The 54,774-nt window shown below is 64.5% G+C and carries 57 protein-coding genes, 7 pseudogenes and 1 other annotated feature (2 of these 65 running past the window's edge); of the genes and pseudogenes, 33 read left to right on the top strand and 31 right to left on the bottom strand.

Annotated elements, in window-relative coordinates; all coding sequences use genetic code 11:
- The 5 genes and pseudogenes from DOL89_RS24645 to DOL89_RS25415 all read right to left on the bottom strand — a co-directional run.
- Positions 1-888 carry the 5' portion of a Mu transposase C-terminal domain-containing protein gene (locus DOL89_RS24645; protein WP_162937888.1) on the bottom strand. 69 nt of this gene lie to the left of the window's left edge, so the window shows 888 of its 957 coding nt (coding positions 1-888); its start codon is at positions 886-888; its stop codon lies beyond the left edge, outside the window.
- Positions 889-985: 97 nt separating this feature from the next.
- Positions 986-2,217, bottom strand: a protein-coding gene (locus DOL89_RS24640) for an IS3 family transposase (RefSeq protein WP_119681995.1) whose coding sequence is annotated in 2 segments (ribosomal slippage) — positions 986-1,923 and positions 1,923-2,217 — 1,233 coding nt in all. Because the reading frame shifts where the segments join, the coding sequence is not laid out codon by codon here.
- Positions 1,817-1,933: a sequence feature (AL1L pseudoknot), on the bottom strand. Its footprint overlaps the gene before it by 117 nt.
- Positions 2,218-2,264: 47 nt before the next feature.
- Positions 2,265-2,558: a transposase family protein gene (locus tag DOL89_RS25345; protein WP_162937887.1), complete on the bottom strand. Its 294-nt coding sequence runs from the start codon at positions 2,556-2,558 to the stop codon at positions 2,265-2,267.
- Positions 2,559-2,651: 93 nt separating this feature from the next.
- Positions 2,652-3,839: an IS701 family transposase gene (locus DOL89_RS24630; RefSeq protein ID WP_119682027.1), complete on the bottom strand. Its 1,188-nt coding sequence runs from the start codon at positions 3,837-3,839 to the stop codon at positions 2,652-2,654.
- Positions 3,840-3,997: 158 nt separating this feature from the next.
- Positions 3,998-4,312 (bottom strand): annotated as a pseudogene (locus DOL89_RS25415) (integrase core domain-containing protein); the annotation flags it as partial.
- A gap of 234 nt (positions 4,313-4,546) precedes the next feature.
- On the opposite strand from DOL89_RS25415, the gene DOL89_RS24620 reads away from it, so the two are divergent.
- Positions 4,547-5,818, top strand: a complete 1,272-nt coding sequence (locus DOL89_RS24620; RefSeq protein ID WP_119681992.1) for an IS110 family RNA-guided transposase — start codon at positions 4,547-4,549, stop codon at positions 5,816-5,818.
- A 242-nt stretch (positions 5,819-6,060) separates the two neighbouring features.
- Here DOL89_RS24620 and DOL89_RS24615 read toward each other — a convergent pair.
- Both DOL89_RS24615 and DOL89_RS26140 read right to left on the bottom strand, forming a co-directional pair.
- A pseudogene (locus DOL89_RS24615) lies at positions 6,061-6,651 on the bottom strand (IS481 family transposase); the annotation flags it as partial.
- Complete coding sequence (locus DOL89_RS26140; RefSeq protein WP_119681991.1) at positions 6,587-7,150, bottom strand: helix-turn-helix domain-containing protein; 564 nt, start codon at positions 7,148-7,150, stop codon at positions 6,587-6,589. The gene DOL89_RS26140 and the pseudogene DOL89_RS24615, both read right to left, overlap by 65 nt.
- Positions 7,151-7,244: 94 nt before the next feature.
- On the opposite strand from DOL89_RS26140, the gene DOL89_RS24605 reads away from it, so the two are divergent.
- Positions 7,245-8,435 (top strand): TniQ family protein, encoded by a 1,191-nt coding sequence (locus DOL89_RS24605; protein WP_119681990.1) that lies wholly within the window; start codon positions 7,245-7,247, stop codon positions 8,433-8,435.
- 213 nt (positions 8,436-8,648) lie between these two features.
- On the opposite strand, the gene DOL89_RS24600 is transcribed toward DOL89_RS24605, so the two are convergent.
- Positions 8,649-9,647 carry a sodium:calcium antiporter gene (locus DOL89_RS24600; RefSeq protein WP_119681989.1) on the bottom strand — a complete coding sequence of 333 codons (999 nt, stop codon included), beginning with the start codon at positions 9,645-9,647 and terminating at the stop codon, positions 8,649-8,651.
- A gap of 111 nt (positions 9,648-9,758) precedes the next feature.
- On the opposite strand from DOL89_RS24600, the gene DOL89_RS24595 reads away from it, so the two are divergent.
- Together DOL89_RS24595 and DOL89_RS24590 are read left to right on the top strand one after the other, a co-directional pair.
- Positions 9,759-10,142: a PRC-barrel domain-containing protein gene (locus DOL89_RS24595; RefSeq protein WP_162937886.1), complete on the top strand. Its 384-nt coding sequence runs from the start codon at positions 9,759-9,761 to the stop codon at positions 10,140-10,142.
- A 45-nt stretch (positions 10,143-10,187) separates the two neighbouring features.
- Positions 10,188-10,919 (top strand): ZIP family metal transporter, encoded by a 732-nt coding sequence (locus tag DOL89_RS24590; RefSeq protein WP_119681987.1) that lies wholly within the window; start codon positions 10,188-10,190, stop codon positions 10,917-10,919.
- Between the two features lie 31 nt (positions 10,920-10,950).
- Here the strand turns inward: DOL89_RS24590 and DOL89_RS24585 are convergent, their stop codons facing one another.
- Positions 10,951-11,868, bottom strand: coding sequence for a cation diffusion facilitator family transporter (locus DOL89_RS24585; protein ID WP_119681986.1), 918 nt, complete (start codon positions 11,866-11,868; stop codon positions 10,951-10,953).
- Here DOL89_RS24585 and DOL89_RS25340 point away from each other — a divergent pair.
- The gene (locus DOL89_RS25340) at positions 11,845-12,114 is read left to right on the top strand and encodes a hypothetical protein (protein ID WP_162937885.1); all 270 of its coding nucleotides are present in this window, start codon (positions 11,845-11,847) and stop codon (positions 12,112-12,114) included. The genes DOL89_RS24585 and DOL89_RS25340 overlap by 24 nt on opposite strands.
- Before the next feature lie 69 nt (positions 12,115-12,183).
- Here the strand turns inward: DOL89_RS25340 and DOL89_RS24580 are convergent, their stop codons facing one another.
- The 8 genes and pseudogenes from DOL89_RS24580 to DOL89_RS24545 all read right to left on the bottom strand — a co-directional run bounded on the left by DOL89_RS24580 (position 12,184) and on the right by DOL89_RS24545 (position 22,413).
- The gene (locus DOL89_RS24580; RefSeq protein WP_119681985.1) at positions 12,184-12,402 is read right to left on the bottom strand and encodes a hypothetical protein; all 219 of its coding nucleotides are present in this window, start codon (positions 12,400-12,402) and stop codon (positions 12,184-12,186) included.
- Positions 12,403-12,473: 71 nt separating this feature from the next.
- Positions 12,474-12,881, bottom strand: a complete 408-nt coding sequence (locus DOL89_RS24575) for a hypothetical protein (protein WP_119681984.1) — start codon at positions 12,879-12,881, stop codon at positions 12,474-12,476.
- Positions 12,882-12,936: 55 nt separating this feature from the next.
- The gene (locus tag DOL89_RS24570) at positions 12,937-13,260 is read right to left on the bottom strand and encodes a hypothetical protein (protein ID WP_119681983.1); all 324 of its coding nucleotides are present in this window, start codon (positions 13,258-13,260) and stop codon (positions 12,937-12,939) included.
- Positions 13,261-13,269: 9 nt separating this feature from the next.
- Positions 13,270-16,524 (bottom strand): efflux RND transporter permease subunit, encoded by a 3,255-nt coding sequence (locus DOL89_RS24565; RefSeq protein WP_119681982.1) that lies wholly within the window; start codon positions 16,522-16,524, stop codon positions 13,270-13,272.
- 11 nt (positions 16,525-16,535) lie between these two features.
- Positions 16,536-17,792: an efflux RND transporter periplasmic adaptor subunit gene (locus tag DOL89_RS24560; RefSeq protein WP_162937884.1), complete on the bottom strand. Its 1,257-nt coding sequence runs from the start codon at positions 17,790-17,792 to the stop codon at positions 16,536-16,538.
- Positions 17,793-17,796: 4 nt separating this feature from the next.
- Positions 17,797-19,074: a TolC family protein gene (locus tag DOL89_RS24555; protein ID WP_119681980.1), complete on the bottom strand. Its 1,278-nt coding sequence runs from the start codon at positions 19,072-19,074 to the stop codon at positions 17,797-17,799.
- A gap of 434 nt (positions 19,075-19,508) precedes the next feature.
- Complete coding sequence (locus tag DOL89_RS24550) at positions 19,509-20,216, bottom strand: class I SAM-dependent methyltransferase (RefSeq protein ID WP_119681979.1); 708 nt, start codon at positions 20,214-20,216, stop codon at positions 19,509-19,511.
- Positions 20,213-22,413, bottom strand: a pseudogene (locus tag DOL89_RS24545) (heavy metal translocating P-type ATPase). The gene DOL89_RS24550 and the pseudogene DOL89_RS24545 overlap by 4 nt, the downstream one beginning before the upstream one ends.
- 93 nt (positions 22,414-22,506) lie before the next feature.
- Between DOL89_RS24545 and DOL89_RS24540 the strand changes: the two are divergent.
- From DOL89_RS24540 to DOL89_RS24530, 3 genes are all read left to right on the top strand, one after another.
- Positions 22,507-22,920, top strand: coding sequence for a MerR family transcriptional regulator (locus DOL89_RS24540; RefSeq protein WP_119681978.1), 414 nt, complete (start codon positions 22,507-22,509; stop codon positions 22,918-22,920).
- Entirely contained in the window at positions 22,920-23,252 is a 333-nt protein-coding gene (locus DOL89_RS24535) for a YnfA family protein (RefSeq protein WP_119681977.1), read from the top strand. The genes DOL89_RS24540 and DOL89_RS24535 overlap by 1 nt, the downstream gene beginning before the upstream one ends.
- A 207-nt stretch (positions 23,253-23,459) precedes the next feature.
- A complete protein-coding gene (locus DOL89_RS24530) occupies positions 23,460-24,764 on the top strand; it encodes an IS701 family transposase (protein ID WP_119680771.1) in 1,305 nt (434 codons plus the stop codon).
- 235 nt (positions 24,765-24,999) lie between these two features.
- Here the strand turns inward: DOL89_RS24530 and DOL89_RS24525 are convergent, their stop codons facing one another.
- Entirely contained in the window at positions 25,000-26,076 is a 1,077-nt protein-coding gene (locus DOL89_RS24525; protein ID WP_119681976.1) for an IS5 family transposase, read from the bottom strand.
- Between the two features lie 490 nt (positions 26,077-26,566).
- On the opposite strand from DOL89_RS24525, the gene DOL89_RS24520 reads away from it, so the two are divergent.
- From DOL89_RS24520 to DOL89_RS24505, 4 genes are read left to right on the top strand one after another with little or no spacing between them, the layout of a single operon-like run.
- Entirely contained in the window at positions 26,567-28,087 is a 1,521-nt protein-coding gene (locus DOL89_RS24520) for a type IV secretory system conjugative DNA transfer family protein (protein WP_119681975.1), read from the top strand.
- Positions 28,084-28,773, top strand: a complete 690-nt coding sequence (locus DOL89_RS24515; protein WP_119681974.1) for a hypothetical protein — start codon at positions 28,084-28,086, stop codon at positions 28,771-28,773. The genes DOL89_RS24520 and DOL89_RS24515 overlap by 4 nt, the downstream gene beginning before the upstream one ends.
- Positions 28,774-28,785: 12 nt before the next feature.
- Complete coding sequence (locus DOL89_RS24510; protein ID WP_119681973.1) at positions 28,786-29,046, top strand: hypothetical protein; 261 nt, start codon at positions 28,786-28,788, stop codon at positions 29,044-29,046.
- Between the two features lie 25 nt (positions 29,047-29,071).
- Complete coding sequence (locus DOL89_RS24505) at positions 29,072-29,368, top strand: hypothetical protein (RefSeq protein ID WP_119681972.1); 297 nt, start codon at positions 29,072-29,074, stop codon at positions 29,366-29,368.
- Positions 29,369-29,399: 31 nt separating this feature from the next.
- On the opposite strand, the gene DOL89_RS24500 is transcribed toward DOL89_RS24505, so the two are convergent.
- Complete coding sequence (locus DOL89_RS24500; RefSeq protein WP_119681971.1) at positions 29,400-29,759, bottom strand: ArsR/SmtB family transcription factor; 360 nt, start codon at positions 29,757-29,759, stop codon at positions 29,400-29,402.
- A 48-nt stretch (positions 29,760-29,807) separates the two neighbouring features.
- Between DOL89_RS24500 and DOL89_RS24495 the strand changes: the two genes are divergently transcribed.
- The 8 genes and pseudogenes from DOL89_RS24495 to DOL89_RS24465 all read left to right on the top strand — a co-directional run.
- Positions 29,808-30,677 (top strand): cation diffusion facilitator family transporter, encoded by an 870-nt coding sequence (locus tag DOL89_RS24495; protein ID WP_119681970.1) that lies wholly within the window; start codon positions 29,808-29,810, stop codon positions 30,675-30,677.
- On the top strand, positions 30,674-31,183 hold the full coding sequence (gene lspA / locus DOL89_RS24490) for a signal peptidase II (protein ID WP_119681969.1): 510 nt from the start codon (positions 30,674-30,676) through the stop codon (positions 31,181-31,183). Before DOL89_RS24495 ends, lspA begins: the two co-directional genes overlap by 4 nt.
- Entirely contained in the window at positions 31,180-32,217 is a 1,038-nt protein-coding gene (locus tag DOL89_RS24485; RefSeq protein ID WP_119681968.1) for a sodium:calcium antiporter, read from the top strand. Before lspA ends, DOL89_RS24485 begins: the two co-directional genes overlap by 4 nt.
- A 109-nt stretch (positions 32,218-32,326) precedes the next feature.
- Positions 32,327-32,485 carry a hypothetical protein gene (locus DOL89_RS25335; RefSeq protein ID WP_162937854.1) on the top strand — a complete coding sequence of 53 codons (159 nt, stop codon included), beginning with the start codon at positions 32,327-32,329 and terminating at the stop codon, positions 32,483-32,485.
- Positions 32,486-32,670: 185 nt separating this feature from the next.
- Positions 32,671-32,784 (top strand): annotated as a pseudogene (locus DOL89_RS24480) (recombinase family protein); the annotation flags it as partial.
- 62 nt (positions 32,785-32,846) lie between these two features.
- Positions 32,847-33,614: an IS6 family transposase gene (locus DOL89_RS24475; RefSeq protein ID WP_119681966.1), complete on the top strand. Its 768-nt coding sequence runs from the start codon at positions 32,847-32,849 to the stop codon at positions 33,612-33,614.
- Between the two features lie 64 nt (positions 33,615-33,678).
- A pseudogene (locus DOL89_RS24470) lies at positions 33,679-33,789 on the top strand (transposase); the annotation flags it as partial.
- Positions 33,790-33,807: 18 nt separating this feature from the next.
- Positions 33,808-33,984: pseudogene (locus DOL89_RS24465) on the top strand (IS3 family transposase); the annotation flags it as partial.
- 89 nt (positions 33,985-34,073) lie between these two features.
- Here DOL89_RS24465 and DOL89_RS24460 read toward each other — a convergent pair.
- From DOL89_RS24460 to DOL89_RS24450, 3 genes are all read right to left on the bottom strand, one after another.
- Positions 34,074-34,322 (bottom strand): hypothetical protein, encoded by a 249-nt coding sequence (locus DOL89_RS24460; protein WP_119681965.1) that lies wholly within the window; start codon positions 34,320-34,322, stop codon positions 34,074-34,076.
- Positions 34,323-34,547: 225 nt separating this feature from the next.
- Positions 34,548-34,925, bottom strand: a complete 378-nt coding sequence (locus DOL89_RS24455) for a histidine kinase dimerization/phospho-acceptor domain-containing protein (protein WP_162937883.1) — start codon at positions 34,923-34,925, stop codon at positions 34,548-34,550.
- Between the two features lies 1 nt (position 34,926).
- On the bottom strand, positions 34,927-35,343 hold the full coding sequence (locus DOL89_RS24450) for a MerR family transcriptional regulator (protein WP_119681963.1): 417 nt from the start codon (positions 35,341-35,343) through the stop codon (positions 34,927-34,929).
- A 126-nt stretch (positions 35,344-35,469) separates the two neighbouring features.
- On the opposite strand from DOL89_RS24450, the gene DOL89_RS24445 reads away from it, so the two are divergent.
- From DOL89_RS24445 to DOL89_RS24405, 9 genes are all read left to right on the top strand, one after another.
- Positions 35,470-36,819, top strand: coding sequence for a dihydrolipoyl dehydrogenase family protein (locus DOL89_RS24445; protein WP_119681962.1), 1,350 nt, complete (start codon positions 35,470-35,472; stop codon positions 36,817-36,819).
- Positions 36,820-36,903: 84 nt separating this feature from the next.
- On the top strand, positions 36,904-37,332 hold the full coding sequence (locus tag DOL89_RS24440; protein WP_205574751.1) for a hypothetical protein: 429 nt from the start codon (positions 36,904-36,906) through the stop codon (positions 37,330-37,332).
- 1 nt (position 37,333) lies between these two features.
- Positions 37,334-37,576, top strand: coding sequence for a GDCCVxC domain-containing (seleno)protein (locus DOL89_RS25795; RefSeq protein ID WP_119681960.1), 243 nt, complete (start codon positions 37,334-37,336; stop codon positions 37,574-37,576).
- 120 nt (positions 37,577-37,696) lie between these two features.
- On the top strand, positions 37,697-38,035 hold the full coding sequence (locus DOL89_RS24430; RefSeq protein WP_119681959.1) for a hypothetical protein: 339 nt from the start codon (positions 37,697-37,699) through the stop codon (positions 38,033-38,035).
- Between the two features lie 123 nt (positions 38,036-38,158).
- The gene (locus DOL89_RS24425; protein WP_119682026.1) at positions 38,159-39,607 is read left to right on the top strand and encodes a multicopper oxidase family protein; all 1,449 of its coding nucleotides are present in this window, start codon (positions 38,159-38,161) and stop codon (positions 39,605-39,607) included.
- 33 nt (positions 39,608-39,640) lie between these two features.
- Positions 39,641-40,078 (top strand): DUF411 domain-containing protein, encoded by a 438-nt coding sequence (locus DOL89_RS24420; RefSeq protein ID WP_119681958.1) that lies wholly within the window; start codon positions 39,641-39,643, stop codon positions 40,076-40,078.
- A gap of 123 nt (positions 40,079-40,201) precedes the next feature.
- Positions 40,202-42,280, top strand: a complete 2,079-nt coding sequence (locus tag DOL89_RS24415) for a protein-disulfide reductase DsbD family protein (protein ID WP_162937882.1) — start codon at positions 40,202-40,204, stop codon at positions 42,278-42,280.
- The gene (locus DOL89_RS24410; RefSeq protein ID WP_119681956.1) at positions 42,280-42,747 is read left to right on the top strand and encodes a cytochrome c; all 468 of its coding nucleotides are present in this window, start codon (positions 42,280-42,282) and stop codon (positions 42,745-42,747) included. Before DOL89_RS24415 ends, DOL89_RS24410 begins: the two co-directional genes overlap by 1 nt.
- Positions 42,748-42,771: 24 nt before the next feature.
- Positions 42,772-43,437, top strand: coding sequence for an SCO family protein (locus DOL89_RS24405; protein WP_119681955.1), 666 nt, complete (start codon positions 42,772-42,774; stop codon positions 43,435-43,437).
- A 23-nt stretch (positions 43,438-43,460) separates the two neighbouring features.
- Here DOL89_RS24405 and DOL89_RS24400 read toward each other — a convergent pair whose 3' ends face one another.
- Entirely contained in the window at positions 43,461-43,667 is a 207-nt protein-coding gene (locus DOL89_RS24400; protein WP_162937881.1) for a hypothetical protein, read from the bottom strand.
- Between the two features lie 83 nt (positions 43,668-43,750).
- Between DOL89_RS24400 and DOL89_RS24395 the strand changes: the two genes are divergently transcribed.
- Positions 43,751-44,194 carry a copper chaperone PCu(A)C gene (locus tag DOL89_RS24395; protein ID WP_119681953.1) on the top strand — a complete coding sequence of 148 codons (444 nt, stop codon included), beginning with the start codon at positions 43,751-43,753 and terminating at the stop codon, positions 44,192-44,194.
- Positions 44,195-44,660: 466 nt separating this feature from the next.
- A complete protein-coding gene (locus DOL89_RS24390; protein WP_225890104.1) occupies positions 44,661-45,236 on the top strand; it encodes a TVP38/TMEM64 family protein in 576 nt (191 codons plus the stop codon).
- A 35-nt stretch (positions 45,237-45,271) separates the two neighbouring features.
- Here the strand turns inward: DOL89_RS24390 and DOL89_RS24385 are convergent, their stop codons facing one another.
- The 3 genes from DOL89_RS24385 to DOL89_RS24375 form a co-directional block, all read right to left on the bottom strand.
- Entirely contained in the window at positions 45,272-46,393 is a 1,122-nt protein-coding gene (locus DOL89_RS24385) for a permease (protein ID WP_119681952.1), read from the bottom strand.
- A gap of 255 nt (positions 46,394-46,648) precedes the next feature.
- Entirely contained in the window at positions 46,649-47,482 is an 834-nt protein-coding gene (lgt, locus tag DOL89_RS24380) for a prolipoprotein diacylglyceryl transferase (RefSeq protein WP_119681951.1), read from the bottom strand.
- A gap of 11 nt (positions 47,483-47,493) precedes the next feature.
- A complete protein-coding gene (locus tag DOL89_RS24375; protein ID WP_119682024.1) occupies positions 47,494-49,914 on the bottom strand; it encodes a heavy metal translocating P-type ATPase in 2,421 nt (806 codons plus the stop codon).
- Here DOL89_RS24375 and DOL89_RS25330 point away from each other — a divergent pair.
- Positions 49,831-50,040, top strand: coding sequence for a hypothetical protein (locus DOL89_RS25330; RefSeq protein WP_162937853.1), 210 nt, complete (start codon positions 49,831-49,833; stop codon positions 50,038-50,040). The genes DOL89_RS24375 and DOL89_RS25330 overlap by 84 nt on opposite strands.
- 73 nt (positions 50,041-50,113) lie before the next feature.
- On the opposite strand, the gene DOL89_RS24370 is transcribed toward DOL89_RS25330, so the two are convergent.
- The 4 genes and pseudogenes from DOL89_RS24370 to DOL89_RS24350 all read right to left on the bottom strand — a co-directional run.
- A complete protein-coding gene (locus DOL89_RS24370) occupies positions 50,114-50,524 on the bottom strand; it encodes a hypothetical protein (RefSeq protein WP_119681950.1) in 411 nt (136 codons plus the stop codon).
- Positions 50,525-50,713: 189 nt separating this feature from the next.
- A complete protein-coding gene (locus DOL89_RS24365) occupies positions 50,714-51,058 on the bottom strand; it encodes a hypothetical protein (RefSeq protein WP_119681949.1) in 345 nt (114 codons plus the stop codon).
- A gap of 559 nt (positions 51,059-51,617) precedes the next feature.
- Positions 51,618-52,145: a hypothetical protein gene (locus DOL89_RS24355; RefSeq protein ID WP_162937880.1), complete on the bottom strand. Its 528-nt coding sequence runs from the start codon at positions 52,143-52,145 to the stop codon at positions 51,618-51,620.
- 424 nt (positions 52,146-52,569) lie between these two features.
- Positions 52,570-53,058 (bottom strand): annotated as a pseudogene (locus tag DOL89_RS24350) (sterol desaturase family protein); the annotation flags it as partial.
- Positions 53,059-53,280: 222 nt separating this feature from the next.
- Here DOL89_RS24350 and DOL89_RS24345 point away from each other — a divergent pair.
- A complete protein-coding gene (locus DOL89_RS24345; RefSeq protein ID WP_119681945.1) occupies positions 53,281-54,048 on the top strand; it encodes a substrate-binding periplasmic protein in 768 nt (255 codons plus the stop codon).
- Between the two features lie 396 nt (positions 54,049-54,444).
- Here DOL89_RS24345 and DOL89_RS24340 read toward each other — a convergent pair whose 3' ends face one another.
- Positions 54,445-54,774: the end of an IS110 family RNA-guided transposase gene (locus DOL89_RS24340; RefSeq protein WP_119681944.1), read on the bottom strand. Its footprint extends 687 nt past the window's final position; 330 of the gene's 1,017 nt are visible here — the last part of the coding sequence; the start codon falls outside the window, past its right edge — the gene reads right to left on this strand; its stop codon occupies positions 54,445-54,447.

Here is a 54,774-nt window from a genome sequence, read left to right as displayed (position 1 = left end):
ATCAATGACCGGCCTGGATTTTGGAAGGGGTGCGCGGGCGGCAGGAATGACGGTGTCCGCCGGCTTATGTGTTGAGGCGCGGGCACGACGCGCCCGGCGTGTCTTGGCCTGTGATTGGGCGGTAAGCGCATCGAGTTCGTTCAGCGCCTCGGACAGACGCCCAGGATCAATGCGTGAACCCTTGGGTCTAATCTTCCTGGCCGTTCCCTGGACGATCTTGAGCGATGGCGCAGCCTGCCGCAGGTTGCGTCGGGGAATGTCGAAATACTGCCCCAACTCGGGATCATGGAAGTAGACTTGGTTCAGATCGCGAGGGTCATGGCAGACCACGAAACCATCCGGCGGGCGGACCCCGATCCAGCGGCGGAGCACATGGGCATAGAAGCGCTGATTGAATAGCTGGATCCCGTACTCCTGTACGGTTTTGATCCGCTTGAACGGAAGCAGGGATATCCGCATCGTCCGCTCGTCGGGGAGCGGAACCGGAGACCGCCAGGGCTCGGCTTGCAGGTACATGCTGTAAGGTGGGAGACCGATTTCGGAGTGCCGGGCGTGGTGGTAGATCTTGGCAATGTAGATCGCGATGTAGGTCTCCAGTTCGGGAATGGTGTAGGTGGCCATTGCCGCACTGTCGTAATCCCCACGTGCCTGGGGCGATCGGAACGTGGTGCCCGGCAGGGTGTGAATTTCCTGCGCAAACGTTCCCAGCAGGCGTTCAATATGGGCGCCATGTTGGGGCGCTCCCGGCTTGCGGAAATGCTGCTCGATGCCGAGCAAACTGCAGGCCCGCTCCAGCGTCTTGGAATGGAAATCCGCTCCATTGTCCGTGTGCAGAATCCGCATCACCCCGTGAAAGGGCCAGTCGGCCTTGACGCCAATCAGAGCCAACCAGCGATCCTTCGGCAGCAGGCTGCGGGCGAGACAGAAGCCTGTGCTGGCGCAGTTCTGAACCGCGCCGGGTTTCCCGGAGGCCGATTTATTTGAGTCACGCTGCCATGGCGACGTCCTCGATTTGGGCATAATAGCGCGCTTCGGCCTCGGCGGGAGGGATGTTGCCGATAGGTTCGAGCAGACGCCGGTTGTTGAACCAGTCCACCCATTCCAGGGTGGCGAACTCGACGGCTTCCAGGGTACGCCATGGACCGCAGCGCCGGATCACCTCGGTTTTGTAGAGGCCATTGATCGTCTCAGCCAAAGCATTGTCGTAGGAATCACCGACGCTGCCCACGGAGGGCTCGACGCCAGCCTCGGTAAGACGCTCGGTGTACCTTATGGCGACGTATTGCGACCCGCGATCGCTATGGTGAATGAGACCGCTGCCCTTGGCTGGCCGGCGGTCGTGGAGCGCCTGCTCCAGGGCATCCAGCACGAAGCCGGCATGAGCGGTGCGCGACACCCGCCAGCCGACGATCCGGCGGGCAAAGGTGTCGATGACGAAGGCCGCGTAGACGAAGCCCTGCCAAGTCGCGACGTAGGTGAAATCTGCCACCCACAAGGCATTCGGGCGGGGCGCCTGGAAATCCCGGCCCACCCGATCGAGCGGACATGGCGCCGCACGGTCGCTGATCGTGGTGCGCAGCGGCTTGCCGCGGACCACGCCCTTTATCCCCATCTGGCGCATGAGCCGGGCCACCGTGCACCGGGCGACCTCAATGCCGTCCCGCGTCAGCTGCCGCCAGACCTTGCGCACCCCGTAGACCTGGAAGTTCTCCTCCCAGACCCGCCGGATATCCTGGCAGAGCCTGCTGTCGCGCAGCGCCCTGGCCGATCGCCGACTGGGGTCCCTGCGGCGGGCAGCATGGGCGTGGTAGGTTGACGGGGCGATCGCCAGGACTTGGCAGATCGGCTCGACCCCATAGACCTCACGATGATCGTCGATGAAGGCGATCATGGCTTGAACCGGCGGTCGAGCTCCGCCTGGGCGAAATAGGCCGAGGCCTTACGCAGGATCTCGTTGGCCTGCCGCAGCTCCCGGTTCTCCCGCTCCAGCTGCTTGATCCGCTCCTGTTCCGCCGAGCTCGGGCCTGCCCGTAGGCCTTCGTCGCGTTCAGCCTGGCGTATCCAACCGCGCAGCGTCTCCGCCGTGCAGCCAATCTTTCCGGCAATCGAGTTGATCGCCTCCCATTGCGAGCCGTATTCACCTTGATGATCCAGCACCATCCGTACGGCACGCGCGCGCACTTCAGGGGCATATTTCGGCGGGGGCTTCTTGCTCATCGCTCCATCCTCTCAAGAGTTGGAGCCTCCGGCAAACCCGGAGCGGTTCAGTTCGGATCGAGGATCGAGAGATAAAAACCCAGCACGGCCCGGCTGTAGACGTCGATGGCAACCGTCAGCCAGGGCTTGCCCATAGGCTCACGATCGGCGGTATCCTCGACGACCTCAATGTCGAGGCGCATGTGATCCATTTGAACCAGGGCCAGAGGACCGTCGGCCTGGATCGGGTTTCCGTGTGGGCGGAAAAGATCATTTGTACTACAGTTGCGGATAGTGGCGTTTGCGGTAATGAGCATGCTCGGCAGCAGCCTGATGTCGCCGTCGCCAGCGTGACCACGCAAGGATGAATGCTCGGGCGGTGCGCGGCTTCAGGAGCAGCCGGGCGAGCAGGTAGCGGATCTCGGGCACGGATGGAAGGAGTGCCGGGCGCAGGCTCACGCGGCAACTGACTTTGGCGGACTCCTTTCGTTCGCTTTGTTCCAGGTGGACCGGCGCAACTCGGCGGACAGCCGGGCCAGGAATGCAGCCGCGGCCATGCAGAGGGTCATATGGCGGTGCCAGCCGTGCCAGGAGCGCGCCTCACAGTGATCCAGCCCGAGCTCCTCCTTGGCGCGCTGGAAGCATTCCTCGATTGTCCAGCGCAGCCCCGCCGCCCCGGCGAGTTCGGCCAAGCCGGTTCCAGCCGGCGAGAAGACAAAGTAGTAGGCGCGCTCGGACGGGTTCTGGCGGCTGCGCCGGACCAGAACCCAGCGCTCGAATTCAGGACCATGGGCCCAGCCGAGCGGGATGCGGGCCCAGTCATAGAGGCGCAGGCCCTTGGAGCCCTCGCCTGCCGGCAGGGCAGTCCAAGCGTCAGGCGGCAGACCATCTGCCAGGGTTTCCGGATCGGTCTGGATAAGTTGCCCGTCCTCCACGAAACGCAGCGCATGGGTGGAGCGTACGGCGAGCACATAGGGCTGGCCGCGGCCCTCCAGGAGACGGCGCAAGTAGGAGTCGGAACCATACAGGGAATCCGCCAGCACCCAGGCACAGGGCAAGCCTGAATCCAAGGCGGCCGTGATGAGATCCGCGGCGATTTTAGGTTTGGTGGAGAAGGCGACAGACTCGGGCACCTGGGCCGCGGCCCGGAGGTCGAAGTCCTCGGCCCATTCCTTGGGCAGGTAGAGCCGCCGGTCGATCAGCGCCTGCCCGTAGCGGCTGGCGTAGGCCAAGAAGACGCCGACCTGGCAGTTTTCGATCCGTCCCGCCGTGCCGGAGTACTGCCGCGCCACGCCGACGGAGTGCCGGCCCTTCTTGAGGAACCCGGTTTCGTCAACCACCAGCACGCCGTCAACATCGCCAAGGGCCGCGGCCACATAATCCCGCACCCGGTCACGCAGGGCGTCCGCGTCCCAGCGGCTGCGCCCGAGCAGGGACTGCATGCGGTAGGGCTGCGACAGACCCGCCTGTTCCGCCATCAGCCAGCCGGTCTTGCGCGCAACGCCCGACAGCAGCCCCGCCACGAACAGCGCAGCCGTCTCACGCAGCTCAGAACGCCGGAACACCGGCGCCATATGGGCGCTCAGCCGATCGAGTTCCGCCTCCCAGCCCAGCAGCGCTCCAGACCATGCCCCCACACCCATCGCCCCCTCCCAAGAAGCCAACCGGAAGAAGGGAATCACATCCAATTATCATCCGCAACTGTAGTAATTTGCAATCTTATCGCCATTACGGGCCCGGACCCAGAGTTCCGGCGCCACTTCCCGCAGCCGTCGGCGGACCGTTGCGATTCCCGGAGTATCTAGATGTTTGGTCCCGGCATTTGGTGGAGCGGGTTGAGGATGAAGCGTTCTGGCTCGGCAATCCACTGTTTGCAGATGAACTCGTAAGGCGTAAGGCCCTTTAGCGTCTTGAGGCGCCGGCCAAAGTTGTAGGCTGCGACGAAGTCGGCGAGGTGCTGCCGGAGCTCGTCATGGCTCTCATAGTGGTAGCGCTTGACGGTCGCATCCTTGATGGTGCGGTTCATGCGCTCGACCTGACCGTTGGTCCAGGGGTGGCGAGGCTTGGTCAGCCGATGCTCCACGTCGAGATCGGCGCAGGCAGCCTCGAAGGAGTGGCAGCGGAAGGGGATCTTCTCGGCCCGCATGGCCTTGATGTCCTTGGGCGTCCAACCGTCACCGGTCGGCTCGGTGAAGTGGGTGCCGTAGCACGTCAGGAAAGCGGCAGGCGGCCACCTCAGGCGGCGCGCGCAGCCCCCAAGCTGCAGGCGCGCGCCGCCTGAGGTGGCCATGGCCGGCCTTTGGATCTCCTAGAGTGATGGTGTCCAGCCCTCATTCCGGAGAGACCAGCCATGACCAGGATCGAGCCTATCCCTGAAGGCGCTGCCTTGGTAGCCATCGACATCGCCAAGCTGCGCAATGAGGTCTTGATCGACCTGCCGGGCCAATCACGGCGGCGCCGGCTGTCGATCGCAAACACCCGTGCTGACCACGACCGGCTAGTGGAAGCTCTGACCAGCTTGGATCGTCTTGTTGTCGTCGCCTTCGAGGCGACCGGCAATTATCATCGCCCGCTCGCCTGGCGACTGCTCCAGGCCGGGTTCAGGGTTCAGCTGGTATCCTCAGTCGCCCTCGCCCGAACGCGCGAGGCTGTCCACAATGGCTGGAACAAGAACGATCCCAAGGACGCCCAGGTTATTCTGCACATGCTGAAAACCGGGCTTGTCCAGCGTTATCATGACCCGCTCGCCCACGGCTTCAACGACCTCCAGGAGCTCTCAAAGACCCATGAGGCGGTGTCCAAGGCCAAGAGTGAACTTCTGCATCGCATCCTGACCCACCACCTACCGCTCTATTTTCCAGAGATTGAGCGCTTCCGTCAGAACAGCCGCAGTGACTGGTTCTTTGCCTTCCTGGAGCGGTTCCCGACACCGGCCAGCATCACGGCCCTGTCCAAGGAGGCGTTTCTCGCAACTGCCTGGGACCTTGTTGGCCGTAAGGTGGCCAAGGCGCAGTTGCTGGCCGACATCTATGAGACTGCTGGGGAGTCGATTGCGCTGCCGATCCCTCTGGACAGCCCGGCTCTGACCATGTTCCGGATCGTGCTGGCCGAGATGCGCAGCCTCATCCGACAGCGTGACGCAATCGAGGAAATGGCGGACGAGCTGCTGAAGGAGCATGACGATTACAAGCTGCTGCGCAACGTTCCCGGCGTGGGCCCGATTATCGCCCTGACCATCCTGGCCGAGGCCGGTGACCTGCGCCGGTTCCGGCATCACCGGCAGTTTCTGAAGTTCTGCGGCCTGGACCTCGCCACCTACCAGTCCGGCCAGTTCCGCGGCCAAACCAAGCTGTCCAAGTTTGGCAATGCCCGTCTGCGCCGGGCCTTGTGGCTGGCAGGGCAGGTTGCGATCCGTCAGAAAGAGAATGGATTTCGCGAGAAGTTCCGGCGCTACATCGCCCGTGATCCCGATAACCCGGACCTGAGGCGCAAGGCCCAGACAGCGATTACCGCCAAGATGGCGCGTGTGGTGCATGCCGTCGTCAAACGCGGTTCTGAGTACCGCCCCTTTTTTGAGGGGGCGGCGCCAAGTGGAAGAACCTCTCTCCGGCAGTGGCCGTGAGGGCGCATACGCGACCCTGTAGATAATGATTGGGTCTTCCACTTGGATCGGCATCTCGTCTTAAGGACGGTGAGGGCCACAGCCTTGCGCTGCTGGACCCTGTGTTTGCTATGGCTGAGAGCCACTCTTACAATAAGTGGAAGCCACTTGGCATAGGAGCGTTGACGAACTTACGCCGCGAGCGCAAGCTCACGGACAGGGATCCTTCGTGCCGCCTTCCCGCCAATCTCCTGACATAGGACGTTGTCGGTGAGCACGGTGTGGATCTTGTAGGGAACGGCTGCCGCGAGGTGGCGGAGGAAGTCGCCAGCCACGCGCCGCGTCGCCTTCTCGTGCAGCTCGACAAAGGCGAACTTGGACGTGCGGTCGATGGCAACGAAGAGGTGGAGCTTGCCCTGCTCGGTCCTGACCTCCGCGATGTCGATGTGGAAGAAGCCGATCGGGTAGCGCTTGAACCTTGAGCGCTGCGGCTTGTCCCCGTCGGTCTCGGGCAGCCGGCTGATGCCGTGTCGCTGGAGGCAGCGATGCAGGCTCGAACGGGTGAGGTGCGGAATAGTGGCCTGGAGGGCGTAGAGGCAGTCGTCGAGCGGCAGCAGCGTGTGACGCCGGAAGGCGACGATGATCGCCTCGTCCTCGGCCGTCAGGATGGTGGATCTGGGGGCCGTGGGCCCGGTGCGCTGATCAGCGACCGAGCTCCTGGCCCTCCACTTCGCAACCGTCTTCGGGTTGATGCCATACCGCTTGGCCAGGGCTCTCAGGCTCTCTTGACTATGCTGTATCGCTCGACGGACCGCCGCTGTCGTTGTGGCGCTCCCGTGGTGAACCTGCCCCATAGCGCTTCCTTCCACTCACGTGACAAGAATGCACCATCAAACCCCGGGACCAAACATCTAGCCGGGCATTGGAGCAGGCCTGTACGACGTGATCGTGAATCTTGCTGGCGATGCGCTTCTGACGGTTAAGCCCGCGTTCGACGATTTGCTGTCGCATCACCTGCTCGACCTCTGGATGGAGGCGTTTGGGTTGCAGCCGGTCAGATCTGGAGACAGGCAGCAAGCCGGCAAACCCCGCCTTACGGTAACGGGCAATCCAGCGACGTAGGGTCCGGCCACTTTTACCCAACTCGGCTGCTCTGGCCGCAGCCGCCGCATCCGGGACAGTTCCCAAAGCAAGAAGCGGACGTATGGCTTCGAGACGCTCCTGGGCAATGGACCAAAGCGGATCGTCGGGCGGCAGCTGGAAAGGCTGATGACGGGCCGGGACAGGTCCCCCCGCCAGGAACTCCGCCTTGGCAACCAGGAGGCGACGCGACCGGAACCGCCTGCTGTGCATACGGCTTCTCGCAGAGGAGTCTCGCAATAGTGCCTGGCGATGGTACAGTCATTGGTGTAGGCTGCGCAAGCCGCTAAACGGGAAGGTGGTGACCATGGCAGGCCGGCTTGATCCCTTTCTCGACCGGCCTGATCCGAGCCGGGCACTTCCTGTTCAACTATCCCCAGCTCCTGACGAACTTCTCAGCAGCTGGGCAACCCGGATTGTCTGGAAGCTGGGCCTGGATCCGAGCGACGTCCTGCCTGCCTTTTCACGCCCGTTACGGGCGCGGTATCTCGACATGGCGGCCCCCCGCCACCTCTTGTCCGAGATGGCCCAGGCGACGGACGGACACCGCCAAAGGATCGCGGCATTGCGGCTGTGGCAAGCGGCAGTAATGCCCGATGGGATGGGGCTGCACCCGAGCGCTGCCAGCGTATTGCCCACAGCTGTGGGCGTTCCCCTTGGACTAGCGAGCCGGTCTGATACCTGGATCCTGCACACCTGCACCTTAAATGATGCCGGCCAGGGCCTGAGCTTCTGCCCGGCCTGCCTCACAGAAGACGAGGAGGCCTATTTCCGCCGGGTCTGGCGGTTGGCGTTTCCAGCAACGTGCCTGCGGCACGGCCTGGTCTTGCAAGACCACTGCCATGCCTGCCGCGCCGTGGTAGCGCCCTGGCGCCTGAGGCGGAGCCGTCCACTTGATCCCATGGTAGGCGTTGATCTCGCCCGCTGCTGGCGGTGTCTGGCGAACCTCCGATTTGCCGACCGGCAGCATGCTGCTCCCGGTGTCTTCATGCTGGAGCAGCGGATCGTGCTGGCCTGGGCACTGGCAGCGGCGCGCGGCGCCAATGCGCTACGACCCGTGGGACATTCCTGTTTCGATGAGGTCGTTGAGCTCTTTCTGTATCGGGCGCACAGGATCACACAGCCCCGCCGGGCATTCCGGTACTTGAGCGCACGTGTCCGGCACGAGGTCGAACTCTCCTGTGGACACCATCTCAGTCGGGTGATGGCCTCATCGTTGGAGATGGACTGGGACGCGGCCGGTGATCTGATCCAACCTGCGAAACCAACTGCCCTGCCGCAACGGCGCCTGTCCTGGACCTACATCCCGAAGCAGCCAAGTTTGTCCATACGGCCGAGTGTGCCTGTCCCACCTGCAGCACCTGCAGCTTTGACGGCATGGTGCCGGGAGCAGTTGAGCCACGCATCACCAGATTTCCGGAAGATCTATGAGGCGTTCCGGGCAGCCGGCGGCACAGCTGCATTCGTAAAATCAGAGAACCTGCTTTCTGACCCATAGCTGCAATGCAGCGGTCGAGCAGGACATCTGGGTCAACGCGGACGGCGAGAACCTTGCGGGCAACCAAATCGGCATTCGCCAAACCAAGCCCAATGCGCAGGTTGATGCGGCCGGACCGGATAAGTGGCGGGTCGAGCAGTTCGGGACGGTTGTTCGTCATGTGGAGGATTTTGCCTTCATGGGCCGTAGTTCTGACTAGCAGCAATCATCGCCTTACGCGGGCCGCACCCAGAAGACGACGGTCGCAATCCAGAGCAGGCCGACTGCCACGAGGGCGACGACCTGCCACTGCCGGAACCCATGCTGGCTGCCGCCGAAGTGGATGAAGACAGCATAGAGAAGTGGCACCAGGGCAACGAACACCAGGTTCACCTTGTAAAGCTGGAGGTCCTGGATCGGCAATGTCACCAGAGCCAACGGCAGGAAGGCGACTGTCATGGTCACGGCATGGTCGCCGATAACGCTGGTCACTGCCGAGGTGATCTGGCCGCTCTTGGCCACCGACCAGGTCGCAAACACCTCCGGCAAGGCCGCGATCGGGGCGGTAATGAAGAGACCGCCCACCACAGGCGATAGTCCCAGACCACGCACGATGTTCTCGGTCGCCAGCACTGTAAAAAAGGCGCCCACGACAAGGGCGCCGATCCCGGCGGCGGCAAGGCCCACCTCCCGACGCTTCCACTGCACCTTCTTGCCCTTCTCGCGCCCGCGCAGCAGCGCCTGGGCGAGGTAGGCCAGGTAGACCAGCAGCATGATCCAGCCGTCGATGGGCTGGAGCCCGCGTCCGGGGACCGGTAGGGTCAGAATCGCCACAATGAGCAGGATCACCAGGTAGGGAATGGCCTGGACGGTCACGGCACTCCGGTCCACGGCCAGCAGGTGCTCGCGCAGATGCTGCTCATGCCCCTTTTCACCGCCCACGTCACGCGACCGCGTGGCAATGTAGGCCACGATCACCATCAGCGGGATGGCGATGATGTTGGAGCCCAGCATCACGCCGAGCCCGATATCGGCGACGCCCCGCATCGCGCTGACCGTGTTGATGCCGATCTCTGGCGCCGCAGCCGCCAAGCCGATGAAGGATCCTCCGGCGGCAACGGAGAAGCCCCACTGCTTACGCAGTTTCTTCAGGGGATTGGACAGATGCTCCGCCCCCCAATGCGCAGCCCAGACAGCTGCCAGCAACACCGGGACCCAGATCGCCCACCCCATGGCCTCTCTCCCTTCATCCTGGGCAGGAACAGGCAGAAACCAGAAAGCTCATCAACATCGTGACAGGAGGAGGACCGCGCTGTTGGCAACTCTGAAAATGTGGAGAGCTACATGGAGGGGTTTTCGGGCCGACTGCCCGCACTTGGACTTGTACTCGCCCTTGGCTCTGCTGCCCCGGCCCTGAGCCAGGGCAGCACGGATGCGCCCGGCACCCCCGTTGTTCCGACTGAGGAGGCCGAGATCAGTGCGTCAGATCTCATGGGCAAGCCGGTCATTGACGCGGCAGGCGACAGCCTGGGCCAAGTCGCTGATATCATCATCACCACGACGGGCCAGGTGAAGCGGCTGGTCATCAGCCGCGGAGGCGTCTGGGGCATCGGCGACGAGGTCGTCGCCATTGATTTCAAGACGGTGCGCCTCCTGCCTGCCGAGGGGAAAATCCTCGCCGAGGGACTCACCAAGGACGAAATCGAGCGCCATGCCGAGGGCCAGTAGGTCTGGGCACGTTCCCAGAACCAAGAAGAACATGAGAGCGCCCGGATGGAATTCCTTCAAGTCCTCGCCCTGGCCTTGATGCCCGCTGTCGGCAACTTCGGGGGTGGCCTGATCGCCGAGTTCGTGCGGACATCCAGGCGCACGCTCAGCCTCGCTTTGCACGTGGCTGCCGGGATCGTCATCGCCGTCGTGGCGATTGAGTTGATGCCGGAGGCTCTGGGGGGAGCGGTCGCCTGGCTGGTGGTCGGCGCCCTGCTGCTGGGCGGTCTGTTCTCGCTGGTGCTGGAGGCCGGTGTGGATGCCCTCGTCGACCGCTATGGGGGAGACACCGGCTCCGGACCCTGGATGATCTACGCGGCCGTATCCGTCGACCTGTTCAGCGACGGGCTGATGCTGGGGGTCGGCTCGGCCGTGTCGTTCAGCCTCGCCATCATCCTGGCCGTCGGGCAGGTCCTCGCCGACCTTCCGGAAGGCTTTGCCACCATCGCGAACTTCAAGGACAAGGGCCTGCCGCGTGGCAGGCGCATCCTGCTCTCCGCCTCCTTCGCGCTGCCCTGCCTGTTCGGAGCGGCCGTCGGCTATTGGCTGCTGCGCGGGGCCGGTGAGAGCATGCAGCTGGCCGCCCTGGCCTTTGTCGCTGGGCTTCTGCTTGTGGCCGCAATCGAGGATATGATCACCGAAGCCCACGAAGCATTCGCCGACACGCGCTGGTCGGCAATGGCCCTGGTGGGAGGCTTCGGGTTGTTCACGCTGGTGGCCTCGTACTTCGAGGCGTGAGGTCCGCCATGATGGCTCGATGCTCTGCGGCTCAGTGACGGGGCACGAGGTCCATGCCGCCGCAGTGGGCCGCCTGCTCGCCGAACTCCAATTCGAGCGTCGCGTGGCCGATGTGGAACCGCTCCGCGAGGCACGCGCGCAAGGACCGCTTGATGACCTCACCAACCTCGGGGTCGCGCCCCTTCACAACGATGTGCGCCTCCAGGGCCGTGTCATGCTCGCCGATTTGCCAGACATGGACGTGGTGGACATCCGCCACACCCTCGACCGACCGCATTGCGGCCACCATCCCATCGAAGTCGAAGTTCTCGGGCGCGCTTTCCATAAGGATGCGGATGGCGCCCGGCAACATGATGAAGCCCTGCCAGAGCACGTAGCCCGAAATCACGAGGGTGACAGCGAGGTCCACCCAGTACCATTGGTACAGGATGATGAGCGTACCGGCGATGATGACGCCAACCGAGGCGCCCGCATCCGAGAGGTTATGGATGAAGGCGGCCTTGATGTTCATGTTGCCCTTTGAAACCGACAGGGTCAGCAGGGCGGTCGCGATGTCGATGACCAGGGCGATACCGGCAACGATGACGATGATCCAGCCTCCCGGCTCGTGCTCGCCGAAGACCCGGCCCACGGCCTCGGCGACCAGATAGAGACCCACGATGATGAGGGTGGTGAGATTCACCAGGGCCCCGATCACCTCGGCCCGCGCATAGCCGAAGGTGCGTCGCTCGTCGGAATGGCGGCGTGAGATCCGGCGGGCGAACAGCGCGATGCCGAGCGACGCCGCGTCACTGAGGTTATGGAGCGCGTCCGCCACGAGGGCGAGGCTGCCGGAGATGATCCCGCCGATGACCTGGGCCACCGTGAGAAGCACGTTGATGACGACGGCGATGGTCAGCCGTTTCGTGCTCATGTCTTCGGCGCCATGATGGTGATGATCGTGGCCCATATCTGGTCCTTTCTGGTTCGCCCGGGCTTGATCCGGCATGCCAAGCGTTCGCTTTCACTTCAGGGACAGCACCAACAGGCCAAGCACCAGGGCGGAGCCGATTGCGAGCAGCACCTTGATGATGTCCGCTCGACTTCCTGGTCGCCGTCCCATGCGTGTTCGGCGTTGAACAGCCTTTTCGATCGCGGTGGTTCTCGCGATCTGGCCTCTCCGGACCTGATGGCCGCGACGGGCCTCTGCGCGTGAGGGGCGATTACGCCGTCCCACTGCTCGGTTCCTCGGACGGGCGGCAATGACGCGCGCCGCCGGAATCAGTCAATGTTGGTCTCGAGATGTTCGCGCTTGTGGCGGCTCGCAAAGATCCCGGCCGATGCTGAGGGGGGAGCCGCCGATGCCGGTGCCGGAGAGATGCGGCCGGACATACCGCTCGCCGCTGGGGCAGCTGCTGTCAGCCGCCCTCGGCAGCGTGTCGGCGGTGGAGCAGGCCGACAGCAGCAGCATGGACATGAGGTTGACTATGGCGACGTCTCGCATCCCGACCTCCTGTTCAGCAGTGTGGGCCAAGGGAGACCGGTGGCTTGCACCACCGGCCTCCGGCAGCAGGCTCAGTGCGCGTGGCCGCCGAGCTCGAAGCGCGCCTGGGAGGATTTGCCGTCCTTGCCCCGCAGGCTGACCACTGCGTCGGCGCCCTCGGGCACCTCGCCCTTGCCTTCCAACCTGTCCCCGACGGGCTGGAGGACGACCGTCCCTTTGCGTACCGATCCTTGGGTGAAGAGAACGCTGGCCATCATGCCTTCGGTGGGGACCAGAGCCTCGGTCGCATGATCGACCAGATACAAGGTGACGGTTCCGTCACCTGGCACCAGTTCGGCTTCGTACCCAGCGAGGTCCTGGACGACGCCGCCGTGCGGGCCATTTGCCCCTTCGCCATGGGAATGGCCATGCCCGTCCTGGGCGCTGGCCGCCACGGGCAGAAGGAGGAGACTGGCGGCGATCATCAACTGCTTCAACATCGGTATCTCCTGTCGGGTTGAGAGCCGGGCGGTACATGGCCGCCCGGCTGATTGGTCATTGATGGTTTCTGGAGCTCTGCTCTTCAGGTGCTGCGCACCGATCGGCTAGGGCTTGCAGCGGAACATGGTTGCCCTTGCCCAGCACGCGCGACATGAGACGCCGCTCACCGCTTGGGCACGTGCTGGCGAGCTCCAGCGGAACGCACTGCTCGCTCCTGGTCCGGAAGGTTTTGTGGTCGCCCTTGCCGAACTTGAGCGGCTGGACATACCGCTCACCGCTCGGGCAGCCGCTGTCGGCAACCCGGGGCAGCCCATTTCCGGACGCGCAAGCCGTCAGCAACAGCAGGGATACGAGGCCGATTGGTGCAACATTGGCCATTGGAGCCTCCTATTCCGCGGCGCGTCCGACGGGAGCCGCCTCTTCAGGCGCCTCCTCCTCGACGGCCAGGGGTTTGGCGAACCGGCGGTAGAGGGCCGGGAGCACGAGCAGGGTCAGCAGCGTGGCGGTGATCAGCCCGCCGATGACTACGGTGGCGATCGGCCGCTGGACCTCGGCCCCAACGCTGGTGGACAACGCCATGGGGACAAAGCCCAGGCTCGCCACCAGGGCCGTCATCAGCACCGGGCGCAGGCGGGTCTGCGCCCCCACACGCACGGCTTCCTCCAGATTCATGCCGCGGATGCGGAGTTGGCGGATGTAGGAAAGCATGACGAGGCCGTTCAGCACGGCGATGCCGGACAGTGCAATCATGCCGACGGCAGCCGAGATCGAGAACGGCATGCCCCGCAGCCACAGCGCCAGGATGCCGCCGGTCAGCGCCAGCGGCACGCCGCTGAACACCAGCACGGCATCCCGGGCCGAGCCGAGGGCGCTGTAGAGCAGCAGGAAGATCAGCGCGAAGCAGGCCGGGACCACAATCATCAGCCGCTCGCGGGCCGCGATCAGGTTCTCGAACTGTCCACCCCAATCCACCCAGTAGCCGGGCGGCACCGTAACCTCGGCCGCAATGCGGGCCTGCGCTTCCTCCACGAAGGAGCCGATATCCCGGCCACGGACATTGGCCTGGACGACGATGCGGCGCTTGCCGTTTTCCCGGCTGATCTGGTTCGGGCCTTCCGTGAAGCTGAAGCTCGCCACCTCGCCCAGCGGTACGGTGCGGACAGCCCCTGCTCCCTGGCCTTCGACGATATCCGGCGGAAGTGGGATGGGCAGAGATTCAAGAGCGGTAGGGTCGTTGCGGAGGCTCTCCGGCAGCCTGGCCACAATCTCAAAACGCCGGTCGCCCTGATAGACCAGGCCTGCCTCGCGGCCGCCGACCGCCATGGCGACCACCTCCTGAACGTCAGCCACGCTGAGCCCGAACCGTGCGGCCCGGGTCCGGTCCACCTCGACATTCATGAAGGAGGCGCCTGCGACCTGCTCGACGCGCACGTCGGCCGCGCCCTCGACACCCTGGACAACGCCTGAGATCTCGTTGGCCGTGGCCAACAAGGTCTCGAAGTCATCGCCGAATACCTTGATGGCGACATCGCCGCGCACGCCCGCCAGGAGTTCGTTGAAGCGCAGCTGGATGGGCTGGCTGACCTCATAGACCTGGCCTGGCAGTTCACCCACGGCGGCCTCCAGGCGTTGGATCAGGTCCGCCTTCGAGAGGTCCGGGTCCGGCCACTGGTCGCGCGGTTTCAGCATCACGAACATGTGGGAGATGCCGGGCGGCATCACGTCCGTGCCGATCTCGGCCGTCCCGGTTTTCGAGAAGGCGTAGGCCACCTCCGGGAAGGCGGCGACTGCCGTCTCGATCTCCATCTGCTGGGCTGTAGCCTGGGGCAGGCTGGTGCTGGGAATGCGGAAGGAGTTCAGGGCCACATCGCCCTCATCCAGCTGCGGGATGAACTCCTGGCCCAGTTGAGTGAAGAGCAGCAGGCTGCCGCCGAACAAAACGGCGGCGATGGCGGTGACACGGAGTGGCGCTTTCAGCGCCCGGTCCAGCAAGGGACGGTAGGCCCGTCCGGCTTGGCGGATCGCGGCATTCTCCTTTTCCTCGACCCGGCCACTGACGAAGATGGCGATCAGGGCCGGAACCAGGGTCAGGGACAGGATGAAGGCGCAGACCAGGGCGATGATAACGGTCAGCGCCATGGGCTCGAACATCTTGCCCTCCACCCCGGTGAAGGTGAGGAGCGGCAGATAGACCACGATGATGATCGCTTGCCCGTAGACGGAGGGCTGGATCATCTCCTTGGCCGCGAGGGTGACCTCGTGCAGGCGCTCCCGCAGCGTCAGCACGCGGCCGAGATGATGCTGGCGCTCACCAAGACGGCGCAGACAGTTCTCCGCGATGATCACGGCGCCATCTACGATCAGGCCGAAGTCGAGAGCCCCTAAGCTCATCAGGTTGGCGCTGACGCCCGCCTCGAGCATGCCCGTCGCGGTCAGCAGCATGGTGATGGGGATGACAGCCGCCGTGATCAGGGCGGCCCGAACATTCCCCAGCAGCAGGAACAGCACGACGATGACCAGCAGGGCGCCTTCGGTCAGGTTCTTCGCCACTGTCTTGATGGTGGCGTTCACCAGGTCCGTGCGGTCAAGCACCGTCTTCGCAACGATGTCCGGGGGCAGGGAACTCCGGATTTCTTGAAGCTGGGCGTCCACAGCGGCGGCAACCGTGCGGCTGTTTTCTCCGATCAGCATCAGGGCGGTGCCGACCACCACCTCCCGGCCGTTCTCGCTGGCGCTGCCGGTGCGGATTTCCTGGCCGGGCTGCACAGTCGCCACGTCGGCAAGGCGCACCGGAACGCCGCCGCGCGTCGCCACAACGACATCGGCGATCTCGGCCAATGTCGAGATGCGGCCATCGGAGCGGACGATGAAGAGTTCCCCGCTCCGCTCAAGCTGACCGGCGCCAAGGCTCTGATTTGCCCGTTCCAGCGCCTCTGTCAGATCAGCGAAGGTGAGGCCGTAGGCGACCAGCCGCACGGGGTCCGGCAGGACATGGTACTGCTTCACATAGCCGCCGATGGTGTCGATGCCCGCAACACCTTCGACGCCCTTCATCTGGGGCGATACGATCCAGTCCTGGACCGTGCGCAGGTAGGTGGCCTGGTCGGCCTTGCTCGCCAGGATCTCCCCCTCCGGCGTCAGATAGGAGCCGTCCGGCTGCCAGCCCGGCTCCCCGGCCTGCGCTTCCTCCGGAACGAAGGGTGCGAACTCCACAGTCCACATATAGACTTCACCGAGGCCGGTGGAGATCGGGCCCATGGTGGGCGTCAGCCCGGGCGGGAGCAGGTCTTTCGCTTCCGTGATGCGCTCGCCCACCTGCTGGCGGGCGAAGTAGATGTCCACCTCCTCGTCGAAGATCGCGGTGACCTGCGACAACCCGTTGACCGAAATGGAGCGGGTGCTGTCCAGCCCGGCAATCCCGGCGAGCGCCGTTTCCACCGGGTATGTCACCTGCTGCTCGATCTCGAAGGGCGAGAGGGCGGGGGCCAGCGTGGTGATCTGGATCTGGTTGTTGGTGATGTCGGGCACGGCGTCGATCGGCAGACGCAGCAGCGACTGCGCCCCGAACGCCGCGGCCGCGGCCACCAGCAGTACGATGAGGAAGCGCCGCTGGACCGCGAAGGTGAGGATGCGTTCGATCATGCCAGCGCTCCTCAATGCGAATGGGAGTGCTCGGCGGCACCCCGCGAGGCTTCGGCCTTGAGCAGGAAGGTGTTGCCGCTGGCCACCGGATCGCCGGGGAAGAGCCCGAAGACGATTTCCGCCGTGCTGGCGCTGCGGCGGCCGACCTCGACGACACGGGTCTCGAAGCCTTCCTCGTTCCGGACGAACACCACGGTTTCCCCGTTCAGGGTCTGGAGTGCCGAGGCGGGCACCACGACGTCCGCCGGTTCACCGCCGCTGGCGATCGCGCCTGACACGAAGTCGCCGGGTCGCCATGTGCCATCCGGGTTCTCCAGGCTGGCGACGACGCGCGCCGCCCCGGTCTGCGGATCGATGGTGGGGCCGGTGAAGATCACCTTCCCTTGGGCCATCTGTCCCGCAGGCCCCGTGACGGTAACCGCTTGGCCTTCACGGACGAGTGACAGGTCTGCGGCATAGACGGGCAGTTCCACCCAGACGGTGGAAAGGTCGGCGACGGTAAAGATCTCCTTTTCGGCGGAGACCAGTTCGCCGCGGACGGCATTCCGTTCCGTGACCCGCCCGGCAATGGGGGCGCGGACCTCCAGGCGGCTCATGGCCCGCGGGTCCTGCTTGGGCAGAGCCTCGAGTTCAGCGTCGGTCAGGCCCAAGGTGGCCAGACGCTGGCGGGCCGCATCCAGGGCGATCCGGCTGGTCTCCGCCGCCGTGCTGGCATCGAGATAGTCCTGCTCGGCCGAGACTTTCTTGCGCCGGAGGTCCTCTTCGCGCTTCAGCGTGGTGCTGGCGAGTGCTTCCTGGCGCAAGGCCGCCAGGTAGTCGGCTTTGGCCTCGGCCAGGTCGCGGCTGTCCAGCACGGCCAACACGTCTCCGGCGGCGACCTGGTCTCCGAGGCGCTTCAGCACCTCCGCGACAACGCCCGGAACGCGGGTGGTGACGTGGGCCATCCGGTCGGCATCGGGCACAATGGTGCCCATGACCTGGACTTCCTTCGAGACCTCGCCGGGTCCGGCCTCGACGACCTTGATGTTGGAGCGGGCGATCTGGGCGTCCGTCAGATGGACAGCCCCCTCCTCGCCCTCATGGCCATGACCTTCTTCCGCCCCCTCTTCGGGCGTAGACGGTTCATCATGGTCGTGACCGTCACCTTCTGCATGCTTTTCCTGGGCGGTTGCGGAAGGGGCTGGGCCGTGACCCAGATCGATGGCCCAGTAGCCAATTCCGGCCGCCGTCAGGGCCAGGACGGAAACGCCGATCAGTGTCTTCTTCATGGGATCACCTCTCCCCGGATGGGGCGGTTGCAGATAGCCGCTCGAGATCGGCGCGTGCATTGTGGAAGCCCTGGAGGGCGTCAACCAAGTCACGCTGCGCGTCGAACAGCGTGCGCTGCGCATCGAGGACCTCCAGGTAGGAGAACTTGCCCTGCCGGTAGCCTTCCTGCGCCGCACGATACGCTTGCTCGGCCACAGGAATGATCTGCGCCTGGAGGGCGGATGCCGTGTCGCGGGCCGCATCCAGATTGGCGCGGGCGGCCGTGACCCGGCGGCTCAAGTCCAGCCGTTCGGCCGCGAGCTCGGCTTCCGCGGCCACAACCTCGGCCCGCGCCCGCGCGATGGCGCCCCGGTTCCGGTCGAACACCGGGATGGGGATGCTGACGCCGACCAGGAAGGCATTGTCGTCGGTCTCATGGAACTGGCGCACACCCGCGGAGACGGTGATGTCCGGAACGGCACGGCTGCGCTCCACCTCGAGCTCCGCCCGGCCCTGCAAAACGTCGGCTTCCCGGCGCAGCAGGTCGGCCGTCTCGGCGGGGAACGCCTCTGAGACTGGAATTGGGACATCCAGGCGGCCGAACCACGTCCCGTCAAGCTTCAGGGCGGCTTGGTCCATGCCGATGAGGCCACCCAGAGCTTGGCGCCCGGCAGCGGCACGGCGGCGGGCCTGCTCCAGGGCCACTTCGGCCTGGCGGCGCGCGATCTCGGCCCGGCTCGCCTGCACGGTTGTCTCGCGTCCGGCCTCGACACGGGCCTGGATCGATCGTTCGACCTCCTGCGCCAGGCGAACCCGCTCCTCGGCGAGCCCCACATTCCGCTCAGCGGCAACCGCCTCGGCGAAGGCGGCCCTGACATCACGGATCAGATCCAGCTGAGCCGCGGCCAGATCATGGCGCGCCGCCAGGCGCGCAGCACGGGCAGCATCCACACGGGCGCCGCGCTTGCCGCCGAGTTCAATGGTTTGGGACAGGCCGTAGGTGGTCTCGACATTGTCAAAGCCGGAGAACGGCCCGGAGCCTTTGAAATTCTCCACCTCGACGCCGAATTCGGGGTTCGGAAGAACTCCGGCCTGATCAAGGGTCCCCGCCGCGGCGTCAAGCCGGGCTGCTGCCGCCGCAGCACGCGGGGCAACATCCAGTGCGCGGGTGATCGCGGCTTCCGGGGTCAGAATGGAAGATGAGGGCAGAGGGGACTGGGCAGCGGTCGGCGGCTGTTGAGCCCCGACGGCTGGCGCCCAGGCGATCCCGATCGCCAGGGCGGCTGCAAAATGCGAACGCATGTAGTCTCCGCGTGCGGACGAGCGAACACCGGGTGCGGCCAGGGGCCATCACCCGGACGAAGTCGGTTCGCTTAGGCGCGCGGAGGCTTGTAGGGCGGAGACGGGTCGGCGCTCTCCGGCGGCGGTGTGTTATTGAAGGAATAGGGTATTTTCACCCAGACCACAGGGTCGCTGACTCGGACTGGCAGCACTTGGCTCGCCGCATGGGAGTGACCACAGCCATGATGGCAGTCGATGAACTTTTTGCCCATTGGCGTGTCAACGTGGCCAGCATCGGCGGACATCTGGACATGGGTGTGCGCTACGTCCACGGGATGGGCAAAGCCGGGAACGGTGAATAGGAAAGTCGCAACCAGTGCTAACGTGGCGAGCAGGCGCATGGCGTCCAAGATAGTGCGGCAAGCCTCGAGCAGCAAGCCTTCTGTTCCCGTTATTTAACTTCCCTTGAGATTGGCAGTTCGGGGCAACCTCGGTGCAATGGGGTGGCCTTCCCCTCTCATTGGAGAACATTGTCCGACGCAGCGGTAAGCTGCACCGTAGTAAAGTTCCCGGAAATCCACGAGGCGCAGGTGCTGGTCCACCGACTTCCACGGTCGAAAATCCGCGTAATCCCGGCTTACCCCGAAAGGCCTGTGAAGCTGCACTCCCAGGCTCACCGACCAGTCCGGCCAATTTTCAGGATGCTTCAGACCAAGCAGCCCCAGCCGTCCCGATTGTGGCAAGGCATTGGCGAGGCGCCGGATTACAACGTCATATCCTGGCACCATCTCCAGCGCGAACGTGGCGAGCGCCGCCGCTATTGTGGAAGAAAAAAGACAGTTTTCCAGGTCAGCCTCAACCAGTTCGATGTGCGTCCATCCATTGCGACTCTTGCGAGCTCGCGCACGCCCCAACATGGCAGGAGAGAGGTCAATGCCGATGATATGCCCCGAGGGACCGACCGCTCGGGTCAGCGCTTCGAAATTGGCCCCTGTTCCACACCCCAAATCGACCACCGTATCGCCAGGCTTGATGTTCAGTTGTTCGACGAGCCCATGACGGAGCCGGTTGATGCCCAGCAGATTGTAGACCGATAAAGCGCAATCATAGAAGGGGGCCGTGCGGCCATATAGGCCCCTGATGCCGTCCTTATCCAGAATCATCTCTTATATTCCCCTGCTGCCACCGGCTGGCGCCCACCGGCGCGGAGCAGACGCAAGGCATTGAGCGTGACAATGACCGTGGCACCGGTGTCGGCCAGGATGGCGAGCCAGAGATCGGTGATGCCGAAGAGCGTGGTGACCAGAAACACGGCCTTGAGGCCTAGCGCCATCGCCACGTTCTGGCGGATGTTCGCCAATGTCGCCCGGGAAAGAGCCACCAGATCCGCCACGCCTCCGACCCGGTTGCCCAGCAGGGCTGCGTCGGCGGTCTCCAGCGCCACATCCGTACCGCCGCCCATGGCAATGCCGACATCGGCAGCCGCCAGCGCCGGACCGTCATTGATTCCGTCCCCGACCATGGCGACGGGCGCAGCGGCCTTCAGAACGGCAACCTCCCGCAACTTGTCTTCGGGAAGGAGCCCGGCCTTCACCTCTATCCCCAAGGCGCGGCCGACGGCCCGGCCCGTGCGGACGTTGTCGCCGGTCAGCATCACGCTGCGGATGCCGAGATTGCCCAAGGATGAGACCGCCTGCGCAGCGTCGGCCCGCGGCTCGTCGCGGATGCCGATCAACCCGATCGGCTTCCCATCGGTCATCACTACGGCAACTGACTTGCCAGCATCCTCCAGCGCGGCGATACGGTCGTCGGGGAGTATGTCGGGTCCGCACCTCTCGACGGCATGCCGGGGTGAGCCCACCTCCACCAATCGGCCGGTGACGACGGCCTGCGCAGCCCTGCCTGGAACAGTCCTCTGGTCACGGGCAGGGCGCAGCGGCACGCCGTCGGTCTCGGCCCGCGCCAGGATGGCCCGGGCGAGCGGATGGCTGGAGCCGTTCTCCACCGCTGCCGCCAGTGCGAGCAGGGTCCGCTCGGTCCCGGTTATCGGAACGAGGTCGTGACCTGCGGCCGCCCCTCCGTCAGGGTTCCGGTCTTGTCGAAAGCCACGGCCCGGACCCTTCCGATCGCCTCCAGGGCGGCTCCGCCCTTGATGAGGAGCCCGCGCCGGGCGCCCGCCGCGATGCCGGAGGTGATGGCGGCCGGGGTGGACAGGACCAGCGCGCAGGGGCAGCCGATCAGCAGCAGGGCCAGGCCACGATAGATCCAGGTCTGCAAGTCCGCCCCGAAGGCGAGCGGCGGCAGCAGTATCGTGAGCAACGCTACGATGATGACGAAGGGCGTGTAGCGGGCGCTGAAGCGCTCGATGAAACGGGCCGTGGGCGCCTTGCTGGCCTGGGCCTCCTCGACCATGTGGATGATCCGGGCGATGGTGTTGTCCGCTGCGGACCGCGTCACCCGGACGCGAAGCACGCCGGTGGCGTTGATGCCGCCCGCGAAGACCGGCGAGCCGGGCTGCTTCGGCACCGGCACAGACTCACCTGTCACCGGAGACTCGTCGACATCGGACACGCCGTCGACGACCTCTCCATCGGCAGGCACCCGGTCGCCGGGGCGAACCAGGACAACCTGCCCCACCTCCAACCGCGAAGCGGGAACCTCGCGCGCCACTGCGCCATCGACGAGCAGGGCGGTGCGTGGGACGAGGGCCGCCAGGGCCTTGATGCCGGACCTTGCCCTGCCGGCCGCAACTCCTTCCAGGAGCTCGCCCACGGCGAACAGCAGGATGACGACCGATGCCTCCGCCGTCTCTCCAATCACGAGCGCCCCGGCAGCGGCAACGGACATCAGCATCTCGATGCTGAATGGCGTGCCCAGGCGGGCGAGCAGGAAGGCGCGGCAGCCAAAGACGGCGAGGCCGACCAGGGCGGCAGGCATGAGGGCAAGGTCCTCAAAGGCCGGGACAAGCCAGGACATCAGGAAGCCGATCCCGACCAACAGCCCGATGAAACCGGTGAGCTTCGCCTTGGGCCCGGTCCACCACGGCTGCTCGTTGGCGGCCGAGGCCTCCGACGCTCCGGGCTGGCGGCCGGAGACGATTTGGAGGTCTATATCCTCAATGCCGAAGCCGAGGCTCCGGATGGTGCCCTCGACCTTGTCCTTGGGTGTCGCGGCTTCGTCCAGCCGGAACCGGAGTACCTGCGAGTGATAGTTCAGGCTGATGTCCTCGACGCCGCTGAGCCGTGCCAAAGCCGTCTCAACTTTCGTCACACAGCTGGGGCAGTCCATGCCTGTGACCCGGTACTGGTGGGCTGGATCACCTCCGGTCGGTGCCTGTCTGGTCGATGCTTGGTCCTGCATGGCGCATTCCTGCTCTGTGAGGCTTCGACGTGGCCATTGCCAATGTGCTAAACCTAGAACCTCTAGTCGCTAGAGGTTCAAGGGGCAAAGCGCATGCAGGGTGAAAAATTCAGCATCGGTGGCCTGGCCGCGCGCAGCGGCACCAAGGTGCAGACCGTGCGCTGGTATGAACAGGTCGGCATGCTGCCCGAACCGGCCCGCACGGCAGGGAACCAGCGCATGTACACGCGGGGCGACCTGGACCGCCTGATCTTCATCCGACGCGGCCGCGAGCTTGGCTTCTCGCTCGATGAGGTGCGGCGTCTCCTGAGCTTGGCGGACCGGGTCGATCTCTCCTGCGAGGAGGCGGATGTGATCGCCTCGGCGCATCTCGAGGAGGTTCGTCAGAAGATCGGCCAGCTACGGTCGCTCGAGGCCGAACTGGAGCGTATGCTCGGCCAATGCCGCCACGGGACAGTATCGGACTGCCGGGTCATCGAGGCGCTGTCCCAGGGAAAGAAAGATTGATGAGCACGATTGCTGTCTATGGCTTGGCTGCTTTGGCCGAAATTGTGGGCTGTTTCTCGTTCTGGGCCTGGCTGCGGCTTGACAGATCACCCTTGTGGATCGCGCCCGGCATCGCCAGCTTGATTGCCTTTGCTTGGTTGCTGACGCGGATTAATGCCGATTTCGCAGGCCGCGCCTACGCCGCCTACGGCGGCGTCTACATCGCAGCATCGTTGCTCTGGCTCTGGCTCGCCGAGGGGCACCGTCCTGACCGGTGGGACGTGCTCGGCGCCACTGTTTGTCTCATCGGAGCCGCCATCGTGCTGCTGGGACCGCGTGGCGCCTCCGCCTGACGAAATTGGTCAGTGAACCCGGCGCGCGACGGTCCAGCGGGCCACCTCGGCTTCGGCTCGGTCGGCCGGAACATCGGGATGGTGCAGGCGATAGATAAACAGCGCCGCCTCGACGGCGTGCCTCTTCACAGGTAGGGCATTAGTTCTACTGTGTCATAAAAGAACGAGTGATGTTATGGTTGGAGCTCATGCACTTGGGAGGGTGGCATGGGTTTCGACTGGCTGGACGGGAGCGAAGCCCGCTTCGGGAGGTATATCGGGCGGCTTGCCCAGGCTCTGGGGCATGCAGACCGGCTTTCGCCATTCCAGGCCTACTGCATCGGGCTGCTGCTGCCGGGAGAGCGCAAGAGTGTTGAGCCGATGGCGGCACGGGTGGAGCCTGGCCGTGTGCAGGCCGCACATCAATCCCTGCATCACTTCGTGGCCAAGGCGCCCTGGAATGATGCTGCTGTTCTGCAGGCAGTCCGGGAAACGGTGCTGCCAACCTTGCAGGCGCATGGCTCGCTGAGGGCCTGGATCATCGACGATACCGGCCTGCCGAAGAAGGGAACGCATTCGGTCGGTGTTGCCCGGCAGTATTGCGGCCAGCTCGGCAAGCAGGACAACTGCCAAGTCGCGGTTTCACTCTCGATTTCCACCGATCACGGCAGCCTGCCACTGGCTTGGCAGCTGTATCTGCCGGAAGCCTGGGCCGGCGATCACGAGCGTCGTGCCAAGGCGGGGGTGCCTGAGGAGATCTCGTTCCAGACCAAGCCGCAGATCGCGCTGGCCCAGATCAGAACTGCCGTGCAATCCGGCGTGCCACTTGCTCCTGTGTTGATGGATGCAGGTTATGGCACCGACACGGATCTGCGCACCGGCATCACCGAACTCGGTCTAGCCTATGTTGCCGGGGTTCAGTCCTCCCTGACCGTCTGGCCACCAGGAACCGGACCGTTGCCGGCCAAACCATGGAGTGGGAAAGGCCGCCCGCCAAAGCTCGTCCGCCGCGATCCGAACCACAAGCCTGTAGACGTGAAAACCCTGGCTCAGAGTTTAGCGTCAGGGGCATGGCAGACAGTGACATGGCGGGAGGGCAGCAACGCCCCCCTGACATCCCGGTTTGCTGCGCTGCGGGTCCGCCCGGCTCACCGCGACTATTGGCGCGCGGAACCCTGGCCTGAAGAATGGCTGCTGATCGAATGGCCGGAGGATGAGAAAGAGCCCGCCAAGTACTGGCTTTCCACCCTGCCGGCCGACATCAGCCTGGCCGATCTGGTTGATACCGCAAAGCTGCGCTGGCGCATTGAGCGGGATTATCTGGAGCTCAAGCAGGAGATCGGGCTGGGGCACTATGAGGGGCGGGGATGGCGGGGCTTCCATCACCACGCCACCCTTTGCATTGCTGCTTATGGGTTCCTGGTCCAGGAGCGGGCCGCCATTCCCCCCTCAGCTCCATCCAGCTCCAAACCCATCCAAGCGCTTGGCCTACCCAAAACCTACAAGCCCAGGGGATCTCCCGCTCCGGCCTGAACGCCACGTTCCAGATTCCATCGCCACCGTGCGCATTGCCACGGCAAGAGCCCTGCTCACAACACTTGCCCGATGCCCTTGTTGTCGGCAACAAATACGCTGTTTGTGACACAGTAGAATTAGCAGGGCGCTGAAAAACGGGCCGCTGACTCGCAATCCTTCCTTGGAGTGATGGAACCACTGCATGTCGATGCTCGGTTTGCACCGGGCATGGGGGTGCCCTGGGGCGCCGATATCAGGTGGCCAGGAGCTTGGGCAGGCGGATGAGGTTGTAGGCGGCGGCTGCGAGGGTGAATGCCCATCCAACCCTGTCGCTGCCCCTGAACTTCGTCTTGCGCTGCCCCGCCACCACCTTGACCCACCCAAAGGCCTCCTCGATCCGTTTTCTCGCCTTCTGACTGGCGCTGTAGCTCGGATGTCGGGTCGTTCGCCCGTCGATGCGCGACCGTCGCCCGCGGGTGTTCTGGGCCACATGCGGCGTGACCTTCAGCGCCCGCAGGTCGGCGACGAACCCGCCAGCGTCACAGCCCTTGTCTGCTCCCAGCGTGATCCGGCGGCGGCCGGTGACGGCCTCGATCATGGCGATGGCGGCTTCGCGCTCGGCCCGACCCGTCGCCGGGGTCAGCTTCGCCGCCACGACCAGGCCGGAGCGGTTCTCCATCAGCAGATGGCCCATGTGGGCCAGCTTCGCCTCCTTGCCCGGCCCCTTGCGGTAGAGCTTAGCGTCCGGATCGGTGGTCGAGGCGTGCGTCTCATTGCTGCGCCGTTCGCCGTGGAAGTCGCGCTCTCCGTTGCGGCCGGGTCCGGGCGGTTCGTCGTCTCCATCCTTCGGGCGGAAGCTCTTCACGCTGGCCCAGGCTTCGATCAGGGTGCCGTCGACAGAGAAATGCTCGTCCGAGAGCAGGCCGCGCACCTTGGCGTGGCCGGTCACCGCCGCCAGGAACCGCTGGGCGATGTCGCCGTCAAGCAGGCGGTCGCGGTTCTTGGAGAACACTGTCGGGTGCCAGACCTCATCATCGATCCCGAGCCCGACGAACCAGCGGAACAGAAGATTGTAGTCCAGCTGCTCCATCAGCTGGCGCTCCGGGCGCACGGTGTAGAAAGCCTGGAGCAGTAGCGCCTTCAGCACCTGCTCTGGCGGGATCGAGGGGCGGCCGGTGGCGGCATAAAGCCCGGCGAAGTCGCCGTCCATCGCCGCCAGCACCGCGTCCACCACCCGCCGGATCAGCCGCAACGGATGCCGGGTCGGAACCCGATCCTCCAGCGACACGTAGCTGAACATCCCACCCTGGTCCGACCGATGCCCGCGCATTCCAATTCAGCGAGCCGGAGTAGCCAGCGCCCTTTCGGGTCGGCCAGAGGCCCGCAAGCTCGGTCCAGACCGGCTTGCCGTCCTGCCCGTCCTGGACGAGCCATGCCCTGAACTGCGGGCGTGTGCCGGATGCATTGCCTTCCGGGGTTGGGATTTCTTCTGTCATTGTCGTTCTCCTTGTTGTTGGGCTGGCCCCATGCCAGCCGGTGACCCGGCGTCCGGCGGGTGCGCGGGCGACGGTCAAGGAGGCTCCGCCCGAGGGTTTGCCCGGTCCCCGGCGCAGCAGGGGACGCGCGAGCGCGAGCGAGAAAGAGACGGGCGGAAACGGGTGGATGCCTTGACCGGCAAAGCCCCGCAGCCGCCAGCCTTGCGGTCACGACTGGCGATGTGGGCTGCCTGGACAGACAAAGGACGGCAGGGAAGAAAGAACCCGCCGACAAGGCAAGAATAGCGGCTTCGGAGATTGCGCCGCTTGGGTTAGGCTAGGCCCATGGCGAGCAACGTGTTTTCCGGTCTGAGCCGGGGCGTGCCTGGTGTCAGACCGCGAGACATGGCCGCACCTGCTTCAGCGTTCGAAGCGCCGCAGAGCATTGCGGCGGCGGCTTCGCTGCGTTTCTCGCCGGACAAGCTGTTTCTTGGCCTGATCGCCGCGGAGATCGAGCGGGACGCACAGACAGGCGAGCGCTATGCACAGGGCGGACAGGAAGTCGGCGTCGCCGATGATCGTCATGCCATCATGATTGCCGGGAGCCGCGCCGGAAAAGGCCGGTCGGCTATTGTGCCGAACATGCTCCGCTATACGGGCTCGGTGCTCGCCATCGACCCGAAGGGCGAGCTGGCGCTTCTGACGGCGAAGACGCGGGCTGAAAAGCTCGGGCAGCGCGTCGATCCGTTCGGAACGACCGGCGGCGCGCTCGCAGAGTACGAAACCGGCTTTAATCCCCTGGCGATGCGGCGGCAGTTTTCGGTGGAAGATGCCGTTCTGATCGCCGATGCCCTGGTGGTCACCGGCGGGGGCGATCCGCATTGGGATGAATCCGCCCACGCCTTTATCGAGGGCGTGATCCTCGAAGTAGCGAGCGCGGATCGCTTTGAAGGCCGCCGCGATCTCGTGGCCGTGCGGGACCTGATCGCCCAGGGAGAGACCATCACGCCTGCCAGCGAGATTTACGGGGAGTCCGAAGAGGCGGACGAGGCGAGCGGGATGGACATGCTCGCCGAGCTCATGGCGGACAGCGCGGAGCCTGCGGTGCGCCGCGCCGCCGCCGACTTCTTCGAAAAGCCGGAGCGCGAGCGCGGCTCCGTCCTGTCCACGGCGCGGCGGCACCTGCGCCCGCTGTCCTTCCCCGAGATCGAAACCTCGCTCATGGTCGAGGGCTTCGACCTTGCGGACCTGAAAAGCGCGGCAATGACCATCTATCTGTGCCTGCCGGGACGGCACATAGGAACGTGCGGGCGCTGGCTGCGCCTGTTCGTCAATCTCGCCCTGCAGGCGATGGAGCGAACGCCCGGACGGCCCGCCGCCGGATCACCGGTGCTGTTCCTGCTCGATGAGTTCGCGAGCCTCGGCCACATGCGCCAGATCGAGGACGCAGCGGGCCAGATTGCCGGTTATGGCGTGAAGCTCTGGCCGATCCTGCAAGACCTCGGCCAGCTGAAGGCGCTCTACAAGGAGCGATGGGAAACCTTCATGGGCAACGCCGGAATCCTGCAGTTCTTCGGCAACAACGACCTGACGACGCTTGAATGGGTCTCCAAGCGCCTCGGCTCCACGACCATCGAGCAGCTTTCGGGCTCTGTGGTCACGCCTGGCGCTGCCGCGTCAGGGGCGACAGGCGAAAGCTACGCGCCGCGCACAACTCCTGTTCTGGAACCGGATGAAGTCGCCCTCGTCTTCAGCCGCGCCGATCCGCTGCTGCGCCAGCTCGTGATCCGGGCGGGCTATGCGCCCATGATCCTGCAGCGCGCCTTCTACGACCGGCACGACGCCTTCGCGGAGCTGCGCCGATGAGCGCCGCGACCGGGAGCCCTGCCGCCGGAACGCGGGTGAGCACGGCGCAGGATTTCCCGCACCTGGCGGTGTATCGCCATTCCGGCGCGGGCGGGCCGGTTTACAGGATCGCGTTCGACAATCTTGAATATGGCGGCGTCCGGCGTCTGATGCATTTCGGCGCTATCGCGGTCGTGACGCTGCTGTTCCCGCTCGGGGTCTGGTCCGGCCTGCTGGCGCAATGGGCCGGTGCGCATTGGCTGGTCGGGGTCGCGGGCTTTGGCGGGCTGGTCTGGATGGCCTGCCATGCGGCTGTCCAGCCCGGTGCTATCGCGCGCGTGATCGAGCTGGATTTTGGCAGCGACCGGCTACGGGTTTTGCGCAGGGGCCGGGTGGAGATCGAACGGCAGTATTCGCGCATGCAGAATTTGACCGTCCAGGACCACCCCGAGGCGGAGTTCGCGCGCGCGGCCAGGATGGAGAGGGGCCAACAGACGCTGAAGGAAATCGAAAAGCAGCATTGTCTGATCGGTTGGTTCGGGGCGGGCGGGGCCGAGCAGGTTGTGCTGCTCTGCCGAGCGGAATGGCCGAACCGGCAATCCCTGTTCGAAGTGCGCCAGGCGATGCTCTGGGTGGCCGCACAGGCCGACGAGCGCAAGGCGCGGGAGCCGGTGGAAAGCTCCGGCATCAATCCTCCGCTCGACTGAAGAGGGATCAGTATGGCGATCATCGACGAGTTTTGGAGAGTCCTGCTGATCTTCCTGACACACCCCGCAAGCCAGGGCATCGCCACCTCGCTTTTCGCCCTTTTCTCGGCGCTGATCGCCTTGCGGCTGCTGCCGGACTTCGTCTCGGAGAGCACGTTGCTGCCGCGCGGAACGAAGACGGCAACCTTCCTGCGGGTGGTGCTGGTCCTGGCTGGTGCCGCCACCTTCGCGGCTTTGGCGGCATGGCTGGTCATGGCCTTGCCGCAGCCTTGAAACCCCAACCGAGGAGGAAGCCACATTGCCCCCGCATCAACGCACCGACACCCGCTTTTCCAAGGACGGTTGCACGGCGTTCGTCAGGCTCCGCGTGGATCGCCGCAAATACGAGTTTGCGCGGCAATGGGCTGTCTTCCATGCGGAGGCGGACCCGGAAGGAACCGCTGAGAACCAGCTGGAAGGCTACCTGAACACGGCGCTCATGCATCACATGGACGAGACCAACTGGACCGCGCCGCCGGAGATCGAGGCGCTTCATCCAAAGCGCAACCCCGACGAGAAGCCCGCCAACGATCTGGACGACGACATTCCGTTCTGAGGGGCAGCGCCTCGGCGAAAGCTGCCTTTGGTCAGGTCGAGGACCCGTTCTCGTAATTCTCGCATCGGTCCACACCCTGTGCCGCGCCTTCAAGCAGCTGATCGGCGAGCGCCAGCAGCTGCTTTATCCGCGGGTCCGCTAGGGCGTACTGCACAAACCGGCCACGCTGCTCGCCAGCAACCAACCCGCACTCGCTGAGGCAGCGCAGGTGGTTTGAAGTGTTCGACTGGCTCAGGCCGGTTGCGGCCACGATCTCCCCGACTGTACGCGGCCCCGCCCGCAGGGCTTCGAGAATGGAGAGGCGGGATGGGTCGGCGAGCCCGCGAAACAGCTTTGTTTGCAGGCCAAGGGAACGGCGGTCTTGCTGTGCTGCGGGGGTTGTGCTCGACATATCAGTCGCCAATGATATATTGATCGCGGATCATAAGGAAGGCCCTCGATGGATCAGACGGTTTCAGAGAGCAACGACGAAGCAGTGCGCTACCGCGTCACTGGCATGGACTGCGCCTCCTGCGCGGCCAAGATCGAGAAGGCGGTGCGCTCTGTCGGCGTGGAGAAGGTGAAGGTTTCGACCGCGACGCAGATTATGACGCTGCGGCTGGACGATCCCGCCGCGCGGCTGCCGGAGGTCGAACGCGCCGTCTCTGGCATCGGCTACCAGCTCGACCGTCTGGACGGTCCAAATACGCAAACCGAAGGCGATATAGACGATCTGCCGAAGGACCTTTCCCACATCACCCCGGCTTACAGGCGGGCGCTGTGGATCGTGATCGTGCTCAATGTCGGTTACGGCCTGATCGAGATGGTCGGCGGCTTCATCTCGGGATCGCAGGCGCTCAAGGCGGACGCGCTCGATTTCCTCGGGGACGGGCTGATTACCTTCCTCGGCATCCTCGCAATCGGCTGGAGTCTGGTCTGGCGCGCCCGCTCGGCGCTCATTCAGGGGCTCTTTCTGGGCGTCCTCGGCCTCGGCGTCCTGGGCAACACGGCATATCGCGTTCTGGTCCAGCAGCCGCCGGAGGCGGAGCTGATGGGGCTCTTCGGGATCATCGCGCTGGCCGTCAACGTGGCCGCGGCACTGGCGCTGATCCCGCACCGGACGGGCGATGCCAATGTCCGGGCGGTCTGGCTCTTCAGTCGCAACGATGCCATCGGCAATGCCGCCGTCGTTGTCGCGGCGGGTCTGGTTGCCTGGACCGGCACGGCGTGGCCTGACCTCGTCGTGGCGGCGGTGATCGCCGGGCTGTTCCTGCAATCCTCGTGGTCGATCATCCGCGATGCGAATGCCGACCTGCGGGAGAGCACATGAGCGCACGGGTTCTCGGGATAGCCTGTGCTGCGGCGGCGTTTGCTCTCGATCAGGGCACCAAGGCGCTCGCTCTGAATTCACCGGGCCTTGCAGGCGGTGTCGAAGTCCTGCCGGTCATGAACCTCGTTCTTGTACGCAACGATGGCGTCAGCTTTGGAATGCTCGGCGGTCTGGTGCCCTGGTGGGCTCTGGTCCTGCTTGCCGCTGCGATTGTGGGCGTCCTCCTGATCTGGCTGTGGCGAACGCCGCTGCGGCTGACCGGCGCTGGCCTCGGGCTTGTGATCGGCGGCGCACTTGGCAACATTCTGGACCGGGTCCGGTATCAGGCTGTCACCGATTTTCTGGATTTCTATCTGGGAGCCTACCACTGGCCCGCCTTCAACCTGGCTGACGTGGCGGTCGTCTGCGGGACTCTCCTGCTTCTGGCCGATGGCATGCGCAAGGATACGCGCAAGCAGGCCGGGGGCGGGCCTGACCCTGCCGGTTCGCAAGGGAGCGAAGCATGATTGCGGTCTGGGGCGGGGTTCTTCTTGCTGCGGTATGGCTTGCACATTGGGGCGCTGAACACCTTTCCGATCCGCTCAAGAAGCTCCGCCGCCAATGGGGATTTTCGGTTGCGGCGGGCGGTTCGTTCGTCGGCCTCGCTGCCGCTTCGCCTGAAATCGGCATCAACACCACGAGCGCCATCCGGGGTGTGAGCGACATTGGCCTCGGCGCGCTTCTCGGCTCCAATGTGCTCGCGATCCCGATGATGATCATGGTTGCCTATTTCGCCACCCGCAAGAAGGGCATCGGCGGCGGAGAGAGCAGCCACAGGAACCATGAAGAGCACCGGCGCGAGGGCCTGCTTCAGGTCGATCCTCAGGCCGCCACCGTCCAGGCTCTGCCTTATCTCGCGATTGTCGGCCTGTTTGCCCTTGTGACGCTGCCTGCGCCATGGCGGGGACTGCAGCCGATTGACGGCTGGATTCTGCTCATCGGTTATCTCGCCTACCTCGTCCAGGCGCTGGCGCGAGGGCGGAAGGAAGGCGAGGGCGTTGAATGGAAGCGCAAGGAAAAGTGGCTGGCGGCGGCAGGGATCGGGGCACTGGCAATTGGGGCTTATTTCACGGTGTTCTCGACCGAGAAGATCGTCGGCTCGCTCGGCCTTTCCAAAATCATCGGCGGGCTCTTCATCACTGCGCCGGTTGCTGCGCTGCCGGAAGTTTTTGCAACGTGGTACGTCGCTCGTAGCGGGCAGGTGACGTCCGGCGTCACAAGCGTCATGGGCGATCACGCAGTAACCATGACGCTGGCCTTCATTCCGCTCACGATCATCGGCATGCCAATCGAGAACATGCAACTATTCTGGGTCACGCTCGCCTTCGTAGCGATCATGCCAGCCCTGTATGCGGCGTTTATTTGGTGGGGCGGGCGTGAGTCTGGCTTCAAACGCTGGCAGGTATTTGCGCTTCCTGTGGTCTATGCCGCCTTCGTGGCGGTAATCGTCTTCTGGGTTCAACCTTTCGGACAGGCTGCACAGGGCGGTTCCGGCGGTTGAGCATGTAGATGTTTCTGCGAAAATTAGACCTTTACTGCGCATTATGGTATAAATACTGGCGCTAATAAAACAAATGGACCAAATATAATAATTTTAGAAAAAGGGCAGGATGATGTATGACATGATGTGCGGGGAAATGATGTGGGGGATGGGGCTGTTTTCGCTGCTCGCTCTTGTCGTGCTGGTTCTTTCTGCCGCCGCCCTCGTCAAATATCTGTTCAGCAGTAGCCGGACGGCTGCGGCCTCCCCGTCAGAGAACAATTCCTAGCAGCGGAAACTACTCTCACGCGGGCTTAACAGGCTCGCCCGGCGCCCGGCTCGTCTCAAAATGGTTCCCTTTAGAGACGTTTTCTGGGGACAAGCGATTTCAGTGGCTTGCGCGTCTCAAAACGCAGTCTCAAAATAGGGGCTCGAAAGCGAGGAACCCATGCCTTCATTCATCGGCCCCTACCAATGTTGGTAGGGTATGCGCGCGTCTCGACGGAAGATCAGAACCTCGACCTTCAGCACCGGGCTCTGAAGGTGGCGGGCTGCGAACAGATTTTCGAGGACCAGGTCTCGGGGACGGCTCTGTTGTAAAGTTGGCCGGCATCCGGTGGAATGACGCGATCGAGCGAGGGGGCTGAGACGTGTCGGACTTTAAAGGCCGCCATTTCGAGGGTGAGATCGTGCTGTGGGCGGTGCGCTGGTACTGCCGGTACGGGATCAGCTACCGCGACCTCGAACAGATGATGGCCGAGCGCGGGGTCGTGGTCGATCACACCACCATCTACCGCTGGGTTCAGACGTACGCGCCGGAGATTGAGAAGCGGCTGCGCTGGCAGTGGCGCTGCCCACGGTCGACCAGTTGGCGGGTCGACGAGACCTATGTGAAGGTCGGCGGCAAGTGGGCCTATCTGTACCGGGCCGTCGACAAGTACGGCAACACCATCGACTTCCATCTCTCGTCGGCCCGGAACACCGCCGCGGCCAAGCGCTTCCTCGGAAAGGCGCTGAACGGCCTCAAGCCGTGGGAGAAGCCGATGGTCATCAATACCGACAAGGCGCCAACCTATGGGCCGGCGCTGGTGGCATTGAAGGCCGAGGGCAAATGTCCCGAGGACACGGAGCACCGGCAGGTGAAGTACCTGAACAACGTCGTCGAGGCCGACCACGGCAAGCTCAAGCAGTTGATCCGCCCCGTGCGGGGCTTCAAGACGCTGAAAACCGCTTACGCCACGATCAAGGGCTTCGAGGTGATGCGCGCCTTGCGCAAAGGGCAGGCAGGCGCTTTCAACCTCACCCGCGACATGCGCGGCGAGGCCCGCCTGGTTGAGCGAGCTTTCGGGCTCGGCCCCTGCGCGCTGACCGAGGCCTCCCAGTTCATCAACCAGCACCTCGAGCTCCAGGCCGCTTGACCTGGGCAGCCATGCCGAAAGCTGGCCTCACGCGGTTCCAGTCAGATTTTGCAACAGAGCCCTCAGGACTGGCTCGCCCTGGGCCGATATCCCCGAGCGCTATGGTCCGGCAACGACCTGCGCCAGCCGCTTCCGCCGCTGGGCGAAGATTGGGGTGTGGGACCGCATCTTCGAGGCGGGGGACTGTCAACGGCAAATGATCCACCGGCCCGGTCCCTGGCGCAGCATGGAGGCGGTAGAACTCACCATCCTGGAATGGGTCGACTGGATCAACAACAGACGCCTGATGGGGCCCATTGGGAACATCCCGCCCGCGGAAGCCGAGGAGCGCTACTATGCTAAGCAACAGATTCTGGCCGTAGCCGCATGACTAAAACCAATCGGCCTCTTTGGGCTGCTGAATAGCAGCTCCTGGAAAGTCGCCCTTTTATGGGCCGGTCGCTCGGCCAAGTACCACCCTCACGACGCGGTACAATCCTCATGGGGAACCACCGCAAACTGGGAGGCTGCTTCTACTGCTTCCGCCTCTTCCGCTGGCGAGAGCCTTTTGCGGATTTCGTTTGCCAACTTGCGGGCGCTCTGCAGGTGATAGGACCACTCGGATCGTCCCGCATGCTCCACCGCCAACAGCGCAAACTGCATGGCCACAGTAAGGTCCTTACGCTCTGGATCCGGCGGCTCACGGTAGAATTCTGCAAGGCGCATCATGGCGCCTCGACAGCCGAAGCCGGCACTCCGCTTCAACCAGATAAGCCCTTCCTCAATGTTACGCGGCCCGCTTCTACCCTCAATGAGCCACTGTCCCAGCTGTGCCTGCGAATGCGGGCTCCCTAGGGTTTGTGCACCCACGCAGAACGGAACAGATGCGCCGAGGCTGCATCAACCCGTAGGGGCAGTGTCCTAAATCTGCCATGGCAGCGCCAAACAGGGCTTTTACATCAGCCAGAGATCAGCAGCAAGCTCTGTACGCACGGTGATCTTGGGCCCGAGCGTGCGGTCGAGCAGTCTGGCCATGCCGAGCAGTCTTTCGTTAAGATTGAAGACCTGCGGCTTGGGTGCCTGCCGGCGGGAGAAAGTCAGTAGCTGGCCGGTCAATTCCTTGGCGCGCTCTACGGCCTGAGCCATGGAATCGAGGAACATGGCCCGTCGCTCGACCGGACCCTCTTTGCCACGGCGCAAGAGCTCGACACCGCTATGCACAACCTGGAGCAGATTATTGAAATCGTGCGCGATGCCGCCGGTCAGTTGACCCAGAGCCTGCAGTTTCTCGCTCTGGCGCAGCGCCTCCTCCGTCTTGCGGCGCTCGTCCACCTCATGGATCAGTGCGGCGGCTGGTCAGAGCGTCGATCAAAGGACATTCACGACCTTCCCCGTCGCACAGATCCACCATGCCGGCCAGAACACGCTCCATTCTCTGCAAAGCCGCAATCTTTCCCCGAACGTCTTCAAGATGGCGGGCGGCAACCTGCCGGGCATCCGCACAGGGCTGATCGCTTTCCGCCAAGCCCAACAGAGCCCGGATCTCGTCGAGCGTGAAGCCAAGATCGCGTGCCCTGCGGACGAATTCCAGCCGTTGGACATGCGGAGGCCCGTATGAACGGTGTCCACCGGCGGTGCGGTCAGGAACGGGCACCAACCCAATCCGCTCATAATACCGGATTGTCTCAATGTGGACGCCGCACTGCCGGGACAAGGTCCCGATCGACAACCCCCCACCCGCATGTGCCACAGGACCTCCCAAATCGTTGCTCCTCTCCCCTTGAACCTGTAGCGGCTACAGGTCCTATCCTCAACAGGTAGGCGCTCCAGGCCAGCTTGCAACCGCCTATCCTGTCGACGACAGCGGAGAACCTCGATGGCAGAACAGTACGACCTGGTAGTGGTCGGAGCCGGTACGGCTGCGATGGTGGCCGCCACCCGCGTGCGGGCTGCTGGCCGCAGCGTAGCCGTTATCGATGAGCGGCCCTATGGCGGTACGTGCGCCTTGCGCGGCTGCGACCCCAAAAAAATGCTGCGCGCAGGCGCGGAGGCCGTGGACATCGCGCGACGCATGCAGGGCCGCGGCATCGCCGGCGATCCTTGCATCGACTGGCCCTCCTTGGTGGCGCACAAGCGCAGCTTCACGGACCCGGTGCCGGGCAAACACCAACGCCGGTATGCCGACAAGGGCATCGCCACTTGGCACGGCCATGCGCGCCTCACCGGGCGCGACAGGGTGGAGGTTGACGGTCGGGAACTCACCTTCGGACATCTCCTGCTGGCGGCCGGCGCCGAGCCGGCGCGACTGGACATTCCCGGCGAAGAGTACCTCGCCACGAGCGATGACTTTTTGAACCTGGAGAAACTGCCGGAGCGGATCGTCCTGGTCGGCGGTGGCTACATTACCGCCGAATACGCCCATATCGCCGCCCGCGCCGGCGCCAAGGTCACCATTCTACAGCGCGGCTCGCGGATGTTGCCCCAGTTCGACGCGGACCTGGTGTCCTGGCTCATGGAGGGATTCGAGGCGGTCGGAATCGACGTGCGGACCGATGCGGAAGTCCGGCAAGTCGAGCTTGATCCGGCAGGCGGCTGTCGCGTTCGCGCCATGACCCCGGACGGGCCTCTGGAGGTCCGGGCGGACCTGGCTATCCATGCCGCCGGGCGGGTGCCTGCGCTCCGCCGACTGGACCTGGATGCCGGCGGGATCGAGACGTCGGGTAATCGCCTCAAGCTGAATGGGTTCTTGCAAAGTGTTTCCAATCCGGCGGTGTATGCGGCGGGCGACATGGCGCAGGTGGGGCCACCACTGACGCCGGTGTCGAGCCACGACGCCAAGGTGGTCGCCGCCAACATCCTGGAGGGCAACCACCGCCAGCCGGACTACCGCGGCGTTCCGAGTGTCGCTTTCACCTTCCCGCCGATCGCAGCCGCAGGTCTCCGGGAAGATGAGGCCCGAGCGCAGGGGCTACGGTTCCGACTGGCAAAGGCCCTGACGCCCGGCTGGTTCACGGCCCTGCGCGAGGCCGAGCCCGTCTATGGACACAAGGTGCTGGTCGATGAGGACAGCGGACGCATCCTCGGGGCTCATCTGGTCGGACCCCACGCTGACGAGGTGATCAACCTGTTCGCCCTGGCCATCCGCCACGGTCTGACGGCGGACGACGTGAAAGCCACGATGTTCGCCTACCCGACCGGGGCGTCCGACATCGGTAGCATGCTGTAAGGGCAAACGCGGCAGCTATTTGAGCTTGATTCTATAGTCGCTACAGGATGCACGATGGCTCAGTTGTGATTGAAAGACAATGCCATGCAGCCAGCTTCGAACGAAACGGCAGTCCGGGACGGCAAGGAGGCAACCATACTGTCCGGAATCGCCGCGGTCGCCGGCATGGGTGCCCTCGGTGCCGCCTCGTGTTGCGCCCTGCCGTTGCTCTTCGCCGGTGTCGGGCTTGGCGGTGCCGGTCTCGCTCCCCTGCTTGGGCTCGCCGTCTACAGGACCGAGATCTTCCTCGCAGCGGGCCTGCTTCTTGCCGGGAGCTGGGCGCTGTTTCTCAGGGCATCGCGGCGCCCGTCCGTGGTCTGCGTTGCCACCGGGGCATGTAAACCCAGTGCTGGCCGCCGCTGGATCACCCTCAGCTTTCTGACAGCCGCGACCGTGCTGCTGCTGGGCGCAGGTTGGACCGCCAGCAACGAGGCCGCCGTCGTGCAGACCGTTGCCACCTGGGCGAGGGGATGACATGACCCAAGCGGCGAAGGAGCTCGAATCAACGTTGACCTGTCCACGGTGCGGACACCGGGAAACCGAGACCATGCCGACGGATGCGTGCCAGTTCTTCTACGACTGCATGGGTTGTGGGACGCTTCTGCGCGCGAAGGCCGGGGATTGCTGCGTCTTCTGCTCATATGGCGATACGCCCTGCCCACCGATCCAGGATAGTGTCGGGTCCGCAAGGTGTTCCAGGGCCCGTTGCAATGACTAAGGTCATCGATTGGAATCCCTCCTGGGCTGAGGGGATGCGTTCGCCTGGGGACTGGGACCGCCGAAAGCACTTCACGGCTAAAAGCTTGGCTTCGGGCCACCAAAGTCCCATACTCTTTTCATGACGCTGGTCCGCCGCCTTCTTTCCCTGATGCTCGTCCTCGCGCTTGTCGGCGGGGCGGGCTGGTCCATGCCCGGGATGGCGGCATCGCAAGCCGGCGCCGTTGCCGCCCCGGCAATGAGCGTCAACGCGGACACCGGCTGTCCCGACTGCGATGCCATGGATGAGATGTCCATGAGCATGGCGGCCTGCGCAAAGGCCTGCATGTTGATGCCTGGTCTCCTACCGGGTTCAGTCGCCGCCGGCACGTTCAGGCATGCGACCGAAATTGGGCAGCCCACGCGGATGCCCGGCGGGATCCGCCTCGACCCCGAACCCTATCCTCCGAGATCCATCTGACGCAGTCGGTCGGCCTGCTTCGGCAGGGCTGACCGGAGCCGTCGTGGCAGGCCGATGGCCTGCCTGCTGTCCGGCTGTCCGTGCAACCCACGGCACCCGATCGCATATGGATACGAGGAAATCATGTCCACCCTTTCCCCGTCGCGGCCGCTGAGCCGCCGACGCCTGCTCCTGGCCGGGGGCGGTCTCGCAGCCGGGTTCGTGCTTCCACGGGCCAACCTGTTCGCCGCCGAAAGCAACGCGACCATTCACTTGAATGCCGGCCCCGGCACGGCGTCGGTGGTAGGGCCAGATCGTCCCCAGACCGCTGTCTGGGCGTACAATGGTCGCGTCCCCGGACCGGAAATCCGGATCCGCCAGGGCGACCGGCTGCGCGTCGTCGTGACCAACAGCCTGGATGAGGAGACCACCGTTCACTGGCACGGAATCCGCACACCCAATGCCATGGATGGCGTCCCGCATTTGACCCAAAAGCCGATCGCCCCGGGCGAGACCTTCCTGTATGAGTTCGATGCCGTGGATGCCGGAACCTTCTGGTACCACCCGCACCATCACAGCCATGTGCAGGTGGGCCGCGGACTCTATGGCCCGCTCATCGTAGAGGAGCGCGACCCGATCCAGGTGGACCGGGATGTCACCTGGGTGCTCGACGACTGGCGCCTGCTCGAGGACGCCTCGATCAGCAACGACTTCGGCAATTTCATGGACATGTCCCATGCCGGCCGGGTCGGCAACACCGTCACGATCAATGGGCGGGTTGTGGACGAGGTCCCGGTCCGGGCGGGTGAACGGGTCAGGCTGCGCCTGATCAATGCCGCCAACGGCCGGATCTTCGGGCTCCGCTTCAAGGGCCACAGCCCTCGCATCATTGCAATCGACGGGCATGGCGTTGAGCCGCATGAGCCCGCCGACGGCCGTGTTGTCCTGGCGCCGGCCCAGCGGATCGACCTGGTGCTGGACATGGAAGGCGGGCCGAACGCGCGCACCGAAGTCGTCGACGACTTCTATGAGGGCCTGGCCTACCGCCTGGCGGATCTGGCCTACGGCGCCGAACCTCCGCTGCGCAGCGCAGGTTCGGACGCCCCGGTGCGGCTGCCCGCCAACCCGGTTGCCGAACCCGATCTCGCCAACGCCGTCCGGCACGCGGTGACGCTCGGCGGCGGCATGATGGGCATGATGGCGGGCGCCATGGTGCATGGCCGAATGACCGACATGCGCAGCATGACGCGCCACGGCATGGCCTGGGCCATCAATGGGGTCACCCATGACCACGCCCAGGGGCATGTCATGGACCCGATCTTCACCCTGAAGCGCAACCAGACCTGCGTCATCGCCGTCGCGAACGACACGGTCTGGCACCATCCCATGCACCTGCATGGCCACACCTTCCGGGTGCTGTCCCGGAACGGCGAGCCGACGCGCTACCGGGAATGGCAGGACACCGTCCTTCTATCCCCCCGCGAGCGGATCGAGATCGCCTTCGTGGCCGACAACCCCGGGGACTGGATGTTCCACTGCCACATCCTGGAACACCAGGCCGCCGGAATGATGAGCGCTATCCGCGTGGCCTGAGCCGCGCCCCAGCACCGAAAAGGAACAGAACCCATGCGTATCCTGTCCGCCATCGCCCTGTCGCTCGCCCTTCTCTCCCCGACCGCTGCCTTCGCGCAGAGCGGCAAGGAGGCTATCCTCTACAAAAACCCCCAGTGCGGCTGCTGCGAAGGGCACGCCAAGCATCTGCGGGAGAATGGTTTCGAGGTGAAGGTCGTCCCCTCCCACGACCTGCCGCTGATCAAGCAGCAGCAGAACGTGCCGCCGGAACTCGCCGGGTGCCACACGCTCCTGGTCGATGGCTATGTCGTCGAGGGGCATGTCTCCGCCACCACCATCAAGAAGCTGCTCGAGGAGCGCCCCGAGGTGAAGGGCATCTCACTGCCCGGCATGCCCCTGGGCTCGCCGGGCATGGAGGGCCCGAAGCTGGCGCCGTTCGAGATCTATGCCTTCAAGGCCGACGGCTCCACCTCGCTCTACGTCACGGAGTAAGGCACGAGCGGCGGGCCTGCGATGCCGCAGGCCCGCCGGTCCGCTCCGATCGGAGTTGTTCTTATGTTCGGTTCACGATTCTCCCGGACAGCAATGAGCGCGGCCGCGGGATTTCTGGCGGGCTTGCTCATCCCGAGCCTGGCTGCGGCTGCGGCCGGGTCCTGGGCGGCGGAAGACGCGATCCGCGGCCGCCTCGTCGCCTCCGTCGATGCCACGGGGCAGCTGGAGCGCATCCCGGCCGGGCTGCATCTGGAGCTGGCGGATGGCTGGAAGACCTACTGGCGGTCCCCCGGGGATGCAGGCACCCCGCCCACGATCGACTGGTCGGCCTCGGGGAATGTGGCGGGGGTGCGGATGCAATGGCCGGCCCCGCACCGGTTCTCGCTGTTCGGGATCGACACCTTCGGCTATACGGACGAGGTCGTTTTCCCTCTCGAGCTTGAGGTCGAGCGACCCGGTGAGCCGGTGGCGCTGCGCGGAACCGCCGACATCCTGGTGTGCAGCGATGTCTGCGTCCCGACCACGCTGAGTCTCTCCCTGGACCTTCCGCCCGGCACTGCCGGCATCGACCCGGCGGCCGCGGGCCTGATCGCGCGGTACAGGGCGCGTGTTCCCGATGATGGCCGATCCTCGGGCATTTCCGTCCAGGGTGCTGCCGTCCGCGCCGGAGATGATCCCCGCCTGGTCGTGGACGTCGCCTCTACGACCCTTCTTCAAAGTCCGGACCTCATCGTGGAGAGCGAGCGATGGTCCTTCGGGCCCCCCGTTGTCGATCGCGTGGCCGGTGGTCTGCGGGCCGAGCTGCCGATCGTGTCCGGTCCGGATGCGGTGACGCTGCCGGGCGAGCCGGTCACGATCACGGTACTCGACGAAACCCTGGCTGCGGAACATCGGTTGACCGCGGCATCCCTCGCCAGGTCGTCTTCGTGGACGGCCGAATTGCTGCCCATGATCGCCCTGGGCCTGCTTGGCGGGTTGATTTTGAACCTTATGCCCTGTGTGCTGCCTGTTCTGTCGCTCAAGCTGATGTCGGTCCTCGGCCAGCAGGGCCGGGAACACCGCCAGATCCGCGTCGGCTTCCTCGTCACGGCCGTGGGCGTCCTTACATCCATGCTGGCGCTGGCAGGCATCCTCGTGGGGCTCAGGCTCGCTGGGGCCGAGATCGGCTGGGGCATGCAGTTCCAGCAGCCCCTGTTCCTGATCGTGATGTCGGCCGCCGTGATCATCTTCGCAGCCAATATGGCGGGCGCCTTTGAATTCCGACTGCCCGCGGCAATCGCCACCAGGATGGGACAGGCGGGCGGAGACGGCATGGCCGGCCATTTCGCGACCGGCGCCTTCGCGACCCTGCTGGCGACCCCCTGTTCGGCGCCGTTCCTCGGAACGGCGATCGGCTTCGCCTTCGCCCGCGGCCCGCTGGAGATCCTCGCCATCTTCGCCAGTCTGGGGCTCGGGCTGTCACTGCCCTATCTTGCCGTCGCGCTCTTTCCCGGCTTGGTCGAGCTTCTGCCGCGACCGGGCCGGTGGATGGCCAAGCTGAGGCTCATCCTGGCTGCCGCGCTGGCGGCGACCGCTGTCTGGCTCCTCACCATCCTGGCGGCACAGACGTCGGCGGTACTCGCCCTTGGCATTGGAACAGCGCTGACGGCCGCTGTCGCGGCTGTCGCCGTTGCAGCGCGGGTCCAGCGGCGTTACCGTCCGGCCCTGGTGGCCATCCCCCTGCTGCTGGTGGCGGGGACCGTTCTACCGGCCGTCTCCGGGCCGGGGACGGCCGTGCGGTCCGCGCCCGGCCTGCACTGGTCCGCCTTCGACGAGGCGGCCATCCCGCGGCTTGTCGCTGAGGGCAGGACGGTCTTTGTCGATGTCACCGCCGACTGGTGCATCACCTGCATCGCCAACAAGTCGCTGGTGCTCGAGCAGCCGGAGGTCGCATCCGCCCTCCGGGCCGGGACCGTTGTCGCGATGCAGGCGGATTGGACCAATCCGGATCCCCGGATCGCCGGGTTCCTGGCGCGGCACGACCGCTACGGCATTCCCTTCAACATCGTCTATGGCCCGGGCGCACCGCGCGGCATCGTGCTGCCGGAACTTCTGACCGCGGAGCGGGTGCTTACTGCCCTGGACACGGCCGGTGCGGTGGAGCGAGGCGGCGATGTCGTCGCGGTGGAACGCGGACCGAGCCCATCCGAGGAGGCCCGGTGATGAAACGAACATCGGTTCTGATCGTCGGCACCAGCTTGGTCCTGGTCGTGGCGGGCATCCTTGCCTGGAATGGGGTGCAGAGCGGCCCGGCTGCCCGGTCGGATGCCGCCGAGATCGCCCGAGGTGCTGCGATCTACGCCGAGCATTGCGCAGCGTGCCACGGGGAAAACCTCGAGGGCCAGCCGGACTGGCGGTCGCGTAGGCCGGACGGGCGTCTTCCAGCACCCCCGCACGATGAGACGGGGCATACCTGGCATCATCCCGACACTGTCCTGCTCGGAATCATCGCTGAAGGTCCGGGAGCCTTCGTGCCCGGCGATTACGAGAGCGACATGCCAGGCTTCTCCGGGGTCCTCTCGGCCGAGGAGATGCAGGCCGTCCTAACCTTCATCAAGAGCACATGGCCGCCGGAGATCCAGGCGCGCCAGCGCAGCATCAGCCAGCGGTGGGCCGGGGCCGATCGCTGACCTTCCATTCTGGAGCACACCGACATGAAGACCCTTTTCGCCGCCGCGTTGCTGATTGCCGCCTTTGGACTGGCGGGCACGGCCGCTGCCGACCCGCATGCGGGGCACGCCGGGCATCTGGCCGACATCGAACATTACGCCGAGCTCGTGGATCGGCCGGCGCCGGGTTTCGCCTTGCTCGACCTTGAGGGCAAGCCGGTCAGCCTGGATGACTTCCAGGGCAAGGCGGTTGTCCTCTGGTTCATATATGCGAACTGCCCGGACGTCTGCCCGCTGCATACCGACAGCATCGCGGCGGTGCAGCAGCTGGTGAATGCCGGTCCGCTCAAGGACAGGGTGGAGTTCGTGGCGATCACGACGGACCCGGTCCGGGATACGCCGGAGATCCTGGAGGGGTTCGCCCGCGCCCACGGTCTCGATTCGGCCAACGCGACTTTGCTCTCCAGCGGCGCCGGGCAGCCCGACGCAACCCGCGCACTGGCTGAGAGCTTCGGGGTGTCCTTCATGCCGATGGAGGACGGCATGCAGATGCATGCCGCGGTCATGCACCTGATCGATCCGACCGGCAAGGTCCGGGCGCGGTATCATGGGCTGGAGTTCGAGCCTGAGAACGCGGTCACCCATCTTGAGGCGCTGACCGGGAAGCCCGGCCTTCTCGACCGGTTCCTGTCGCTCTTTCAGAGCCGATGATGCCGTCAATGCACGGCCTGCCGCTATGATGCGCCTTTCAGCGCGGCCAGATGTCTGTACGCGGAGGACAGGGAGGGGCGCATCTCGCCACCCCCCCGACGCCCTGCACGCTGCTCCAAGGCCGTCAGCAGGTGATCGGCGGTGTCCAGGTCGCCGAGATCGCAGGCGCACTCAAGTGCCTGCTGGATCAAGCCGTCGAGCTTTTCATTTGATCTGTCGTCTGCCGACATGATCACCCCCTGCAAGACCGTGCCCCGTGCAGCGCAAGCCGGGGTGCAGCCCTCTCCAGAACCCTGAAACAGGAAAGCAACGCATGTTTGCCAACCGCCGAACGCTCATTTCGTCACTGGCGGCCATTTTCATCACCGCCGCGGCTGTACCGGCTGTCGCGCACAGCTACAAGACCGGAGCGGTGATGATTGGCCACCCCTGGGCCGAACCATCCGACGGATCGGAGGTGTCCGTGTTCTTTCCGCTCATCAATGGCGGAAGAGAGCCCGACCGCCTGCTTCATGCCACGTCGCCTGCTGCCGACCGCGTGATCATTCAAGATACCCTCAGGGGGAACGTCACCCCGGTGGAGGCTCTGGCGCTTCCACCGGGGGCTCCGATCGCCATGCGCCCTGGGGCGCGGCACCTGCTCCTCAAAGGGCTGAAGGAGCCCCTCACTACTGGCGACCGAGTGCCGCTGATGCTCACCTTTGAGAGCGGCCAAGTCGAGGTTGAGGTGCACGTCTCTGATGGCGCATCGCACTGAGCGCTGTCGGTTGTGTCGTCTGCTCCTTCAGGATCAAATCATCATGCCGCCCGGCATCATGGTTTGCCCTGGAGGCTGCGACGGCAACCGCGGTACAGATGCCGGGGCGACGACAGTGGCGGGCATGGCGGATGCCATCAGCACTGTCATGGCCAGGAATACTGAGCCCACAATTTCCATTTCGACTTCTAGCCGGTGATCAACCGCCCTCCCAACAGAGGCCGTAGAAAATGATCGCCGTGCCGCCAAGGCAAATATTGATGGAACCGGCTGCTTGCCAGTCGGTTCAGACTGTTGTCTGCAAGACAAACGCCCTGATTGTCGCGCCGACGCCGGGAGCTGGTGAGCAGATTGCCTCAATGCGGAGTATTCCTGTTTGTCGAGACGTAAGGTCATTCTCGCGCTGGCGATGTTGCTTCTACTTGGTGGAGCGTATTGGCTCCTGCGGGAATCAGGATACCTCTTCGTGCTCAGCAACAGGGCGGACTTGCAGCAGTTCATCCTCGAACTGGGCGTTTGGGGGCCGCTGATCGTCATCGCCCTGATGGTTCTCGCCATCGTGATGAGCCCAATTCCCAGCGGGCCGATCGCGCTGGCCGCGGGTGCCGCGTACGGCCCTGTCTGGGGAACGGTATGGATCGTGCTGGGCGCGGAAGCCGGAGCGCTGATCGCGTTTGGCATTGCCCGTTGGCTGGGATACGAGGCGGTGGAACGCAAGCTGGATGGCCGCCTGTCCTTTCTGAAGAAGGAGCGGTCGCAGGCCGCCCTGATGGGTGTCGTGTTCGCAAGCCGACTGGTGCCTTTTCTGTCCTTCGACGCCGTCAGTTACGCTGCCGGTCTGTCACCCCTGTCGTTCCTGCGCTTTGCCCTGGCGACCCTCGCGGGCGTGGTGCCGATCAGTTTCGCTTTAGCCTATTTCGGTGAGCACCTGATTGAAGCCGAATCCGACCGCATGCTGCTCGTCGCCGTTCTCGTAGGTGGCATTACCCTTCTGCCGGTTGCATTCAAGCTGCTCCGCGACTGGCGCAGGCAAAACCACTAAACGCCCTCTTGCCGCAGACGAACGCCGAAGAGCGGCTACGCTGTTCTGCCCGCACGAGAGCGGCCACCCCAAAAATGCAGCCACGCCAGAGCTGCTGCCAACGCAAGAAAGACAAGGTTCAGGTAGAAAGTATGGTCGATTCCGAAGCGGACCATTTCGCTCAGCGCAGGCCGCTCTGATGGAATGGCTCCAACTGCGGCGAACAGGTAGTGCACAGTCAGCCCGGCAGCGACCATGCACAGATACAGCAGTCCCGACAGGTAGGCAGCGTATCGCCAGCCGTAATATTTGACGTGGACCCAGATGACAGTAGCGGCAACGAGGTCGGCGCCCAGGAATGACATGACCCCGCCGAAACTGACGTCACGAGACCACAGCATGGCTGCGAGAGGGACATTCCCCATGGAGCCGATGAAAGTAAAAAACGCAACAACAGGAGCAATCGCAGCATTTTCCAAGACTGCCCAGAAGGGAAGCCCTGAGTTATCCCCGTCCCCCTTGATGAACAGCGCGTTCCACACCTCCTGGGGCACGTACACCGAGATGAACCCGGCTATCGTGAATCCGATCAGGATCTCCTTCCAGACCATTCCCCATTCCATGAAGAACGCAGCGGAGATCTGCTCCCAACCTGCTCTTGAGGACAACTTCTCCTTCCAGCCGCCCTTGATCTCTCCCCCGCCCATGCCTTCCTCAGCCTTTTGCGTGGCCTCGGCTTTGCGACGCCCTTCTTCGCTGAGCTTTTTCGGCAGCCATATTCGCGTCAGCAGGTGGGCATAAACGATCATAATGATGCCCAGCAGAAAGTTGGCCAAGGTGAAGCGCCAGCCGAGCAACACCCAGAGCACAATCCCGAGCTCGATCACCAAATTCGTCGAGGCGATCAGAAAGGTAATAGAGTTTACGGGATGCGCTCCCTTGGCCAGCACGGAGCGGGACGCCGCAAGCGCGGCGAAGGAGCAGGAGGAGGAGATGAACCCGAACAGCGCGGCAAGCCCGGTCTGCCGGACACTTCTCTCCCCCAACGCCCGCGCCATCTGCCGGCGCGTCACGAGGACCTGAATGCCTGCCGAGATGATGTACCCGAAGATCAAGGCCCACAATGACTTCCAGAGCATGCCCGCGGCAGTGACAAGCGCTTCAGAAAACTGGTCCATCCGGGTCCTCGCGAGTGTTGAACATCAGGGCAGAGCCATGCCAGAACAGGGATTGCGCCAGCCCCCCGGGGGATATGAAAACGGGCAGCGATCAGTCCCGCTTCCGATCCGACCGCAGGTTCTGAATCCGGAGGTTCATGGCCCTTCCCGGTGCCGTCTGGCGCCCTTTCCGCCGAGAGCGGACCTCATGGCCGCACCGCACCTCGGCACGGGGTGGGTGGATGAGCTTCGGCATGGTAAGTGCGATCCCGCCAGCTATCGCGCATTCCTGTGGACACCCACCCTGGTCTGGCGATCTTCGATCGGTGATTTCGCCACCAGGATCAGAACCAGACCGATGAGAATCAGCGGTATTGACAGCAGCTGTCCCATGGTAGTTCCCGCAAAGAGGAATCCAAGCTGCGCGTCGGGTTCGCGGAAGAATTCGACGGCGAACCGGCTCAATCCGTAGCCCGTCAGGAAAGCTCCGGTCAGGAAGCCGTTACGCTCCCGGAGTGCCGGGCGTCGGGCCAAAACGGCCATGACGATCAGCAGCACAAGCCCTTCCAGGAGCGCCTCGTACAGCTGGCTCGGGTGGCGGGCGAGCGGACCTCCGTGGGGGAAGACCACGCCCCAGGGAACATCCGTTACTCGGCCGTATAGCTCTCCGTTCACAAAATTGGCAATGCGCCCGAAAAGTAGACCGATGGGCGCAACAACCGCCAGCACGTCTCCTAGTGCCAGCGGATGGATGCCGCGGCGCAGTGAAAAGATCAGTCCTGCCGCGGTAACCCCGAGCAGTCCACCATGAAAGGACATGCCGCCCTTCCAGACCATTAGGATGCGCAGCGGCTCCTCGACGTAGCTGGAGACGTCATAGAACAGCACATAGCCGATACGGCCGCCCAGGATCACGCCGACGATCGCCCAGGTCAGAAAATCGTCCATATCGTCAGCCGTGGGCTGGCCCGGCTTGGTTCGGGCCAGCCGCATCGCATACCGCCAGCCGAGCAGGAAGCCCGCAAGATAGGCCAGCGCATACCAGCGGATTACCAGAGGTCCGATCTCAAGGGCGACCGGGTCGATATCGGGAAATGGGATGCCGCCCATGGATAACTCCCTCAGCGGATCGCCGCCACGCGCAGGCGGAGCGCATTCGCGATGACCGACACCGAGCTCAGGGCCATGGCCGCCGCGGCGATGATCGGGTTCAGTAGCAGCCCGAAGACCGGGTAGAGAACGCCTGCGGCAACCGGAACGCCGAGCGTGTTGTAGACAAAGGCCAAGAACAGGTTCTGCCGGATGTTCCGCATCGTGGCCCGACTGAGCGCCCTGGCGCGCGCAATTCCAGCGAGGTCGCCCTTCACCAGGGTTATCCCTGCGGACTGGATCGCCACGTCGGTCCCGGTTCCCATGGCAATGCCGACGTCCGCCTCGGCCAGGGCAGGCGCGTCGTTGACACCGTCTCCCGCCATGCCCACGACCCGGCCCTCATTCTTGAGACGCCGGACGACTTCGTACTTGTCCTCGGGGCTGACCTCCGCCTCGAAGTCATCCAGCCCGAGCCGGCGGGCAACTGCTGCGGCCGTGGTGCGGTTGTCGCCGGTGAGCATGACGACGCGCACACCGTCAGCTTTCAATGCCGCCAGTGCGGCGGCTGTGCTCTCTTTGATGGGATCGGCGACGGCCACGACGCCTGCGGGAGCCCCCCCGATGGCGATGTACATCGCGGTTGCCCCTTCGCGCCTGAAACGCTCGGCAATGGCCTCCATCTCTGAGAGATCCACCTTCTCCGCCCGCATCAGTTTGGCGTTCCCGAAGGCCACCCGCTGACCATCCACGGTCCCGGTGACACCTTGTCCGGTCACCGAAGCGAAGTCGGTCGGGTCCTTGGCGACGGTTCCCTTCTCCTTCGCGGCCGCCAGGATGGCGGCGGCCAAAGGATGCTCGCTGGCCTTCTCGAGGCTTGCCGCGGCGCTCAGGAGGCTTTGTTCGTCGAGACTGCCTACAGGCCTGATGGCCGTGAGCTTCGGCTTTCCGACCGTCAGCGTGCCGGTCTTGTCCACCACCAGGGTATCGACCTTCTCGAAGCGTTCCAGCGCCTCCGCGTTCTTGATCAGCACACCTTCCTGGGCGCCCCGGCCAACGCCGACCATGATCGACATCGGTGTCGCCAGGCCGAGTGCGCAGGGACAGGCGATGATGAGCACGGACACCGCCGCAATCAGGCCGTAGGCTAGCGAGGGCTCGGGTCCCCAGACCGACCAGGTGATGAAGGACAAGATGGCGATGGCAACGACCGCGGGAACGAAGTAGCTCGCCACCACATCCACCAGGCCCTGGATCGGGGCGCGGCTGCGTTGCGCCTCGGCAACCATCTGCACGATGCGGCTCAGCATGGTGTCCGAGCCCACCTTGTCGGCGCGCAGGACAAGGCCGCCGGTGCCGTTCAGAGTGCCGCCGATCAATTTGGAACCCGGCTCCTTTTCCACGGGAATGGACTCGCCGGTCACCATGGACTCGTCCACGGATGAGCGCCCCTCCAGCACCTCGCCATCCACAGGCACGGACTCGCCGGGACGGACCCTTAGGCGGTCGCCAGCATGCACTTGATCGAGCGGGATCTCTTCATCGTGGCCATCCGGCATGGTGCGCCTGGCCGTCTTGGGCGCGAGATTCAGAAGGGCCCGGATCGCCCCGCCGGTCTGCTCCCGGGCGCGGAGTTCGAGCACTTGGCCCAGCAGGACCAGAACCACGATAACCGCTGCCGCCTCGAAATAGACGGCCACATTGCCCTCCGGCCCGCGGAAGCCGTCCGGAAAGATGCCGGGGGCCACGACGGCTATCACGCTATAGGCATAGGCAGCGCCGACACCGATTGCGATTAGGGTGAACATGTTGAGATTGCGGGTGCGGATGGAGGCCCAGCCGCGCACGAAAAAGGGCCATCCCGCCCAAAGGACAACAGGTGTCGCCAATGCCAGCTGAACCCACGCGGATATGCGCGCGGGCAAGAGGTCGGCTAGCCCCCAGGCCGGCAGATGCGCAGACATTTCCAGGATCAGGAGCGGAATGCTGAGGATGAGACCGATCCAGAAACGCCGGGACATATCCCTTAATTCAGGATTGGGCTGCACTTCGGAGGATACTGTCTCCGGCTCCAGGGCCATGCCGCAGATGGGGCAGGTTCCCGGCCCCTCCTGGCGGATTTGCGGGTGCATAGGACAGGTGTAAATAGCACCTGGCTGGGCTGTTGGCTTGGAATTTGGTTGTATACCGGACGGGGTCAGATAGTAGTCAGGATGAGCGTCAAATTTGGTTTTGCAGCCCGCGCTGCAGAAGTAATAGGTCGTGCCGGCCACATTCGATTGATGTGGGGCCGTAGCCGGATCGACTTTCATCCCGCAGACTGGATCAGTAACCTGGACAGCTCCTGTCGGAGGTCCGGTATATGGGCCATGCTGATCGTGATGACAGCTGCTATGCCCTCTGCCATGTTCCAGATTGCTGGTTGGCAAACTCGCCCCTTGCTGCCTGTCCATGTTGAAACCCTTCCAAGTGTCCGGAGGTTGCCAACGGAACTGCTCCGCTTTGGTGTTGCTCGTGAATATGAACAACATCCGTGCGAAACAATTGCCAGCTGGTCCGTCCGGCATCTGCCCAACTGATTGTGTTCTCGCCGGTTGAGCCTGTGTCTGAATGAATGAAGGGGGCGGGACTACTTCCCGCCCCCTTCTGAACTTAGCTCGCCGGCTTCAGCTTGGCGTTAGCGCCAGCACCGTGCATATCTGCCATCATCGCGTGGCACTCTTTCATCGCGGCTGTCAGATTGATCATCCGCTGGTGATCCATACTCTGCATGCGGGCGGTCTGGCTGTTTGCGATGGTATCCGCCCCGTCGCCTGAAGCCGTAGCAATTTCGGCGAGGGCAAGTCGGCGCCAGCTCCTTGCCAGGACGTCATCTCCGCTGGTTTCGGCAATTTGGGCACTGCTAAGCAAGTCCAGGACCTGTTCGCGCGCTGCCCCGGTCACGTGAGACGGGATCGAGACTTCAATCTGTGCGGCCGTTGCGGCAGGAGGTGCCGCGAGCGCCTGGCTAGCACCGGCAGCGGCGAACAGGGCGACGACAGAAGCAATGAGGGTGGTGCGCATGTTTGATGTCCTTGCGATTGTTTGACGCGCCGCTTTGCAAGCGCGTCCAGGGTTGGAAAGCTGCGGCCCGGCGCTGCCTGCAGCCGCTTTCTGTAATCATGTCCAAGTCAGTTCCGCATCTGCGGGCATGACTTGACCGTTTGGGATTGGTGAATGGCGGCGCGGAGTTCATCCCCGCCCCTGTGCGGCTTAGCGGCCGCTCGACGCGTCGGGGCTAGGCGTTCCACCGCTGTCGGAGCCACGCATGTCCTTCATCATGGCCTGACAGTGTTCCATCATGGCCATCATGTCGCCCATCTGGCCCTGACCCATGCCTCCCATCATCATTCCGTGGTGACCTTCAGCGCTGTGCGCCTCGGTCTGCGGCATTGCCCCGGATGACGTGGTCGCAGTGGCCTGAGCATCCTGGGTAGCCTCTGCCCGCTCGCGGGCATTGGCAAAGGGCTCCCTCTGGCCTTTGGCCTGGGCCAGGCCGGCTCCAGCGAGTGTAGCTGTGAGAGCGATAAGAGAGATGGCGATACGGTTGGTACGCATGGCTAAATCCTTTGAATCGGGGGTTGCTTTCGGGCGGTGCCGCTGACCCGTTCCGCAGCGGTATGGAGCGGATCGGGGCAGGCCAACGGACAGCGGGTCGGTGGGTCTAGCCTTGCCCGCCATTCAGGGCAGTGCTGGCCGCATCCTCCGGCTTGGCACCCGGACGACGGCAGAGATGGAGCGCGCACATGGCCAGGCAGGGCAGCACGCTAAGGACCAGCGGAACGAGTCCAGCTGCAGCCAGATAAGGCCAACCTAGGGCGAGCGCGCCGACGGTGAGTGCCCCGCCACCAATCAAGAGGATCCGGCTGGAGGGCGTGCGTTCACCACACCCGGCCTCCGCCTTTCTAGAGGCGGTCTGGCAAGAGATACTCATGTGAGAATCCAATCCGTTTTGAGGAGGTCTGCCCTCCTCAGGGCCACAGATAGGGCCACGCGGACTTCAGCTGTATCCCAGAGCTTTCAGGCACGCCTTGCAGGAGCAGGCACCGAAGAAAGAGATCAGCAGCAAAGACCGGGGGCCACGAGCCGCGGTACGAGCGGAGTTTGCCCGGTGCGGTCAGGCCAAATCGGATCGGGGGGGATAGGGGTCGGGCTGGCGGTCAGCACCGCGCACAGGATCATTCATGATGATCCGGTCGACGGGCAGGGATGCCCGCTGGAAGGTGCTCGCAGCCGGAAGAACGGATGCTGGTGCGCAGACACCGATGCAGTCGGCCAGCGACATCTGGTTGTCCGTGCAGGGGCCGGAATGAGCAGCCTGCTCGGCCATCTTTCCGGACTGCAGCGCCGAAGCTTCGTCGACAGACGTCCCGGCACTTGGCGCAGTGGGCAAACCTGACTGTGCGGAATATGCGTGCGCCATCGCCACCTGTCCGGAGGCTGATCCAACGCCGGTTATGGCCATCACAAGGACAGCGATCACGGCGAATATGCGGGTCATGGCGCGCATGTCCTTAAGATCGATCTGCTGAGAGGACTTTTCAAGCCCCTTTTTCAAGGTCCCTTGAAACCGTATCCGGCCCTCGTACCGGGCGGGTGAGAATGTCGCGCGGAAAGTCATCTGCAGCGCCTCTTCCTTACGCAACGGAACCCTGCACCTGGGCGCTCCCAACCACGACACTTTTCAAAGTGGCTGCCGCCCACTATCTTAGGCGCTATGAGGATTCAAGCCCTGCACAGCAACATGATCAGCGCGCGCCATCGGCTGCGGCGTGCTGTTGGCTTGTGCCTGATGCTTGTCCTGGCTCTGGTGCATGCCACTGGAGCTGCCGCGACGGCTACGCCTGCAATGGCCGCCCCGATGACTGTGCCCTGCAGTTCCACGGCTGATATGGCATCAGTGTCCCAGGCAGCTGCCCAGGACACTGATGCCGAGCAGCCGGGATCTGCCCACCAGGATGACCAGTCCGGATCGTGCCAGGCAATGAACGGCATGTCCTGCTTCGCCATGTGCGCTATGATCCCGGCCCAGTTGGCCGACATTGGAACGGCCGGCCTTGTGCGTGTGCAACAGCCACCGCCGGAGCGCCGAGCACCGCGACCACCACCAGCTTGATGGCCATGGAGAGCAGGATCTCCACGGGATGGAAGCGCAGGCCAGTCGTGACGTCGAACTCCAGGTCGGCATGGTGCATGCGATGCAGGCGCCAAAGGGCGGGTACCGCATGGAAAAGCCGGTGCTGAAGGTAGATGGCGAGGTCGAGCAACAGGACCGAGGCCAGCACGGCGAGCCAGTTGGGAGCTTCGACCAGATTGAACAGGCCCCAGCTGCGCTCCTGGGCGAGGATGGCGATGCCAACGGCCGCGGTGGGGAACAGGATCCGCAGCAGCACCGTGTCGACCACGACAATGCCGAGGTTGTTCGGCCAGCGCAGCCCCCGGCCATGGGCCTGCTGTCGGCGTGGAGCGAACATTTCCCAGGCCGCCATGGCGGTGAAGACGCCCAGGAAGGCGCCCAATCGTATCACTGGCTCGCTGGCGAGAGAGGTGTCGCCCATTGTCTCATTTCCATTCAATCGGCCAAATCCCGGATTTGAGGCAGGACGCTATTAAGGGTGCATCACCATTAACCTGTCTTAGGCAGATTGGCCCATATTCACGTAGTATGTTCACCATGGGTGAGCGCCTGCGCGTCGCACAAGACCGGCATGCCTCTCAATTGACGTCCTCTGTAGGACTCAACGCGCCGCCGGTAGGCTCGGAGGAGTGGTCTCGGCCGAATGCAGAATATGGTCACGCGACGAGCTATGGTCATCGGGTTGGGCACCGCAGCCTTGCTGCACCCAGACGCATCCGGAGCAGCAAGCCAGCGGCGTGTTCCATTCGGCTTCAGGCCAGCCGCCCCTCTGGTGGAGGTCGGCGCCGACAGCCGTGTTTCCGGCTTGGAATACGAAATCATCGCCGCGGCCATGCGGGTGCCGGGTCATGAGATCATTTCCTATTTCGGGCCGAATGCGCGCCTCGTACAGGCATTGTACCGGGCAGCCGTGGATGCAATCGCACCAGCTGTTTCGCTGGAAGGAACGCAATTCACGCTGAGCGAGCCCTATCTCGTCTACCACAACGTCGCGATCACACTGGCCGACCGGCAGCTGAGCATCGCTTCAATGGCGGATCTGGCAGGGCTACGGGTCAACGCCTTCCAGCGTGCGCGCAAGGCACTCGGGGCCCTCTTCGCCAACGCGGTTTCCAGCTTTGCCGCCTATCACGAGGAAGGTCATCAGGACCGCCAGGCCCTCCCTCTAGTTCACGACCGCACCGATGTGATCATCGGGGATCGGCGCATTCTGTTGCATCATCTCCGAATGGCGATGGCGGCAATGGGCGTTTGGAAGGAGTGGAAGGTTCACCCGCTCTTCACCCCAACGCCTCGGTCGGCGGCATTCCGTGAGGCCTCCATCGCGGCCGATTTCAATGCAGGCCTTGCAGCCATCCGTGCAGATGGGACTTACCAAGCGCTCATGGACCAGTACTCTACACCGGACTAACCGGCCGGTCTCCTTGTCGCGGTTCTCGGCGTCTATCCATCTGAGTGTTGATCACCGTGCTTTGGACGGAGCTCAAGGGCTCCGTCACCTCTTCATCCTGGAGCTCACCTGCTGCTGGAAGGAGAAAACATGTGTGGACGGCCCCTGTGGCGCAAGGGGTTTCGCCTGATGAGCACCGGTCGGGTGCATCCATGTGTTCGGCCTGTTCGCGCAGCGCCGATGGCTGCTGGCCCTGATGAAATCCGCGGATCGGGGCCCTAATCACGTCATCGCGCTCGAAGGCGCCGTGCTCCCCTGGGCTTTCCCGATCCCCGGCCGTGACCGGTCCGTCATCAACACTCACCACCCCGCACCACCGCCCCGACCTTGGAAGGGAAAGGCCGGAACAGCCCCTGGCTACGCGGCTGGAGCCGCGTAGACCTCCTTGCGCGTCGTCACCGCCCAGGCGACACGCGCCATCTTGTTCGCGAGCGCCACCGCCGCGACCTTGGCCGGTTTGCGTCCCAGCAACCTAGCCAACCAGGGTTGGCGCTCGGCATTCTTGCGCGCCAGCCGGACCATCGCCGTCGCGCCGACGACCAGCAGGCGGCGCAGGTACCCGTCGCCCTGTTTGCTAATGCCGCCAAGCCGCTCTTTCCCACCGGAACTGTGGGCGCGCGGCGTCAGCCCCAGCCACGCCGCAAACTGTCGCCCGGAGCGGAACAGGGAGGCGTCGGGCACCGCCGC

The organism is Indioceanicola profundi (genome assembly GCF_003568845.1).
GTDB lineage: Bacteria > Pseudomonadota > Alphaproteobacteria > Azospirillales > Azospirillaceae > Indioceanicola > Indioceanicola profundi.
This window is presented reverse-complemented; position numbering and strand designations above follow the sequence as displayed.

Coding starts and splice junctions, on each gene's coding strand:
- lspA (WP_119681969.1), top strand. CDS start 30,674: ATGAGCGCACGGGTTCTCGGGATAGCCTGTGCTGCGGCGGCGTTTGCT.
- DOL89_RS24590 (WP_119681987.1), top strand. CDS start 10,188: ATGGAATTCCTTCAAGTCCTCGCCCTGGCCTTGATGCCCGCTGTCGGC.
- DOL89_RS25340 (WP_162937885.1), top strand. CDS start 11,845: ATGATGGTGATGATCGTGGCCCATATCTGGTCCTTTCTGGTTCGCCCG.
- DOL89_RS24535 (WP_119681977.1), top strand. CDS start 22,920: ATGAGCACGATTGCTGTCTATGGCTTGGCTGCTTTGGCCGAAATTGTG.
- DOL89_RS24585 (WP_119681986.1), bottom strand. CDS start 11,868: ATGGGCCACGATCATCACCATCATGGCGCCGAAGACATGAGCACGAAA.
- DOL89_RS24580 (WP_119681985.1), bottom strand. CDS start 12,402: ATGCGAGACGTCGCCATAGTCAACCTCATGTCCATGCTGCTGCTGTCG.
- DOL89_RS24405 (WP_119681955.1), top strand. CDS start 42,772: ATGAAGACCCTTTTCGCCGCCGCGTTGCTGATTGCCGCCTTTGGACTG.
- DOL89_RS24410 (WP_119681956.1), top strand. CDS start 42,280: ATGAAACGAACATCGGTTCTGATCGTCGGCACCAGCTTGGTCCTGGTC.
- DOL89_RS24555 (WP_119681980.1), bottom strand. CDS start 19,074: ATGCGTTCGCATTTTGCAGCCGCCCTGGCGATCGGGATCGCCTGGGCG.
- DOL89_RS24605 (WP_119681990.1), top strand. CDS start 7,245: ATGGCAGGCCGGCTTGATCCCTTTCTCGACCGGCCTGATCCGAGCCGG.
- DOL89_RS24385 (WP_119681952.1), bottom strand. CDS start 46,393: ATGGACCAGTTTTCTGAAGCGCTTGTCACTGCCGCGGGCATGCTCTGG.
- DOL89_RS24395 (WP_119681953.1), top strand. CDS start 43,751: ATGTTTGCCAACCGCCGAACGCTCATTTCGTCACTGGCGGCCATTTTC.
- DOL89_RS24485 (WP_119681968.1), top strand. CDS start 31,180: ATGATTGCGGTCTGGGGCGGGGTTCTTCTTGCTGCGGTATGGCTTGCA.
- DOL89_RS24550 (WP_119681979.1), bottom strand. CDS start 20,216: ATGATTCTGGATAAGGACGGCATCAGGGGCCTATATGGCCGCACGGCC.
- DOL89_RS24630 (WP_119682027.1), bottom strand. CDS start 3,839: ATGGGTGTGGGGGCATGGTCTGGAGCGCTGCTGGGCTGGGAGGCGGAA.
- DOL89_RS24595 (WP_162937886.1), top strand. CDS start 9,759: ATGGAGGGGTTTTCGGGCCGACTGCCCGCACTTGGACTTGTACTCGCC.
- DOL89_RS24530 (WP_119680771.1), top strand. CDS start 23,460: ATGGGTTTCGACTGGCTGGACGGGAGCGAAGCCCGCTTCGGGAGGTAT.
- DOL89_RS24570 (WP_119681983.1), bottom strand. CDS start 13,260: ATGGCCAATGTTGCACCAATCGGCCTCGTATCCCTGCTGTTGCTGACG.
- DOL89_RS24370 (WP_119681950.1), bottom strand. CDS start 50,524: ATGCGCACCACCCTCATTGCTTCTGTCGTCGCCCTGTTCGCCGCTGCC.
- lgt (WP_119681951.1), bottom strand. CDS start 47,482: ATGGGCGGCATCCCATTTCCCGATATCGACCCGGTCGCCCTTGAGATC.
- DOL89_RS25795 (WP_119681960.1), top strand. CDS start 37,334: ATGACCCAAGCGGCGAAGGAGCTCGAATCAACGTTGACCTGTCCACGG.
- DOL89_RS24560 (WP_162937884.1), bottom strand. CDS start 17,792: ATGAAGAAGACACTGATCGGCGTTTCCGTCCTGGCCCTGACGGCGGCC.
- DOL89_RS24430 (WP_119681959.1), top strand. CDS start 37,697: ATGACGCTGGTCCGCCGCCTTCTTTCCCTGATGCTCGTCCTCGCGCTT.
- DOL89_RS24500 (WP_119681971.1), bottom strand. CDS start 29,759: ATGTCGAGCACAACCCCCGCAGCACAGCAAGACCGCCGTTCCCTTGGC.
- DOL89_RS24495 (WP_119681970.1), top strand. CDS start 29,808: ATGGATCAGACGGTTTCAGAGAGCAACGACGAAGCAGTGCGCTACCGC.
- DOL89_RS24460 (WP_119681965.1), bottom strand. CDS start 34,322: ATGATGCGCCTTGCAGAATTCTACCGTGAGCCGCCGGATCCAGAGCGT.
- DOL89_RS24565 (WP_119681982.1), bottom strand. CDS start 16,524: ATGATCGAACGCATCCTCACCTTCGCGGTCCAGCGGCGCTTCCTCATC.
- DOL89_RS24345 (WP_119681945.1), top strand. CDS start 53,281: ATGCAGAATATGGTCACGCGACGAGCTATGGTCATCGGGTTGGGCACC.
- DOL89_RS25335 (WP_162937854.1), top strand. CDS start 32,327: ATGATGTATGACATGATGTGCGGGGAAATGATGTGGGGGATGGGGCTG.
- DOL89_RS24575 (WP_119681984.1), bottom strand. CDS start 12,881: ATGTTGAAGCAGTTGATGATCGCCGCCAGTCTCCTCCTTCTGCCCGTG.
- DOL89_RS24400 (WP_162937881.1), bottom strand. CDS start 43,667: ATGTCGGCAGACGACAGATCAAATGAAAAGCTCGACGGCTTGATCCAG.
- DOL89_RS25330 (WP_162937853.1), top strand. CDS start 49,831: ATGCTGATCGTGATGACAGCTGCTATGCCCTCTGCCATGTTCCAGATT.
- DOL89_RS24525 (WP_119681976.1), bottom strand. CDS start 26,076: ATGCGCGGGCATCGGTCGGACCAGGGTGGGATGTTCAGCTACGTGTCG.
- DOL89_RS24375 (WP_119682024.1), bottom strand. CDS start 49,914: ATGGACAGGCAGCAAGGGGCGAGTTTGCCAACCAGCAATCTGGAACAT.
- DOL89_RS24365 (WP_119681949.1), bottom strand. CDS start 51,058: ATGCGTACCAACCGTATCGCCATCTCTCTTATCGCTCTCACAGCTACA.
- DOL89_RS24520 (WP_119681975.1), top strand. CDS start 26,567: ATGGCGAGCAACGTGTTTTCCGGTCTGAGCCGGGGCGTGCCTGGTGTC.
- DOL89_RS24440 (WP_205574751.1), top strand. CDS start 36,904: ATGCAGCCAGCTTCGAACGAAACGGCAGTCCGGGACGGCAAGGAGGCA.
- DOL89_RS24425 (WP_119682026.1), top strand. CDS start 38,159: ATGTCCACCCTTTCCCCGTCGCGGCCGCTGAGCCGCCGACGCCTGCTC.
- DOL89_RS24445 (WP_119681962.1), top strand. CDS start 35,470: ATGGCAGAACAGTACGACCTGGTAGTGGTCGGAGCCGGTACGGCTGCG.
- DOL89_RS24540 (WP_119681978.1), top strand. CDS start 22,507: ATGCAGGGTGAAAAATTCAGCATCGGTGGCCTGGCCGCGCGCAGCGGC.
- DOL89_RS24600 (WP_119681989.1), bottom strand. CDS start 9,647: ATGGGGTGGGCGATCTGGGTCCCGGTGTTGCTGGCAGCTGTCTGGGCT.
- DOL89_RS24420 (WP_119681958.1), top strand. CDS start 39,641: ATGCGTATCCTGTCCGCCATCGCCCTGTCGCTCGCCCTTCTCTCCCCG.
- DOL89_RS24510 (WP_119681973.1), top strand. CDS start 28,786: ATGGCGATCATCGACGAGTTTTGGAGAGTCCTGCTGATCTTCCTGACA.
- DOL89_RS26140 (WP_119681991.1), bottom strand. CDS start 7,150: ATGCACAGCAGGCGGTTCCGGTCGCGTCGCCTCCTGGTTGCCAAGGCG.
- DOL89_RS24620 (WP_119681992.1), top strand. CDS start 4,547: ATGACCAGGATCGAGCCTATCCCTGAAGGCGCTGCCTTGGTAGCCATC.
- DOL89_RS24515 (WP_119681974.1), top strand. CDS start 28,084: ATGAGCGCCGCGACCGGGAGCCCTGCCGCCGGAACGCGGGTGAGCACG.